General features: G+C 73.4%; 48 protein-coding genes, 1 tRNA gene and 3 pseudogenes (2 of these 52 running past the window's edge). 29 read left to right on the top strand and 23 right to left on the bottom strand.

The genetic code is table 11. From position 1 onward, the window contains the following. On the top strand, window positions 1-725 hold the 3' portion of the coding sequence (locus tag PV342_RS23225) for an aminotransferase class I/II-fold pyridoxal phosphate-dependent enzyme (protein ID WP_500318587.1). It extends 508 nt beyond the left edge of the window; only the last 725 of its 1233 coding nucleotides appear in the window; its start codon lies beyond the left edge, outside the window; it ends in the stop codon at window positions 723-725. Window positions 726-1192: 467 nt separating this feature from the next. Here the strand turns inward: PV342_RS23225 and PV342_RS23220 are convergent, their stop codons facing one another. Further along, window positions 1193-1861: a DedA family protein gene (locus PV342_RS23220; protein ID WP_386986364.1), complete on the bottom strand. Its 669-nt coding sequence runs from the start codon at window positions 1859-1861 to the stop codon at window positions 1193-1195. Then, the gene (locus tag PV342_RS23215; RefSeq protein WP_386986361.1) at window positions 1858-2640 is read right to left on the bottom strand and encodes an MBL fold metallo-hydrolase; all 783 of its coding nucleotides are present in this window, start codon (window positions 2638-2640) and stop codon (window positions 1858-1860) included. Before PV342_RS23215 ends, PV342_RS23220 begins: the two co-directional genes overlap by 4 nt. A gap of 167 nt (window positions 2641-2807) precedes the next feature. On the opposite strand from PV342_RS23215, the gene PV342_RS23210 reads away from it, so the two are divergent. Together PV342_RS23210 and PV342_RS23205 are read left to right on the top strand one after the other, a co-directional pair. Continuing rightward, window positions 2808-5030: a phage holin family protein gene (locus PV342_RS23210; RefSeq protein ID WP_500318586.1), complete on the top strand. Its 2223-nt coding sequence runs from the start codon at window positions 2808-2810 to the stop codon at window positions 5028-5030. Window positions 5031-5218: 188 nt separating this feature from the next. After that, complete coding sequence (locus PV342_RS23205) at window positions 5219-5650, top strand: DUF7919 family protein (RefSeq protein ID WP_361000906.1); 432 nt, start codon at window positions 5219-5221, stop codon at window positions 5648-5650. A gap of 12 nt (window positions 5651-5662) precedes the next feature. Here the strand turns inward: PV342_RS23205 and PV342_RS23200 are convergent, their stop codons facing one another. From PV342_RS23200 to PV342_RS23190, 3 genes and pseudogenes are all read right to left on the bottom strand, one after another. Further along, complete coding sequence (locus tag PV342_RS23200; protein WP_361000903.1) at window positions 5663-6766, bottom strand: calcium:cation antiporter; 1104 nt, start codon at window positions 6764-6766, stop codon at window positions 5663-5665. Between the two features lie 62 nt (window positions 6767-6828). Beyond that, window positions 6829-7164, bottom strand: a pseudogene (locus PV342_RS23195) (ATP-binding protein); the annotation flags it as partial. Between the two features lie 17 nt (window positions 7165-7181). After that, window positions 7182-7289: pseudogene (locus PV342_RS23190) on the bottom strand (hypothetical protein); the annotation flags it as partial. Window positions 7290-7525: 236 nt separating this feature from the next. Here PV342_RS23190 and PV342_RS23185 point away from each other — a divergent pair. Then, a complete protein-coding gene (locus PV342_RS23185; RefSeq protein ID WP_500318585.1) occupies window positions 7526-8536 on the top strand; it encodes a helix-turn-helix transcriptional regulator in 1011 nt (336 codons plus the stop codon). A gap of 169 nt (window positions 8537-8705) precedes the next feature. Here the strand turns inward: PV342_RS23185 and PV342_RS23180 are convergent. Then, window positions 8706-9758: pseudogene (locus tag PV342_RS23180) on the bottom strand (MFS transporter); the annotation flags it as partial. A gap of 7 nt (window positions 9759-9765) precedes the next feature. Here PV342_RS23180 and PV342_RS23175 point away from each other — a divergent pair. The 3 genes from PV342_RS23175 (at window position 9766) to PV342_RS23165 (ending at window position 11707) form a co-directional block, all read left to right on the top strand. After that, complete coding sequence (locus PV342_RS23175) at window positions 9766-10269, top strand: DinB family protein (protein ID WP_386986349.1); 504 nt, start codon at window positions 9766-9768, stop codon at window positions 10267-10269. Window positions 10270-10343: 74 nt separating this feature from the next. Further along, the gene (locus PV342_RS23170; protein ID WP_500318584.1) at window positions 10344-11192 is read left to right on the top strand and encodes an SCO4651 family lipoprotein; all 849 of its coding nucleotides are present in this window, start codon (window positions 10344-10346) and stop codon (window positions 11190-11192) included. Window positions 11193-11308: 116 nt separating this feature from the next. Then, window positions 11309-11707, top strand: coding sequence for an OsmC family protein (locus tag PV342_RS23165; protein WP_433425284.1), 399 nt, complete (start codon window positions 11309-11311; stop codon window positions 11705-11707). Window positions 11708-11722: 15 nt separating this feature from the next. Here the strand turns inward: PV342_RS23165 and PV342_RS23160 are convergent, their stop codons facing one another. From PV342_RS23160 to rhaI, 3 genes are all read right to left on the bottom strand, one after another. Further along, a complete protein-coding gene (locus PV342_RS23160; protein WP_500318583.1) occupies window positions 11723-13210 on the bottom strand; it encodes a rhamnulokinase in 1488 nt (495 codons plus the stop codon). Between the two features lie 337 nt (window positions 13211-13547). Then, window positions 13548-15593, bottom strand: coding sequence for a bifunctional aldolase/short-chain dehydrogenase (locus PV342_RS23155; protein WP_500318582.1), 2046 nt, complete (start codon window positions 15591-15593; stop codon window positions 13548-13550). 50 nt (window positions 15594-15643) lie between these two features. Further along, window positions 15644-16810 carry an L-rhamnose isomerase gene (rhaI, locus tag PV342_RS23150; protein WP_391575597.1) on the bottom strand — a complete coding sequence of 389 codons (1167 nt, stop codon included), beginning with the start codon at window positions 16808-16810 and terminating at the stop codon, window positions 15644-15646. A gap of 313 nt (window positions 16811-17123) precedes the next feature. On the opposite strand from rhaI, the gene PV342_RS23145 reads away from it, so the two are divergent. The 5 genes from PV342_RS23145 to PV342_RS23125 all read left to right on the top strand — a co-directional run bounded on the left by PV342_RS23145 (window position 17124) and on the right by PV342_RS23125 (window position 22955). Beyond that, window positions 17124-18644, top strand: a complete 1521-nt coding sequence (locus PV342_RS23145; protein ID WP_500318581.1) for a sugar ABC transporter ATP-binding protein — start codon at window positions 17124-17126, stop codon at window positions 18642-18644. A 2-nt stretch (window positions 18645-18646) separates the two neighbouring features. Continuing rightward, window positions 18647-19696, top strand: a complete 1050-nt coding sequence (locus PV342_RS23140; RefSeq protein WP_400796508.1) for an ABC transporter permease — start codon at window positions 18647-18649, stop codon at window positions 19694-19696. Further along, window positions 19689-20720 carry an ABC transporter permease gene (locus tag PV342_RS23135; RefSeq protein WP_500318580.1) on the top strand — a complete coding sequence of 344 codons (1032 nt, stop codon included), beginning with the start codon at window positions 19689-19691 and terminating at the stop codon, window positions 20718-20720. Before PV342_RS23140 ends, PV342_RS23135 begins: the two co-directional genes overlap by 8 nt. Window positions 20721-20830: 110 nt before the next feature. Further along, a complete protein-coding gene (gene rhaS, locus PV342_RS23130) occupies window positions 20831-21916 on the top strand; it encodes a rhamnose ABC transporter substrate-binding protein (protein ID WP_018560950.1) in 1086 nt (361 codons plus the stop codon). 10 nt (window positions 21917-21926) lie between these two features. Continuing rightward, window positions 21927-22955 carry a LacI family DNA-binding transcriptional regulator gene (locus PV342_RS23125; RefSeq protein WP_386986327.1) on the top strand — a complete coding sequence of 343 codons (1029 nt, stop codon included), beginning with the start codon at window positions 21927-21929 and terminating at the stop codon, window positions 22953-22955. A gap of 257 nt (window positions 22956-23212) precedes the next feature. Here the strand turns inward: PV342_RS23125 and PV342_RS23120 are convergent, their stop codons facing one another. Next, window positions 23213-24565 (bottom strand): diacylglycerol/lipid kinase family protein, encoded by a 1353-nt coding sequence (locus tag PV342_RS23120; RefSeq protein WP_500318579.1) that lies wholly within the window; start codon window positions 24563-24565, stop codon window positions 23213-23215. A 171-nt stretch (window positions 24566-24736) separates the two neighbouring features. Between PV342_RS23120 and PV342_RS23115 the strand changes: the two genes are divergently transcribed. Further along, window positions 24737-25135, top strand: coding sequence for an Imm10 family immunity protein (locus PV342_RS23115; RefSeq protein ID WP_500318578.1), 399 nt, complete (start codon window positions 24737-24739; stop codon window positions 25133-25135). Window positions 25136-25378: 243 nt separating this feature from the next. Here PV342_RS23115 and PV342_RS23110 read toward each other — a convergent pair whose 3' ends face one another. Continuing rightward, complete coding sequence (locus PV342_RS23110; protein ID WP_500318577.1) at window positions 25379-26581, bottom strand: glycoside hydrolase family 3 N-terminal domain-containing protein; 1203 nt, start codon at window positions 26579-26581, stop codon at window positions 25379-25381. A gap of 63 nt (window positions 26582-26644) precedes the next feature. Between PV342_RS23110 and PV342_RS23105 the strand changes: the two genes are divergently transcribed. From PV342_RS23105 to PV342_RS23085, 5 genes are all read left to right on the top strand, one after another. Then, entirely contained in the window at window positions 26645-27133 is a 489-nt protein-coding gene (locus tag PV342_RS23105; protein ID WP_386986319.1) for a TIGR00725 family protein, read from the top strand. Window positions 27134-27791: 658 nt separating this feature from the next. After that, the gene (locus PV342_RS23100) at window positions 27792-31655 is read left to right on the top strand and encodes a S8 family peptidase (protein ID WP_400796359.1); all 3864 of its coding nucleotides are present in this window, start codon (window positions 27792-27794) and stop codon (window positions 31653-31655) included. A gap of 177 nt (window positions 31656-31832) precedes the next feature. Next, window positions 31833-32834 (top strand): helix-turn-helix domain-containing protein, encoded by a 1002-nt coding sequence (locus PV342_RS23095; protein ID WP_400796362.1) that lies wholly within the window; start codon window positions 31833-31835, stop codon window positions 32832-32834. 101 nt (window positions 32835-32935) lie between these two features. Beyond that, the gene (locus PV342_RS23090; RefSeq protein ID WP_500318576.1) at window positions 32936-33865 is read left to right on the top strand and encodes an MASE1 domain-containing protein; all 930 of its coding nucleotides are present in this window, start codon (window positions 32936-32938) and stop codon (window positions 33863-33865) included. Between the two features lie 42 nt (window positions 33866-33907). Further along, window positions 33908-35632, top strand: a complete 1725-nt coding sequence (locus PV342_RS23085) for a GAF domain-containing sensor histidine kinase (protein WP_400796365.1) — start codon at window positions 33908-33910, stop codon at window positions 35630-35632. Here PV342_RS23085 and PV342_RS23080 read toward each other — a convergent pair whose 3' ends face one another. The 3 genes from PV342_RS23080 to PV342_RS23070 form a co-directional block, all read right to left on the bottom strand. Continuing rightward, window positions 35633-36526, bottom strand: coding sequence for a nitroreductase family protein (locus tag PV342_RS23080; RefSeq protein ID WP_018560938.1), 894 nt, complete (start codon window positions 36524-36526; stop codon window positions 35633-35635). Window positions 36527-37418: 892 nt separating this feature from the next. Continuing rightward, entirely contained in the window at window positions 37419-38120 is a 702-nt protein-coding gene (locus PV342_RS23075; RefSeq protein WP_400796371.1) for a response regulator, read from the bottom strand. Between the two features lie 178 nt (window positions 38121-38298). After that, window positions 38299-38763 (bottom strand): Crp/Fnr family transcriptional regulator, encoded by a 465-nt coding sequence (locus PV342_RS23070; RefSeq protein WP_400796374.1) that lies wholly within the window; start codon window positions 38761-38763, stop codon window positions 38299-38301. A 112-nt stretch (window positions 38764-38875) separates the two neighbouring features. Between PV342_RS23070 and PV342_RS23065 the strand changes: the two genes are divergently transcribed. Next, window positions 38876-40654, top strand: a complete 1779-nt coding sequence (locus PV342_RS23065; RefSeq protein WP_400796377.1) for a SulP family inorganic anion transporter — start codon at window positions 38876-38878, stop codon at window positions 40652-40654. A 91-nt stretch (window positions 40655-40745) separates the two neighbouring features. Beyond that, a complete protein-coding gene (locus PV342_RS23060; RefSeq protein WP_400796380.1) occupies window positions 40746-42737 on the top strand; it encodes an ABC transporter ATP-binding protein in 1992 nt (663 codons plus the stop codon). Between the two features lie 57 nt (window positions 42738-42794). Here the strand turns inward: PV342_RS23060 and PV342_RS23055 are convergent, their stop codons facing one another. Together PV342_RS23055 and PV342_RS23050 are read right to left on the bottom strand one after the other, a co-directional pair. Then, window positions 42795-43148, bottom strand: a complete 354-nt coding sequence (locus tag PV342_RS23055) for a Zn-ribbon domain-containing OB-fold protein (protein WP_018560931.1) — start codon at window positions 43146-43148, stop codon at window positions 42795-42797. A gap of 49 nt (window positions 43149-43197) precedes the next feature. Beyond that, complete coding sequence (locus tag PV342_RS23050; protein ID WP_386986287.1) at window positions 43198-43902, bottom strand: TetR family transcriptional regulator; 705 nt, start codon at window positions 43900-43902, stop codon at window positions 43198-43200. Between the two features lie 104 nt (window positions 43903-44006). On the opposite strand from PV342_RS23050, the gene PV342_RS23045 reads away from it, so the two are divergent. Genes PV342_RS23045 through PV342_RS23035 form a run of 3 tightly spaced genes read left to right on the top strand, consistent with a single transcriptional unit; the run spans window position 44007 to window position 46978 of the window. Then, window positions 44007-45158, top strand: coding sequence for an acyl-CoA dehydrogenase family protein (locus PV342_RS23045; protein ID WP_386986284.1), 1152 nt, complete (start codon window positions 44007-44009; stop codon window positions 45156-45158). Window positions 45159-45189: 31 nt separating this feature from the next. Beyond that, window positions 45190-45975, top strand: coding sequence for an electron transfer flavoprotein subunit beta/FixA family protein (locus tag PV342_RS23040; protein WP_400800406.1), 786 nt, complete (start codon window positions 45190-45192; stop codon window positions 45973-45975). Window positions 45976-46015: 40 nt separating this feature from the next. Then, on the top strand, window positions 46016-46978 hold the full coding sequence (locus PV342_RS23035; RefSeq protein WP_500318575.1) for an electron transfer flavoprotein subunit alpha/FixB family protein: 963 nt from the start codon (window positions 46016-46018) through the stop codon (window positions 46976-46978). Window positions 46979-47061: 83 nt separating this feature from the next. Here PV342_RS23035 and PV342_RS23030 read toward each other — a convergent pair whose 3' ends face one another. Beyond that, window positions 47062-47694, bottom strand: a complete 633-nt coding sequence (locus tag PV342_RS23030) for a TetR/AcrR family transcriptional regulator (protein WP_500318574.1) — start codon at window positions 47692-47694, stop codon at window positions 47062-47064. 108 nt (window positions 47695-47802) lie between these two features. Here PV342_RS23030 and PV342_RS23025 point away from each other — a divergent pair, with 108 nt between their 5' ends. From PV342_RS23025 to PV342_RS23015, 3 genes are all read left to right on the top strand, one after another. Further along, window positions 47803-49179, top strand: coding sequence for a GH1 family beta-glucosidase (locus PV342_RS23025; RefSeq protein ID WP_400796394.1), 1377 nt, complete (start codon window positions 47803-47805; stop codon window positions 49177-49179). Between the two features lie 94 nt (window positions 49180-49273). Further along, entirely contained in the window at window positions 49274-49504 is a 231-nt protein-coding gene (locus PV342_RS23020; RefSeq protein ID WP_500318573.1) for a hypothetical protein, read from the top strand. A 194-nt stretch (window positions 49505-49698) separates the two neighbouring features. Next, window positions 49699-50253, top strand: a complete 555-nt coding sequence (locus tag PV342_RS23015) for an HPP family protein (protein ID WP_500318572.1) — start codon at window positions 49699-49701, stop codon at window positions 50251-50253. Here PV342_RS23015 and PV342_RS23010 read toward each other — a convergent pair. The 4 genes from PV342_RS23010 to PV342_RS22995 form a co-directional block, all read right to left on the bottom strand. Beyond that, window positions 50232-51158, bottom strand: a complete 927-nt coding sequence (locus PV342_RS23010) for an FAD-binding oxidoreductase (RefSeq protein WP_500318571.1) — start codon at window positions 51156-51158, stop codon at window positions 50232-50234. The genes PV342_RS23015 and PV342_RS23010 overlap by 22 nt on opposite strands. Then, window positions 51053-51649, bottom strand: coding sequence for an FAD-binding protein (locus PV342_RS23005; protein WP_500318570.1), 597 nt, complete (start codon window positions 51647-51649; stop codon window positions 51053-51055). The genes PV342_RS23010 and PV342_RS23005 overlap by 106 nt, the downstream gene beginning before the upstream one ends. 228 nt (window positions 51650-51877) lie before the next feature. Beyond that, window positions 51878-52642: an alpha/beta hydrolase family protein gene (locus tag PV342_RS23000; RefSeq protein WP_500318569.1), complete on the bottom strand. Its 765-nt coding sequence runs from the start codon at window positions 52640-52642 to the stop codon at window positions 51878-51880. Between the two features lie 243 nt (window positions 52643-52885). Beyond that, window positions 52886-52967 (bottom strand) — tRNA-OTHER (locus tag PV342_RS22995). Between the two features lie 106 nt (window positions 52968-53073). Here PV342_RS22995 and PV342_RS22990 point away from each other — a divergent pair. Then, a complete protein-coding gene (locus tag PV342_RS22990) occupies window positions 53074-53919 on the top strand; it encodes an alpha/beta fold hydrolase (RefSeq protein ID WP_500318568.1) in 846 nt (281 codons plus the stop codon). Between the two features lie 193 nt (window positions 53920-54112). Next, a complete protein-coding gene (locus PV342_RS22985; RefSeq protein WP_500318567.1) occupies window positions 54113-54490 on the top strand; it encodes a nuclear transport factor 2 family protein in 378 nt (125 codons plus the stop codon). On the opposite strand, the gene PV342_RS22980 is transcribed toward PV342_RS22985, so the two are convergent. After that, window positions 54456-55286 (bottom strand): helix-turn-helix domain-containing protein, encoded by an 831-nt coding sequence (locus tag PV342_RS22980; RefSeq protein ID WP_391575626.1) that lies wholly within the window; start codon window positions 55284-55286, stop codon window positions 54456-54458. The two genes, PV342_RS22985 and PV342_RS22980, sit on opposite strands and share 35 nt — an antisense overlap. A 54-nt stretch (window positions 55287-55340) precedes the next feature. Between PV342_RS22980 and PV342_RS22975 the strand changes: the two genes are divergently transcribed. Further along, on the top strand, window positions 55341-56345 hold the full coding sequence (locus tag PV342_RS22975; RefSeq protein WP_500318566.1) for an aminoglycoside phosphotransferase family protein: 1005 nt from the start codon (window positions 55341-55343) through the stop codon (window positions 56343-56345). Here the strand turns inward: PV342_RS22975 and PV342_RS22970 are convergent. Next, on the bottom strand, window positions 56326-56356 hold the 3' portion of the coding sequence (locus tag PV342_RS22970; RefSeq protein WP_500318565.1) for a class I SAM-dependent methyltransferase. 758 nt of this gene lie beyond the right edge of the window; only the last 31 of its 789 coding nucleotides appear in the window; the start codon falls outside the window, past its right edge; it ends in the stop codon at window positions 56326-56328. The genes PV342_RS22975 and PV342_RS22970 overlap by 20 nt on opposite strands.

Raw genomic sequence — 56356 nt, 5'->3', positions numbered from 1 at the left:
AGGTGTGCGAGGCGGCCGAGCAGTGCGGGCTCCTCCTGGTCTCCGACGAGACGTACGCCGACACCGTGCACCACCCGCACGAGACCGTGCTGCTCACCCCCGCCGAGACGCTGCCGGGCCGGACCGTCGTCCTCACCGACCTGTGCGCGGCCCTGGTGCCGCCGTCCTGGCCCGTGGCCCTCGCCCGGTTCCCGGCCACCGCGGAGGGCGCGCGTCTGCGGGCCGCCGTGGCGGACCACTGCGCAGGGCTCCGCGCGGTGCTCCCGGGGCCGGTGGCCGCCGCGGCCGCCCTCGCGCTCGCCGAGGGCGACGAGGTCCGGGCCCACCTCGCCGCCGCGAGCCGTCTGCACGCCGCCCTCGGCGCCGCCACCCACCGGGCGGTCACCCGGGCCGGCGCCCTGAGCCGCCCGCCCGAGGCGGGCTTCCACCTCTACGCCGACCTCGGCCCCCTGCGGCACGCCCTGGCGGCCTCCGGCGTCACGGACGCCCCGACCCTGGAGACCGCGCTGTCCACTCTGCTCGGACGTCCCGTCCCAGGCGGCCACCGCTTCGGCGACGACCCCTCCGCACTCCACGTCCGCATCGACACCGGGCCCCTGCACGGCACCGACGACGCCATGCGCCGTGCCGCCCTCGACGCCCGGGACCCGCTCGAACTGCCGCACGTAGACGCGGCGTTGTCCGCCCTGGGGGCCGCGATCACCGGCCTGGCCACGGGCGCCTGAGCGCCGCCCCCGCGCGGGGCGCGTCGCTGCCGCGCCGTGCGCCGGCGAGGGCGACCGCCCTGGACGGCCGGAGTGATACCGACGAGGGGCTGACACGAACCGTCGACGCGGAAACCGAGGACGAACCGCACCGGGCGCCCGCAGCCGGTGGGCGACGGCCGTAGGACCGCGCCGTCCGCCCTCTCCGGCGGCCCGGTTGTGTGCGCGCGACAGCCGTGGGCCGAGTGCCCTGACGGTGCCGTGAGGCCGGGCAGGGCGTGCGTGTCTGCTGCGGCGACGTCGTCCGCGGCCCGGTTGCGCGTGCGCGCGACAGCCGTGGCCCGAGACGCGGCTGCGTCGCACCGTCTGCCCGGCCCGGGTACCGCGACCGTCACCCCGGCGCCGGCGCCGCCCCGGGGCAGGTCCGGACCGCACCCGACGGCGGACCCGGCGCGGCAGGGGCCCGCGGCAAGCCCCGCCGGGGGCGGTCAGTGGCCGGGGTGTTCCGCCGGGGTGTCGTCGGGCGAGGTGGGGCCGGCGGCGGAGCCGCGGAGGCGGCGCAGGAGTTGTGGCGCGGAGGCGATGACCAGGGTGAGGGCGACGGCGAGCAGGACGCCCTGCCACGGTTCGGGGAAGAGGGTGCCGCCGAGGATGCCGATGAGCTGGTAGGCCGCCGCCCAGGCAAGGCAGGCCGGGACGTCGCCACGCGCGAAGCGGCGGACGGGCATCTCGGCGAGCAGGCAGGCGACCATCACCGGGATGCGGCCGGCGGGTATGAGGCGGGACAGGACGAGGACGGTGACACCGTGCTCGTCGAGCCGGCGTTGCGCGTCGGCGAGGTGCGCGGGGTCGGCGCGCTCCTGCAACCGCCGCATCCAGCGCGAGCCGTTGCGCGAGCGTACGCCGCGGTGGCCGAGCAGGTAGAGGCCCATGTCGCCGAGGAAGGCGGCGCAGGAGGCGATGACGAAGACCAGGGCCAGGGAGAAGGGGGCGGTCTGGTGGAAGGCGACGACGGCGGCGCTGCTGACGAGCGCGCCGGTGGGCACGACCGGTACGAGTGAGCCGAGCACGACCAGCAGGAAGAGCGAGGGGTAGCCGACCGCCTGGCCGGTGGACTGGGAGGACGTCTGCTCCGCGAGCAGGGCGAGTCCGCTCATCCGGCGGCCTCCAGCAGCATGCTCTGCCCGTGCTCCAGCCGGTGCACCGCCACCGCGGGTGCCAGCCGCCCGGCGAGCCGGACGAACTCCTCGCCGGGGGAGTGGAATTCGTGCGGGCGGACGGCGTCCATGCCGATCGGCCAGTACGTGCCGTAGTGGATGGGCACGGCGGCGCGCGGGGCGAGCCGCTCCAGGGCCTGGGCGGCGCGCGCCGCGTCGAGGTGGCCGGTGCCGAGGAACGGTCCCCAGCCGCCGACCGGCAGCAGCGCGGCGTCGCAGGGGCCGACCTCGTCCGCCATCTCGTCGAACAGCCCGGTGTCCCCGGCGAAGTACGTCCGTTCCTCGCCCACCAGCACGTAGCCCAGCGCGGGGGAGCGGTGCGGCCCGTACGGCAGCCGCCGTCCGTCGTGCGCCGCGCTCACCACGCGTACCGTCAGCGCGTCCACCTTCACCTCGTCACCGGGGACGACCTCGGTCAGCTCCAGTCGCCGGTCCGCGGCGAGCCGCCGCAGCCGGGGCACCGCGGCGGGGGCACCGCGCGGCACCAGTACCCGGGTACCCCGGGAGAGCCGGGCCAGCGAGCCGGTGTGCAGGTGGTCGGCGTGCAGGTGGGAGACGACGGCGACGTCCGCCAGCGCGGCGCCCGGCGGCGGTACCGCGCCGCGCCGCCTGCGCAGGTGGGCCAGGCGCGGGGCGAACAGCGGATCGGTGAGCACCCGCACCCCCGAGTCCCGCACGGTCACCGTCGCGTGTCCCCACCAGGTGATCTCGACCGCCACTCGTGCCTCCTCGTCTCGCCCCGAGCCTATGCTCCGGCGTGCCCGACGTGTGCCCCCGGTGCGCCGCGGAGCGCAGGGGAGACTGTGACAGTCTGGGGGTATTCGTGTTCAGGGCCGCGGACGGACATGGGGGACGGCGGCAGGCGTAGAGGAGACGTGAGGAGAGGGTGGGCGTGCTGCGTCGGTGGCGGGCCGCCGGAGGCGCGATCGTCCGCGTGCTGGTGGTGTGGGCGGTGTCGACGGCGACGATGGCCGTGCTCGCCGGGATCCTGCCCGACTTCCGCATCCAGTCGCCCACCGGCGACAGCCCCACCCGCATCGCGGTGACGGCGGCGGCCGGCGCCGGTGCCTTCGGTCTGCTGAGCGCGCTGGTCTGGCCGGTGCTCGTGCGGGCCGTGCTGCTGGTGCCCGCGCTGGTGCTCGGCCTGCTGGTGTTCTTCCTCAACGGCTCGCTGCTGCTGCTCGCGCTCCGCTTCACCCCCGACTGGCAGGGCGACATCGCGCCGGCCACGGCCGTGGTGATCGCCGCCGTGATGTCGGCGGCCTCGTCCGCGACGAGCACGACGCTCGCCATGCGCGACGACGCGGCGTACGGCCGCCGTCTGGCGCGCCTGGCGGGCCGGCGCCGGGGCGCGGGACACGACGCGGAGGGCGCGGACGGCACGGACGGCACGCGCGAGCCGGGCTTCGTCTTCGTCCAGCTGGACGGCGTCGGGCACGACGTGCTGCGCGAGGCCGTACGTCCGGTCGCGCGCAAGGGGCGTCTGCGCACGCCCGCGATGGAGACCGTCGCCGAGTGGCTCGACGGCAGCCACCGCCTGGTGCCGTGGACGACCGACTGGAGCAGCCAGACCGGCGCCAGCCAGCTGGCCATCCTGCACGGCAGCAACGAGGACGTGCCGGCCTTCCGCTGGTACGAGAAGGAGACCGGGCAGGTCATGGTCTGCAACCGGCCTTCCTGCGCCGCCGAGCTGGAGCGCCGCGCGGTCGCCCGCACCGGGCGGGCCGGGCTGCTGGCGCCGGACGGCGCGAGCCGGGGCAACCTGTTCAGCGGCGGCGCCGGGCAACTGGCGCTGGTGATGTCCGTGTCGACCCGCCGCCGGCGCTTCTCCGCGGACCGGCTGGCCATGGCCCGGCTGCGGTCCCGGGCGGTCGGCGCCCCGGAGGGCGGCGATCCCGCGGCCGTGCTCGCCCCGGTCAGCGCCACGCGCTCCCGGACCGGCTACTTCGCGTACTTCTCCGACCCGGCCAACGCCGTGCGCACCGCCGCGTCCTTCTTCGCCGAGGTCGTCCGCGAGGTCACCGAGTCCGTCTCCGCACGGCTGCGCCACGAGCGTCCGCGGGTGCGGCGCGGCGGGCTCTACCCCTTTCTGCGGGCCTTCGCCACCGTCGTCGAGCGGGACGTGGCGGTGGCCGCCGTCGTCGGCGACATGCTCGCCGGACGCGGTGCCGTCTACGCCGACCTGGTCGCGTACGACGAGGTCGCGCACCATTCCGGGCCGCGCAGCCGGGACGCGATGCGGGTGCTGCGGCGCCTGGACCGCGCCATCCGGCTGATCGCCGACGCCTCCCGGTACGCGCCGCGGCCCTACCGGATCGTGCTGCTCTCCGACCACGGCCAGAGCCAGGGCGAGACCTTCGAGACCGCGTACGGCCTGACCCTGAGGGACCTGGTGCGGGCGGGGTGCGGGCTGCCGGTGCGCCGCCGCGCCCGGGGCACGGCCAGCGGCACCGAGGCGCGCGCGGCGGCCCGTGCGGCACTGCACCGGCCCGAGCACGGGGGCCGCGCCGGCGAGGAGCAGGAGACGGCCGGGCCGTCCTCGGAACCGGTGGTACTGGCCTCGGGGAACCTGGCGCTGATCTCCTTCCCGGAGCTCCCGGGGCGCGCGGACCGGCAGGACGTCGAGGCCCGCCACCCCGCCCTGCTGCGGACGCTCGCCGAGCACCCGGGCATCGGCTTCGTGCTGGTCCTGGACCGGGAGCGCGGCCCGCTCGTCCTGGGCGGGGACGGCGGCGAGCACGAGCTGGAGACGGGCCGGGTCACCGGGCGCGACCCGCTGGCGATGTTCGGGCCGGGCGCGGCGGCCGCCGTACTGCGCACCGCCCGCTTCCCGCACGCCGCCGACATCATGGTCAACTCCGCGTACGACCCGGTCACCCGGGCCGTGCACGCCTTCGAGGAGCAGGTGGGCTCGCACGGCGGCCTGGGCGGCGACCAGAGCCGCGCCTTCCTGCTGCACCCCTTCGACCTGGACGGGCCGGACCCGCTGGAACGGCTGGTCGGCGCGGAGGCCGTGCACGGGCTGCTGGCCGGCTGGCTCGGCCGCAAGCCCGTGGCCGAGGCGCCCCCGGTCGAGGACGGGAAGGACGAGCAGCCGGTCGCCGGCTGACGGGCGCCGCGCACGGGACTGGTGTCCTGTGCCGGTCCCCTTCGGGTGGGTTCCCCGTCCGCCGGGGGGCGCGCCGCCGGGTTCCCGCCACGTACGGGTGATTGACCTACGGGCCCCACTGCTGGACGCTTGCCCGCGATTGATCGAACGGTGCGCGCGGGCGGGGTCCGCGGGCGGGAGAGGCTGCGATGCCGTACTACGAGGACCTGAGTCCGTACGCCTACTTCACAGAAACGATTCCTCCGGATGTCTCCGCCCATGCGGTCGGCTGGCTGGACCCCGCCCACCCCTTCCCCCAGGCCGAGCCCTCCGCCGAGTTCGCCGACCGCCTCTTCGCCCTGTGCCGCGACCACCTGTGCGCCATCACCCACGGCTGGTACGGCTGCATGCTGTGCCGCCGCAGGCTGATCGGCGGCGGCCGCTTCAACCCGGTGAGCGTGTCCCGCGGCGGCGAGCGGATCCTCGTGGGCCACGGCGAGGTACGGGTGGAGGGCGGCGCCGGCACCTGGCTGATCGCGCCCGACCTGGTCGTCCACTACGTGCTGGCCCACCGCTACGCCCCGCCCGAGCCCTTCGTCGAGGCCGTCCTGGCCGGCCGCGTCGTCGCCGGCCGCCGGTAGTCGCCCTTCGGCTCACGGGCTGATCGCGAGCACCACGTACGCCGCCAGCAGTGACAGGTGCACCGCGCCCTGCAGGGGGGTGGCACGTCCCGGTATCACCGTCAGCGTGCCGACGGCGACGGTGATCGCCAGCAGCACCATGTGCGTCGACCCCAGCCCCAGTAGCAGCGGGCCGGACATCCAGAGCGAGGCCACCGCGACCGCCGGGATCGTCAGCCCGATGCTCGCCATCGCCGAGCCGAGCGCCAGGTTGAGGCTGGTCTGCACACGGTCGCGGGCGGCCGCGCGGACCGCGGCGATGGTCTCGGGCAGCAGCACCAGCAGGGCGATGACGACGCCGACGAAGGACGAGGGCAGACCGGCGTACTGCACGCCCTGCTCGATCGTCGGCGACTCCACCTTGGCCAGCCCCACGACCGCGATCAGCGCCACCACCAGCAGCGCCAGGCTGAACAGCGCGGCGCGGGTGGTCGGCGGGACGGTGTCGTCCTCCGAGACGTCGATCACCTCGCCGCCCGGCTTGACCGGCAGGAAGTACGCCCGGTGCCGCACCGTCTGCGTCGCCACGAACAGGCCGTACAGCACCAGCGACGCCAGGGCGGCGAAGGTGAGCTGGGCGGTGGAGAACCGCGGGCCCGGGGTGCTGGTGGTGAACGTCGGCAGCACCAGGCTCAGGGTGGCCAGCGTCGCCACCGTCGCCAGGGAGGCGCCCGTCCCCTCCGGGTTGAAGACCGCCACCCGCCGGCGCAGCGCCCCCACCAGCAGACAGAGCCCCATGATGCCGTTGCAGGTGATCATGACCGCCGCGAAGACGGTGTCGCGGGCCAGGCCGGCGCTCTTCGGGCCGCCGTCCGCCGTCAGGGTGAGGATCAGGGCCACCTCGATCACGGTCACCGCCACCGCCAGCACGAGCGCCCCGTAGGGCTCGCCCACCCGGTGCGCCACCACCTCCGCGTGGTGGACGGCGGCGAGCACCGCGACGGCCAGGAAGACCGCGACGACCACGACCACGGCCACCGGCAGCACACGCCCCCATGTGAGGGCCAGCAGGACCACCGAGAACGCCGGGACGAGGACCGTCCAGTGCAGGGCGGACACGGGGAAGCGAGCGGTCATGCATCCGAGACTGACACCTCGTCAGGGTCGGCGCGACGCGGGGAACCCGGACGTGCCGCCGCTCATCGCCCGGCCGGGGGAAACGCCTGTTCGGCCCAGATGGTCTTGCCCGCGGAGGTCTGCCGGGTCCCCCAGGCCCGACTCAACTGCGCGACCAGCAGCGGGCCGCGGCCGCCCTCGTCGTCGGACAGGGCACGGCGCAGGTGCGGGGCGGTGCTGCTGCCGTCGGAGACCTCGCAGATCAGGGTGCGGTCGCGGATGAGCCGCAGCTGGATCGGCGGGGTGCCGTAGCGGATCGCGTTGGTGACCAGCTCGCTGACGACCAGCTCGGTGACGAACACCGCCTCCTCCATGCCCCAGGCGCGACCCGGTGAAGGTGCTCGTTGAAACCACGCCGCCCCTCGTCGTCCAGGAGCGCCCCGGAGAAGGGCCGGCCGCTCAGGTCCGCCGCGGGGACGCCGATCATGTCCGCCGCGGTGTCGTTGACCCGGCGGTAGCGCAGGCCGGTGTCGTAGGTGGCCATGGCGACGGACGACTGCTGGAAGGCCCACAGCAGGAGCGCGGTGTCCGAGTCGACGGGCGCGGCGGTGACGACGCAGCCGACGGGCCGGCCGTCGGCGCACAGGGCGGGGGAGACGCGTACGTCGAGTGCGAGTTCCCGCCCGTCGCGCGCTCCGCCGGAGACCATCAAATCGGCCACGGCCGCCCCACGCCCCCGCCCCGGGGCGACTGTCGGTGGCGGCGGCGATACTGGCCGCCATGCGCGCGAGCCGGCTGGTGTCCCTCCTCCTGCTCCTCCAGTCGCGGGGCCGGATGACCGCCGCGGAGCTGGCGGAGGAGCTGGAGGTGTCCGTACGCACCATCTACCGGGACGTCCAGTCGCTGCACGAGGCGGGCATCCCGCTGTACGGCGACGCCGGGCACGAGGGCGGTTACCGGCTCCTCGACGGGTACCGCACCCGGCTGACGGGCCTGACCGCCGACGAGACGCAGGCCTGGTTCCTGGCCGCGCTCCCCGATCCGGCCGCGCAGCTGGGACTCGGGGAGGCAGCGGCGGCGGCCCGGCTGAAGATCAGCGCCGCGTTGCCGCCGGCGCTGCGGGAGCGGGCGGAGCGGGTGCGCGAGCGCTTCCTGCTGGACGCGCCCGGCTGGTACGGCTCCGACGAGCAGGTGCCGCATCTGCCCGTCGTCGCCGACGCCGTGTGGAACCGGCAGGCGGTCCGGGTGCGCTACCGACGGTGGCGGGAGCCCGCAGAGGTCGATCGCAGACTCGAGCCGTACGGCCTGGTGCTCAAGGCGGGCCGCTGGTACGTGGTGGCCCACGACGGCCGCGAGCGGCGCACGTACCGGGTGGACCGGATGCTCGAGGTGCGCGTCCTCGACGAGACGTTCGCGACCCCGCCCGGCTTCGACCTCGCCGGGTACTGGCGGGAGTACCTCGCCGGATTCCACGCGCGGCTCCACCGGGAGCAGGCGCTGATCCGGCTGTCGCCGCGCGGCGCCGAACGGCTGCCCGCGCTGCTGTCGCGCGCCGTGGCGCGGGCGGTGGCCGAGGACGGCGAGCGGGAGCCGGACGGCTGGGTCCGCGCCCGCGTGCCCATCGAGTCGGTCGCGCACGCGCACGGCGAGTTCCTCAGGCTCGGCGCCGACCTGGAAGTCCTGGCGCCCGATCCGCTGCGGGAGTCGCTGGCGGAGTCGGCGCGGGCGCTGGCCGCGCTTTACGCGCCGCCGCGAGCCACACCGCCGCCCCCGCGGACGTCAGCGTGCTGAGACCGGCGACCGCCGCGAAGCCGGTCGGCACCCCGGCGCGGGCCGTCACCGCCGAGGTCCCGAGCATCACGGCCACGGTCGCGGCGAGCCCGTAGGCGTTCGCCGTCCCGAAGGCCCGCCCCACGCGGCCCTCGTCGACCGCCGTCATCAGCAGCGTCCGCGAGGCGATGCGCGCCTGCCCGAAGACGAACGCCCCGGCCGGGACGAGCAGCAGCAGCCCCGTCACCCCGAACCGGGGCTGCAGCGCGAACAGCAGGGCGCAGACCGTGAAGCCGGCGAACGCGAGCCGCAGATCCCCCAGCCGGGCGCCCGTCCGCCGGTACGCGGCCGCCGCCAGCAGGAAGCCGGCGCCTCCGAGCGCGTCCACCGCGCCGACGACGGCTGGGCCCCGGTGCAGTTCGGCGATGACCAGCACCGGCATCAGGGCGTCGAAGACGGTCACCACTGCACTGCCCTGGGCGTACAGCACGACCAGCGGCCCGTGCGGCCCCCGCGAGGGGACCGGCCGCGCCGTGGGGACCGCTGCGGCGGAGCCCACGGCGGCGGAGCGCCCCGGCCCCCGCCCGGTTGCCAGGACGAGGACGGCGGAGGCCACGAAGGTCGCCGCGTTGAAGACGAACAGCGGGGCGGGCCCGGCGTACTGCAGGGCGAGACCGCCCACCGCCGCCGACAGCAGCATGCCGCTCTGCAAAGCCATCTCGTACCGGGCGTTGAACCGCCGCAGCCGGTCCTCGGGCACCCGTTCCCTGATCAGTGCCGCGCTCACCGGCACGAAGAGCGCGGACGCCGCCGCCAGCGCGAGGTTGCTGCCGTAGACGACCGCCCCGAGCGGCCGGCCCGGTGCCGTCCCGAGCGCCGGCACCAGGGCCACGACGGCGCTGAGCAGGTCGCAGCCCGCCCACAGCGTCCGCCGGTCGAAGCGGTCGGCCATCCGGCCGGCCAACGGCGACAGCACGGCCTGGGGAACGGCGACGGCGATGAACAGCCAGCCCACGTCGAGCACCGAGCCCTGGGCGCGCACGATCAGCAGGGCCGCGGCGATCAGCTGGATGTTGTTGCCCAGGGAGGTGATGAACACGGCGGGCAGGAGGAGTCGTTGAGTGCGTCCGGTGGTGGTCACGGGGACCGATGGTCCCGCTCTCCGCTGACATCTGCCGTCAGGGGGACGGGGTGGGGCGCCCCCGTTAATCGGTGGACGTGCCGCCCTCGCTCCCGACAGCATTCCGGCGATGACGAGAACCGACACACCCACCGCCTGGGACGAGCGCTCCGCGCTGACGACCCTCCTCGACTACGCCCGTGACACCGCCCGTGCCAAGTGCGAGGGCGTCACGCCCGAGCACGCCCGCAGCGCCCCGCTCCCGGGTTCGCCGCTGATGACGCTCAGCGGACTGGTCAACCACCTCCGCTGGGTCGAGTACTACTGGTTCGAGGTGGTCTTCCTCGGCGGCGAGGACGAGGGCCCCTGGACGGAGGAGGACCCCGACCGCGAGATGCGGATCGCCGTGGACCTCCCTCTTGCCGACGTGCTGGCGGACTATGAGGCGCACACCGCCCGTTACCGCGAACTCGTCGCTGGGCTCGACCTGGACGCCGTCGCCAAGCGCCCCATCCGCGACGGCCGCCACCCCAACCTTCGGTGGATCCTGCTGCACCTCGTCGAGGAGACCTCCCGCCACAACGGCCACCTCGACGTCCTGCGCGAACTCGTCGACGGCACCACGGGCGTCTAGCGCTGTCAGTCGTCCGCGATACCGTCCACAGCGGACACACAAGATCGACCACGAACGACCCAGGGGTGGGCAGCATGAGCAGTGGGACCAAGGACATGAGGGAGAAGCGGCGGATACGCGTGGCCGCCACGGTGGGGGCCGCCGCCGTCGCGCTGGCCGCGACGGCGGGCTGCAGCGCCGCGCGCGACACCGCGGACGCCGTGAGCAAGACGGACTCGATCGCCCAGATTCTCTCCCGCGTCACCAGCCAGACGGAGAAGGTCGGCTCGGCCAAGGTCGACATGTCGACCGACCTGGGTCAGGGCAGCCCCATCACGATGAAGGGCACCTACTCCTGGGGGAAGGGCGTCGCGTACGACGTCATGATGGACACCTCGGCGGCTCGGATGCAGCCGCTGCAGGACGACCCCGAGCTGCGGGCGCTGATGGTGGACGGCGCCTACTACTACAACGTCGACCCGCAGCCCGCCGGCCTGCTGAAGGGCAAGCACTGGCTGCGTGTCGACGTCTCGGCGGTCCTCGGCAAGGCGGGCGCCGCCGCGGTCGCGAAGAGCGGGGACCCGACAGCGGGGCTGCGCTACATCGGGCTGACCAAGGACGTCGAGGACCTCGGGGAGCAGCCCGTCCGCGGCCGCGAGGCCCGTCACTACCGGGCGACCCTCGACAAGAGCCGCCTGGGCAACCTGGGGAAGTCGCTCTCGTCCTCCGAGGAGAAGAGCATCTTCAACTCCGCCACCGGGCCGCTGGACGAGATCACGATCGACGTCTGGGTGGACGGCAAGGACCTGCCGGTGCGCATGGTCCAGGTCATGGGCAAGGCGAAGGTGACCATCGACTTCCTCAAGTTCGGCGGCACCAAGGCCGTCACCGCGCCCCCGGCGTCCGACACGGCCGACTTCAGCTCGCAGTTCCCCTCGCAGTAGCAGGGCCGAGGAACCCGACGACCGCCGAAGTCCCCTTCCACCGCCCCGGGTTGCGCCATCATGCTGGAGGATCCGGGGCGGGCTGCGGCCGCGTGGGCGGCAACGGGAGGCAGGGCATGGACGAGCGGTTCGCGGTGCTGGCGAGCGCGGGATCGTTCCTTGAGGAGGACGGCGACGACGTCCGGCTCCCGCACCGCTGGACGCCCGGCGGCGTCGGGGTGCGGTCGGCGTTCACCGGCGGCCACGTGCTGAACCTCGCCGTGGCGGCCTGCGTGCTCAACGACCTCTACCGCGAGGCCGCGGCCGGCGGGCTGGAACTGCGGGGCGTCCGGGTGCGCGCGGAGGGCGGCTTCGACACCGCCCTATGGCGTTCGACCGGCATCTTCTACACCGTCGAGATCGACAGCGAAGCGCCGCGGGAACAGGTCGCGGCACTGATCGCGACCGTCGACGAGGTCGCCGAGATCCCGCGTGCCCTGCGTCAGGGCGCCGAGGTCACCCGCTCGGCGGGCTGAACGCGGCGCCGCCCCTCAGGGCCGCCGCGCCCCGCCGAACTCCGCCAGCCGCGCCGCGGCCGCGTCCCAGGCCCGGCCGTCCGCGGCCGGCTCGTACGTGCGCAGCGGCTGGGTGGCCGCGACCAGGGCGCGCATCGCCGCCAGGCCGTCGGGACCGTCGCCGACCACGCCGTGGGCGCGGGCCTGGACGAGGATGTTGCCCAGGGCCGTGGCCTCGGTGGGGCCCGCGACGACCGGGAGGCCGGTGGCGTCGGCCGTGAACCGGCACAGCAGTTCGTTGCGGGAGCCGCCGCCCATGAGGTGCACGCGGTGGAGGTCCCGGCCGGCGAGTTCGGCGGCCTCGCGCAGGGTGCGGCGGTGGGCCAGGGCGAGGCTCTCCAGGATGCAGCGGACGACCGCCCCGTGCGACTGCGGGGGCCTCTGGCCGGTCCGGAGGCAGAAGGCGCGGATCCGGGCGGGCATGTCGCCGGGCGCGAGGAACTCGGGGTCGTCCGGGTCGATGAGGGCCGCGAAGGGCTCGGCGGCCGCGGCCGCGGCGAGCAGTTCCTGCAGGGGCAGGCCCTCCCCCCGCTGCTCCCAGGTGCGGCGGCACTCCTCCAGCAGCCACATGCCCATGATGTTGCGCAGGTAGCGGATGGTGCCGTCGATGCCGCGCTCGTTGGTGAAGTTGGCGAGCCGCGAGGCCTCCGTCAGCACCGGGGCCTCCAGCTCGAGACCTGCCAGCGACCAGGTGCCGCAGGAGATGTACGCGAAGTGCGGCCCCGTGGCCGGGACCGCCGCCACCGCAGAGGCGGTGTCGTGCGAGGCGACGGTGACGACGGCGGTGTCCGCCGGCAGCCCGGTGTACGCGGCCACGTGGGGCAGGAGTGTGCCGGCGTGGGTGCCCGGGCGGCGCAGCGGCGGCAGCAGGCCCGGCTCGATGCCGAGCCGGCCGAGGAGTTCCTCCGCCCAGGTCGCCGTGCGCGCGTCGAAGAGGCCGGTGGTGGAGGCGTTGGTCTCCTCGGCGCCGATGGTGCCGGTGAGCCAGTGGGTGAGCAGGTCGGGGATCATCAGCAGCGTCCGGGCGGCCGCGAACTGCGCGCCCTCGCGGGCCGCCGCCAGCTGGAAGACCGTGTTGAAGGGCAGGTGCTGCAACCCGGTGACCCCGTACAGCTCCTGCGGGCCGATGTCGTCCCTGACCCGGCCTGCGACGTGCTCCGTCCTGCTGTCGCGGTAGTGGTGCGGGATCCCGAGCAGGGCGCCGTCCGCGTCGAGCAGCCCGTAGTCGACGGCCCAGCTGTCGATGCCGACCGACGTGACGCCGTCACCGGCCCGGGCCGCCAGGCGCAGGCCGTCCAGGCTCTCCCGGAACAGGGCGAGGACGTCCCAGTGCAGTCCGGTGGGCAGCCGGACGGGGGTGTTGGCGAAGCGGTGCACCTCGTCGAGGACGAGGTGGTCCGGGCCCACCCGGCCGAGGATGACGCGGCCGCTGGTGGCGCCGAGGTCGATGGCGGCGAATGGCACGTGGGCCCCTCGTGTTCTGGTCGTTCGGGTCGGAGCGACGGGTGCGGTCGGTGCGGCGCGGCGCACCGCGGGGGGTCGGTGGGTGGTACGGGTGCGGGGGAGCCGGCCGGCCGGCTCCCCCGCGTGGTGCGGACGGCGTCTAGGCCGTGTCGTCAAATGCGCGCCTGCTCAGCGACGCCTGGCACGGCACTCCCCCAGCTCCGCTGGGAGGTGCCCCCACGCTGCGTTGTCGAATCGTCCGAGTAGCCCCCTACGAGGACGATCCTCCGCCTTGCGATGCACCGCACCTGGGGGCCCCTCCCAGCGGTAGCTGGGGGAGCTCATGTGACGACACGGCCTAGCGCAGGAACGCCGCGGCCACGCCCGCGTCGACCGGGACGTGCAGGCCCGTGGTGTGCGTCAGTTCGCCGCCCGTCAGGGCGAACACCGCGTTGGCGACGTGCTCGGGTAGCACCTCGCGCTTGAGGATGGTGCGCTGGGCGTAGAACTCGCCGAGCTTCTCCTCCGGCACCCCGTACGTCGCGGCGCGCTGGGCGCCCCAGCCCGAGGAGAAGATGCCCGAGCCGCGGACGACCCCGTCGGGGTTGACGCCGTTGACGCGGATGCCGTGCTCGCCGAGTTCGGCGGCCAGCAGGCGGACCTGGTGCGCCTGGTCGGCCTTGGTGGCGGAGTAGGCGATGTTGTTGGGGCCGGCGAAGACCGCGTTCTTGGAGGCGATGTAGACGATGTCGCCGCCGAGCTTCTGCGCGATGAGCACGCGGGCCGCCTCGCGGGAGACGAGGAAGGAGCCGCGGGCCATGATGTCGTGCTGGAGGTCCCAGTCGCGGGCGGTGGTGTCCAGCAGGGGCTTGGAGATGGAGATGCCCGCGTTGTTGACCACCAGGTCCACTCCGCCGAAGGCCAGCAGGGCCTCGTCGAAGGCGCCCCGAATGGCGTCCTCGCTGGTGACGTCCACGGTGACCGCGACCGCGCGGTCCGGGCCGCCCAGGTCCTTGGCGACGGCCCGCGCGTTGTCCGCGTCGAGGTCGGCGACGACCACGCAGGCGCCCTCCGCCACGAGGCGGTGCGCGATGGCCTTGCCGATGCCCGAACCGGCCCCGGTGACCAGGGCGATACGGGTGGCCAGCGGCTTGGGCTTCGGCATCCGCTGGAGCTTGGCCTCCTCCAGCGCCCAGTACTCGATGCGGAACTTCTCCGCCTCGTCGATCGGGGCGTAGGCGGAGACGGCCTCGGCGCCGCGCATCACGTTGATCGCGTTGACGTAGAACTCGCCCGCGACGCGCGCGGTCTGCTTGTCCTTGCCGTAGCTGAACATGCCGACGCCGGGAACGAGGACGATCGCCGGGTCCGCGCCGCGGATGGCGGGGGAGTCCTCGGTGGCGTGCCGGTCGTAGTAGGCCTGGTAGTCGGCGCGGTAGGCGGTGTGCAGCTCCTGCAGGCGGGCCACGGCGTCCTCGAGCGGTGCCGTCGGGGGCAGGTCGAGGACGAGGGGGCGGACCTTGGTGCGCAGGAAGTGGTCCGGGCAGGAGGTGCCGAGCGCGGCCAGCCGGGGGTGCTCGGCGTGCGCGAGGAATTCCAGGACGGGCGCGGAGTCGGTGAAGTGGCCGACCTGCGGACGGTCCTGGGAGGAGATCGCCCGCAGGACCGGGGCGAGGGCGGCGGCCCGGGCCCGGCGCTCGGCCTCCGGCAGCGGCTCCCAGCCGGCCAGCGGCGCGCCGAACGGGTCCCGCCTGCCGTGGCGCTGCAGGAACTCCTCGGCGGTGCGGATGATCCACAGCGCGTTGCGCTCGCACTCCTCGGAGGTCTCGCCCCAGGCGGTGATGCCGTGACCGCCCAGGATCACCCCGACGGCCCGCGGGTTGGCCTCCTTGACGGCGGCGATGTCGAGGCCGAGCTGGAAGCCGGGACGGCGCCACGGCACCCAGGCGACCTTGTCGCCGAAGCACTCCTGGGTGAGCTTCTCGCCGTCCGCGGCGCAGGCCAGCGCGATGCCCGAGTCGGGGTGCAGGTGGTCGACGTGGGCGGCGTCGACGAGGCCGTGCATGGCCGTGTCGATGGACGGGGCGGCGCCGCCCTTGCCGTGCAGGCAGTAGTCGAACGCCGCGACCATCTCGTCCTCGCGCTCGGGGCCCGGGTAGACGGCGGTCAGGGCGCGCAGCCGGTCCAGCCGCAGCACGGCGAGGCCGGCCTCGGTGAGCGTGCCCAGGTCGCCGCCCGAGCCCTTGACCCACATCAGGTCCACGGCGCCGCCGGTGACGGGATCGGTGGCGGTGGCCTTGGCGGAGGCGTTGCCCCCGGCGTAGTTGGTGTTGCGCGGGTCGGCGCCCAGGCGGTGGGCGCGCTCCAGCAGTGCGGCGACTTCCGGATGGGTGGCGGATGCCATGGGGGTGTCCTTCGGGAGGGGAGGAACGAGGAGGAGCGGGACGGCGGTGCCTACGCGCCCCAGCCGGCCTGGGTGCCGCCGACGCGGTCGGCGACGATGTGCTCCTGCCAGCCGGAGGCGTGGTAGGCGGCGACGGGGTCGGGGGCCAGGCCCCGCTCCTCGCGCACCTCTCGCAGCAGCGGCCGCACGTCGGTGTTGTACGCGTCCATCAGGGCGGCGTTGGCGGCGAGGACGTCACCGGAGCGCTGCGCCTCGCCCAGGGCGTCGAGGTCCACCAGGAGTGCCTTGGCGGTGGCCTCCTGGACGTTCATCACCGAGCGGATGACGGCGGGGATCTTGGCCTCGATGTTGTGGCACTGGTCGAGCATGAAGGCCACGCCGGTCTCCGCCTCGAGGCCGCGGTTCTTGGCGACCTCGTGCAGGATCCGGAAGAGCTGGAAGGGGTCGGCGGCGCCGACCATCAGGTCGTCGTCGGCGTAGAAGCGGGAGTTGAAGTCGAACCCGCCGAGCTTCCCCTGGCTCAGCAGGAAGGCGACGATGAACTCGATGTTCGTGCCCGGCGCGTGGTGACCGGTGTCGACGACGACCTGCGCCTTGGGGCCGAGCTTGAGGCAGTGCGCGTAGGCGGTGCCCCAGTCCGGGACGTCGGTGGTGTAGAACGCCGGCTCGAAGAGCTTGTACTCCAGCAGCATCCGCTGGTCGTCGCCGAGACGCTCGTAGACCTCGGCCAGGGCCTCGGCGAGCCGCTCCTGACGGCCCACGATGTCGTCCTGGCCGGGGTAGTTGGTGCCGTCGGAGAACCAGAGCTTGAGGTCGCTCGAGCCGGTGGCGTCCATGATGTCGACGCACTCCAGCAGGTGGTCCGTGGCCTTGCGGCGGACCCGCGGATCGGGGTGGCAGACGCTGCCGAGCTTGTAGTCGTCGTCCTGGAAGACGTTGGAGTTGATCGCGCCGAGCTCCAGGCCGCGCTCCTTGGCGTGGGCGCCGAGCGCGGTGTAGTCGTCCACCCGGTCCCAGGGGATGTGCAGGGCCACCTTGGGGGCGACGCCGGTGAACTCGTGCACCTTGGCCGCGTCGTCGAGCTTCTCGTACGGGTCACGGGGCACCCCGGCCTGGGCGAAGACCTTGAAACGGGTGCCGGAATTGCCGTAACCCCAGGACGGCGTCTCGATCCGCTGGGCTGTGAGTGCGGCCTTGACGGCTGCGATGTCAGGCATGTCCACCTCGGATGGCTCGGTGAATCGGCTCAGTGAACCGGGCTTCCAGTGAATCGATTCATTCGGCTGTGAAGCTATCCACGTCCACCGCAGGTCGTCAAGGGGTCTGCCGGTCCGGATCCCCGTTATTGAATCGTGTCATCCGTCCCACGGAAGCGCGTTGTTGCTGCTCGTGCGGCGTTGTCAGGGCTGTTACCTGCGGGTTTCGCGAGGGTGCAGGTCAGGAGGGCGAGGCGGCGGCTCTTGACGCCTTCGCGGGGCGGGGCTAGCTTCCCGGCAACTCCGTTGAAACATTTCATAGCAGGAGGGCGCAATGACGCACCCCGAACCGGAGACCACTCCGGTGCTCGCGCTCGAGGGGGTGAGCAAGTCCTTCGGTGCCGTTCGCGCACTGCGCGGTGTGTCGCTCCGGCTGCACGCCGGCGAGGCCCACGCCCTCGCGGGCGAGAACGGCGCCGGCAAGTCGACACTGATCAAGACCCTCGCGGGTGTGTACCGCCCGGACACCGGCACGGTGCTGCTCGACGGCAGGCCCGTGGAGTTCCACGGCCCGGGGGACGCCCGTGACGCGGGGGTCGCCGTCATCTACCAGGAGCCCACGCTCTTCCCCGACCTGTCGGTGGCCGAGAACATCTTCGTCGGCCGGCAGCCGCGCCGTTCGCTCGGCAGGGTCGACCACAAGGCCGTGCGCGAGGCCGCGGCCGATCTCTTCCGCCGCCTCGGCGTGGACCTCGACCCGGAGCAGCCGGCCCGCGGACTGTCCATCGCCGACCAGCAGTTGGTGGAGATCGCCAAGGCGCTCTCCTTCGACGCCCGTGTCCTGATCATGGACGAGCCGACCGCCGCACTCACCGGCAGCGAGGTCTCCCGGCTCTTCGGCGTCGTCAAGTCCCTGCGCGAGCAGGGCGCCGCGGTCCTGTTCATCTCCCACCGCCTCGAGGAGATCTTCGCCCTCTGCCAGCGGGTCACCACCCTGCGGGACGGCGCGTGGATCGCGAGTGAGCCCCTCGACGGGCTCACCGAGGACGACCTGGTGCGCCGCATGGTCGGCCGCGACCTGGACGAGCTCTACCCCAAGCAGGACGCCGAGATCGGCGAGGTCGCCCTCAGCGTGCGCCGGCTCACCCGCGAAGGCGTCTTCACCGACGTCTCCTTCGAGGTGCGCCGCGGTGAGATCGTCGGCCTGGCGGGCCTCGTCGGCGCCGGGCGCAGCGAGGTCGCCCGGGCCATCTTCGGTGTGGACCGCCGGGACGCCGGCGAGGTCGTCGTCGACGGCAAGCCGCTGCGCGGCGGCGCGCCCAGCCTGGCCATGGCCGCGGGCATCGCGCTGGTCCCCGAGGACCGCCGGGCCCAGGGCCTGGTGATGGACATGTCCATCGAGCGCAACATCGGCCTGACCGGCTTCGCCGCCACCACCAAGGGCGGTTTGATGAGCCGTCGCGCCGAGCGCAGCCGCGCCCTGGACTGGGCCGTGCGGCTCCAGGTGAAGTACGCCCGGCTGGCCGACGTCGTCGGCACCCTCTCGGGCGGCAACCAGCAGAAGGTCGTCCTCGCCAAGTGGCTCGCCACCGCGCCCGAGGTGCTGATCGTCGACGAGCCCACGCGCGGCATCGACGTCGGCACCAAGGCCGAGGTGCACCGGCTGCTGTCGCGGCTCGCGGCCGAGGGCGTGGCGGTACTGATGATCTCCTCCGACCTGCCGGAGATCCTCGGCATGGCGGACCGCGTCCTGGTGATGCACGAAGGACGGCTGACGGCCGAGATCCCCCGGTCCGAGGCGACCGAGGAATCCGTGATGGCGGCGGCCACCGGCCGCGTGAGGAGGGCGGCGTGACCGTGACCGCCGACACCCCGCAGCAGATCGCCGCGGACGAACCGACCGCGTCCCGCCGCTTCCTGGACCGGGTGCTGAAACTGCGGGCGCTCGCCGTGCTCGCCGTGCTCGTGGTCATGCTGGCCGCGACCCAGATCTACAACAGCGAGTTCCTCTCCCAGCAGGGCGTCAAGGACCTCCTGCTGAACGCCACCATCCTCGTGCTCGTCGCCGTCGGCCAGGCCATGGTCGTGATCACCCGCAACGTCGACCTGTCGGTCGGCTCGGTGCTCGGCATCTCGGCCTTCGCGGCCGGCACCTACCTGCACGGCGGCGGCAACCCGCTTCTCGCCGTGCTCATCGCGGTCGTACTCGGCGTGCTCTTCGGCCTGCTGAACGGCATGCTGGTGAGCCTGGGTCAGGTCCCCGCGCTCGTGGTGACCCTGGGCACGCTCTACATCATCCGCGGCATCGACTCCATCTGGGTCGGCTCCCGCCAGATCACCGCGAACGACCTGCCGGAGAGCTTCGTCGACTTCGGCCACGACGGTCTGTGGGTGATCCCCTACCTCGCGCTGCTGACGCTCGCGGTGCTGGTCGCGGCCGGCTACTACCTGCGCAGCTACCGCGGCGGCCGCGACCTGTACGCGCTGGGCTCCAGCCCCGAGGCCGCAAGGCTCGCCGGTGTACCGGTCCGCAAGCGGATCCTCACCGCGTACGTCGTGTGCGGGGCGCTCGCCGGACTCGCCGGCGCGCTCTACCTCGCCCGGTTCGGCAACGTCGACTCCGGCACCGGCAACGGCTACGAACTGACCGTCGTCAGCGCCGTGGTGGTCGGCGGCGTCGCCTTCACCGGCGGCTCCGGGACCGTGTACGGCGCCGCGCTCGGCGCCCTGCTGCTGACCTCGATCAACAGCGTCCTGCCCTCCATCGGCGTCAGCTCGGTGTGGGTGCTGGCCATCGACGGAGTCCTGCTCCTGCTCGCCATCGCCGTGGACCGGATCGTGGCGCTGCGGGTGGCCGGCGTCCTCCGCAAGCGGGCCGCACAGATGAGGAGTGCCCACCATGTCTGAGACCACCAAGGCCCCCGCCCCGCTCGGCCGCCTCGGCGGCGCGGTGCGCTGGGACACCGCGGTCGGTGCCCTGCTCGTCGTCCTGCTGATCTGCTCCTTCTCCTTCGTGGAGAACTTCGGCAACGCCCTGAACGTGTCCTTCCTGATCGGCAACACCCTGCCGATCGCGCTCATCGCGCTGCCGATGACCATGCTCGTCGTCTCCGGCGAGATCGACCTGTCCGTCGGCTCGACCGCCGGCCTGTCCGGCGCCGTGATGGGCGCGCTGTGGAACGGGGGCATGGCGATCGAGACGATCATCCCGCTCTGCCTGCTCCTCGGCGCCCTGTGCGGCCTCGTCAACGGCCTGCTCGTGACCCGGCTCGGCCTGCCCTCGCTCGCCGTCACCATCGGCACGCTCGCCGCCTACCGCGGCATCGCGCAGATCGTGCTCGGCGCCGACTCCGTCACCGACTTCCCGCAGCAGTACCTCGACTTCGGCGCCGGCCGGATCGACGGCACCTTCATCCCGTACGCGGCGATCCCCTTCGCCGCGCTGCTGCTGATCGCCGTCCTGGTGCTGCACGCGACCCCCGTCGGGCGCTCCCTGTTCGCCGTCGGCGCCTCGGAGGAGGCGGCCCGGTTCGCGGGAGTGCGCGTGCGGCGGCTGAAGCTGGCGATGTTCGTCACGACCGGCCTGATCTCCTCCCTCACCGGCGTCTTCTGGGCGCTGCACTACGCCAGCGCCCGCTACGACAACGCCACCGGCCTGGAGCTGTCCGTCATCGCGGGCGTCCTGCTCGGCGGCATCGACTTCGACGGCGGCAAGGGCACCCTGGGCGGCGCGATCGCCGGTGTGTTCCTGCTCGGCGCGGGTCAGAACGTCATGAGCCTGCTCAACGTCTCGGCCCAGTCCCAGATCGTCGTCACCGGCGTGCTCCTGGTGATCTCCGTCCTCGCCCCGAGGATCGGCCGCCAGGTCTCGCAGGCCAGGGCGCGCAGGAGGTCGGCCGACAAGGCCCCGGCCGCGCTCGCCGCCTCGTGAACCCCCAGCTCCCCCCGCACACGTCACACGCCACCACCACCCCCCGCAGCACCCCCCGCACCACCTCCCGTCCTCACTCCGGCGCCCGCACCGGCAGCGAAAGGATCACCATGTCCAGAACCCTCACCCGCCGAGCCACCGTCGTCGTCGCCGTGACCGCGGCCGTCGCGCTCGGCGCCACGGCCTGCGGCGGCACCACCAAGAACTCCTCCAAGGACAGCGGTGGCGGCGGCGCCAAGGCGACCGCGTCGGCCGACCCCGACGCGGCGACCAAGAAGGGCCTGACCGTCGCCTTCCTGCCCAAGCAGGTCAACAACCCGTACTTCACCATCGCCGACGGCGGCGGCAAGCAGGCCCTGGACGCGCTGGGCTCCTCCTACAAGGAGGTCGGCACCAGCAGCGGCACCGACACCGCCGGCCAGGTGAGCTACGTCAACACCCTGACCCAGCAGCAGGTCGACGCGATCGCCGTCTCCGCGCAGGACCCGGGCGCGCTGTGCACCTCGCTGAACCAGGCCCGCAAGAACGGCATCAAGGTCGTCACCTACGACTCGGACACCAAGCCCGAGTGCCGCGACCTGTTCGTCTCGCAGGCCAGCTCCGAGGACCTGGGCCGCACCGAGGTGCAGCTGCTCGCCGAGCAGATCGGCTACAAGGGCGAGATCGCGATCCTCTCGGCGGCCCAGACCGCCACGAACCAGAACACCTGGATCGACTTCATGAAGGACGAGCTCAAGGACCCCAAGTACAAGGACGTCAAGCTGGTCAAGGTCGCCTACGGCAACGACGACGCCCAGCAGTCCTTCCAGCAGACCCAGGGCCTGCTCCAGCAGTACCCCAACCTGAAGGGCATCATCTCCCCGACCACGGTCGGCATCAAGGCGGCGGCCCAGTACCTGGCGGGCTCCAAGTACAAGGGCAAGGTCAAGCTGACCGGCCTCGGCACGCCCAACGACATGCGCGCCTACGTCAAGAACGGCACCGTCGACGCCTTCGAGCTGTGGGACCCGGCCAAGCTCGGCTCGCTCGCCTCGTACGCCGCGGTCGCCCTGGCATCCGGCCAGATCTCCGGCGCGGAGGGCCAGAGCTTCAAGGCCGGTGACATGGGCAGCTACACCATCGGCAAGGACGGCGTCGTGGTGCTCGGCAAGCCGACCGTGTTCACCAAGGACAACATCGACCAGTTCAAGTTCTGAGAGCCCGGGCGTGGCGGAGAAGGGCCGCACGGTGGGGATCAAGGACGTCGCCCGTGAGGCGGGGGTGTCCGTGGGCACGGTCTCCAATGTGATCAACCGGCCGGACGCGGTCCCCGAGGCGACCCGGGTCCGCGTACAGCGCGCCATCGCCCGGCTGGGGTACGTACGCAGCGAGTCCGCCCGGCAGTTGCGGGCGGGCCGCAGCAGGATCATGGCCCTGCTCGTCCTCGACATGGGCAACCCGTTCTTCGTCGACGTGGCACGCGGCGCGGAACGGGCGGCCCGGGAGGCCGGGCTCGGCGTGATGGTCTGCAACAGCGCGCAGAACCCGCGGGAGGAGGCTGCGTACCTGTCGCTCTTCGCGGAGCAGCGGGTGCGCGGGGTGCTGGTGACGCCGGCCGACGCCGACGGCGGCAACCTCGCCGCGTTCCGGCGGCACCGCATCCCCTTCGTCCTCGTCGACCGGGTCGCGGCGGGCACCTCCGAGTGCTCGGTGTCCGTGGACGACGTGGCCGGCGGCCGGATGGCCGTCGGTCACCTGGCGGCCGCCGGGCACCGGAGGATCGCGTACGTCTCCGGCCCCGGGCACCTGCAGCAGGTCCTGGACCGGCGCGAGGGCGCCCTCGCGGCCCTGGAGGAGGCCGGACTGCCGCCGGAGACCCTGCGCGAACTGCCCACGGAGCGGCTGGACGTCGCCGCCGGACGGGACGCAGGCCACCGGCTGCTCGGCCTCCCGGAGCGGCCGACCGCCGTGTTCTGCGCCAACGACCTGCTCGCCCTCGGGGTGCTGCAGGCGCTGTACGCGGCGGGGGTGGACGTCCCGGGCGAGATGGCCATCGTCGGCTACGACGACATCGAGTTCGCGGCCGCGGCGGCCGTGCCGCTCACCTCCGTGCGGCAGCCCGCCGCGAACATGGGCGCACTGGCCGCCGGGATGCTGCTGGAGGAGACCGGGCCGCAGGCCCGGGAGCACCGGCACCGGCGGGTCGTGCTCCAGCCGGAACTGGTGGTCCGCGACTCCAGCCTGATCAGACGCTGAGCCGCGCCCGGTCCGGGTGTCCGGTCACGGGGGTGCGCTTGCGTCGCCGGCGCGGGCTTCCGCAGTGCGGTCGCCCGGCGGCGAGCGCGGGCGGTCCGGTGGCCGGTCGGCCGGGGGAGTGCCCGCTTCGGCGGGTCGTGCTCCGGGCGGAGCCGGTGGTCCGCGACTCGAGCCTGATCAGGCGTTGAGGCTGTCCGGGTGCCGGGGTGCCGGGGTGCCGGGGTGCCGGGGTGCCGGGGTGCGCGGCACCGGCCCGATCAGGCGCCGGGCGGGTGCGGGCGGCCGGCGGCCGTGCGGCCCATGGTCAGCGCGAGTTTGCGCAGCCGCCGCCAGTCCGTGCGGACGCCCGTCGCCGGCACCCCGGGGCGGCTGCGCGGCACCCGCACCCGCAGCGCTCCGTGGCTGATTCGGCAGCGCACGGGCGTGGGCAGCATGAGGGCCTCGCCGTCCACGCCCGCCTCGATCTCGGCGGCGTCGGCGGTGGTCACCACCTCCCGGCCCGTCGCCACGGTGAGCCCGGAGGCGACCCGTGGGCCCATCAGCAGTCCCGCCGCCTGGGCCGCGTTGTCGACCTTGACGCCCAGCACCCCCAGCAGACCGGTGTCGAGACGGTCCCGGCGGCCGAGCCCGGCCGGGTCGTCGGTCCGGTACGGGTTGTTGCTCACCAGCACGGCCTGCGGCTCGTCGATGACGGTGTCCCCGGCCGTCGCCGTCAGCCGGGGCCCGGCGCGGTGGGTGAGCAGGTCGGGCAGGAGCTCCAGGATGGTGCCGACCTTGTCGTCGCGGTACGCGGGACTCTGCACGACGGCCGCGTAGGCGCCGAACGACACGTTGTTGACGAAGGGCCGGTCGCCCACGTAGCCGAGGTCGACGCGCAGCTCCACGCCGTCCCTGAGTGCGTCCAGGCACGTCGCGGGGTCCGCGCGGTCCAGCCCCAGGTCCATGGCGAAGTGGTTGCGGGTGCCCGCGCAGATCACCAGGAACGGCAGTCCCCGCTCGGCCGCCACCCCGGCCACCAGGGCCTGCGTGCCGTCCCCGCCGGCCACCCCGAGCAGGTCGGCGCCCTCGTCCGCGGCCCGCCGGGCGAGCTCGGCGACGTCCTGCGGTTGGTCGGGGTCGAGCAGCACGACCCGGGCACCGAGGGCCTCCGCCTTCTCCTTCAGTCCGAAGTCGCCGACCTTTCCGCCGCCCGAGCGCGGGTTCATGATCAGGAACGGCCGCCGAGGCCGGGCCGCGATCCGCTCCCTCAGTCGCGCCTCGTGGGCCCGGGTGGCGCGCATCGCGCTGCGTCCGGCGGCGACGGCCAGCGCCCACAGGCCGAGCGAAGAGGCCACGACCCAGAGCAGATTGGCCCGGTCGTAGTAGGCGAGGACGGCCAGCGGGGTCGCGGCGGTCAGCACCACGGCGAGCGCCCGCACCACACCGCGGCGGGTCAGCACCCACCACGCCCCGGCCGCCGTCAGCGCGGTGCCGCCCAGCGCGGCGGCCACCAGCGCGATGCTGCGCAGCCCGGCGACCACGAGCGGCAGCGCCACGGCCGCTCCCGCCGCGGTCAGGGCCAGGCGGGCCAGCCAGCGCTGCGCGACGTGCCTGCGGGAGAGCTGCTCCATGCCTCGACAGTGCCACCGACGGGCCCCGCGCCGCCATCCCGGCCGTTCCCCCGGGTGGTGATCCGGACCCGGGTGAGCCCCCGGCGCGCGACACCGGCGGCTCACCCCCCTTCCCGTGGAAGTGCGTCCGGGAACATGGGTTGCCAATGGTGGTCGCAAAGGAGGTGAGTGATGGAACTCGTCGCGCGGTCGGTCGGCTTTGAGGCCGACGAAGACGATGAGGTGCTCGAGGCCGGCTTCTCGGAAGGCGTCGACGATCCTGGGTTCACGCTGCTCATTCAACGGTCGGACTACGAACCCGATGAGCAGGAGCTCTCTCTGGGGTTCGACACGTACTGTCTCGTCACCGGCGGCAGAACCCATTACGGGGGAATCCTGCGCGTCGAGTGGGACGGGGGCGTGCTGAGGTTTGATGTCTCCACGCAGGCCGCTTCAGTTCTGAATGTGGCCGAGAACCTGACAGTCCGATTCGAAGCTCCCGCCGAGGACGTGGAAGCGTACCTGACCGGCCTGCCGGAAATTCTGGACTGGGGACGGATGGAGGAACGTCCCGTTCTGGTGGGCCTCTGACCTCACCACGCAACTCGAAGTCCTGCCATCTCGCTGTTCCGGGTGGAGCAGCGAAATCGTGTGGCAGGGCGTGAGCTGTCCTTGGTGATGACTCTTCAACGCATCGGTCCTGTCGGATTCTGGAGTCGAGGCGTCTGCAACCCAAAGGGACAGCCCCGAGTGCCGTGTGCCGTCGCGCTCCGGTGCGTGCGTTGATTCCGCGCTTTCCGGGGCCGCTGCGTCCTGAGCGTGGACGCCGGTCGGTCAGGCGGTGCAGCGCAGCACGCCCGCCGTCTGCTTGGCGGTCAGCACGCGGCGGACGCTGTTGGAGACCAGCGTCCGCACCTTCGGCTCGTGGCGCATGGCGTAGCGGATGCCCTCGGCCATCGCGGGGATGCCCTTGGGGGAGACGGTGAGGGTGAGGTCGCCGCCGGCGCGCAGGAAGGACAGGGCGCGCTGGCCGAGCGCCGTCGACTGGGCGGAGGCCGCCTTGCCGAGGTCGTCGGAGATGATGACGCCCTTGAAGCCCAGGTCGCGGCGGAGGGTCTGATCGACGATCACCGACGAGAAGACGGCCTTGTGCTTGGGGTCGATGCGCTTGTACGTCGCCAGTGAGACCATCACCAGCCCCGCGCCCGCGGAGATGCCCGCGCGGAAGGGGGCGATGTTGCTGCCGGTGCGGGTCAGCGTCGTGTCCGTCACCGAGGCGGTCGTGTCCGTGTTGCCCTTGACGCTGCCGAGGCCGGGGAAGTGCTTGGGCGTGGTCAGCACCCCGGCCGTCTTCGAGCCCTGCACGTACGCCGTGACGTGCGGGGACACCACGCCCGACGTCGAGCCGAACTGGCGGCCGTAGCGGCCGATGGGGGCGTTCCCGGTGCCGATCGAGGTGGGGACGATGTCGGCGACGGGGGCCAGGTTGACGTTGACGCCCGCCTTCTTCAGCTCCTTCGCCCAGGTCTCCGCGCGGGAGCGCAGCGTGGCGGTGGACCAGGTGCCCTGGGTCTTGCCGCTGGGGATCGTGGAGAAGCCGGAGCCCTTGAGGACCTGCACCTGGCCCCCCTCCTGGTCCGTGGAGACCAGCAGGCCGATGCGCTGTCCCGCCACCGTCACCCCCAGCGACTTCTGCAGCCCGTCCACCAGGGACCGGGTCTTCGTCACCCCGGAGGTGCTGCGGCCCGCCAGGAACACCGACCCGACGGCGTACGACCGCATCGCGTCGAGGTCCGCCTTGGGCGGCGTGGGCAGCTGGGCCGCGCCCATGAAGAGCTGGCCCACGCGCTGCGTGTCGTTCATCGCCGCCATGACCCGGTCCACGCAGGACGCCTTCGGGGCGGTGGTGGCCGCGGGCCGCCCCGTGGCGACCATGGACTCCGGGGCGGACGGCGCGCCCTGGCAGGCTGCGAGGGCCATCGTCGTGGCCAGCAGGGCGAGGGACACGCGGCGGGAGGTGCGGGCATACGAGGTCACCCATGCAGCGAATATCCTGATTGTCCTCTCTGTCAATCGGAGCAGAACGCCGGGGGAGGGGTCATGACGAGCCGTTATGTCGCCGTGGTGGGGCCGGCCGAGGCCACCGGGCGGGAACGCCAGGTCGCCCGCAGGCTGGGCGAACTCCTGGCCCGGCGCGGCGCCGTCGTCGTCTGCGGCGGGCTCGGCGGGGTGATGGGCGCCGCCTCCGAAGGAGCCCGCGCGCAGGGCGGGACCACCGTAGGACTCCTCCCGGGCCGGGACCGCCGGGCGGGTGACCCGTCGCTGACCGTGGCGATCGCCACCGGCCTCGGCGAACTCCGCAACGGCCTGGTCGTCGCCGCCGCCGACGCCGTGGTGGCGGTCGGAGGCAGCTGGGGCACCCTCAGCGAGGTGGCGCTCGCCCTGCGGACCGGCAAGCCGGTCGTCGTGGTCGGCGGCTGGGACGTGCGGGGGCCCGGACCCGGGGAGACCTTCCTGCGGGCGGCCTCCGCCGAGGAGGCCGCCGACGCCGTGGAGGCCGCGCTCGCGGAGTCCTCCTCCGGAGGCTGAGCGACCGGGGAGGGAGCGCGGGGCGGAGTCGGCCCCCCCCGCGCCGCGCCCGCAGTCGGTCGCGTTCGCCTTGAAGCCGCCGTGGACGTGGAAGCTGCCAGTGCGGACCCGCCGGGCGATCTCCAGGCCGTGCCCCCGGTCCGGCGTCCACACCCCGCCGCCACGGCCGCGCTGGGAGTCGTCGGCAAGGGGCCGGGTCCGTCGGGTTGCCCACCACGAGGCCGTCGGCGGCGTGTTCAGTGCCGTGACGGGCCCCTCGTGGCGGCCGCGCGGGCCGGGACGCCGGTCCGCTCGGTGCGTGCGCGCCCCGGAGCAGTCGCCGATCACGTCGTCCTCCGGGCGCCCGCCACGACCTGGTGAGGCCGGCGCCGCCGGAACGGTCGTTGCGCACCTGCCGTCCGGTTGCGCCAGGGGGACGCGCAGGGCGGTCCCCGCCGCGGCGCCGGCGACGGCGCGGCCCGCCGGTTGGGGGCGGTTCGTACCGGCAGCGGGGGGTTCGCCGTGCCCTGGTGGGGGTCGTCGCCGGTTGCCCGAAGCGCCCTGTCGCCGTTGGGACATGTCGCAGCTGTGACAGCCGATAACCGGTGACACCTCCCCGGCATCGGCAGATTCTGGCGGACAGCGCGTGACCCGGAGCTGTACGAAAGGTGTTTGGGTGATGGCAAGGTTCCGCCTCACGGCGGCGATATCGACAGTGCTGGTGGTGACGCTCGGGGGCACCACGGCCGCTTCCGCGGGGAGCGCACCGGACGGACCGGCGCGATCCGCCGACCGTACGGGGACGTCCTCCGCCACCGTACGGCTGGTGACCGGCGACCGGGTGACGGTGACGTCGCTGCCCGGTGGGCGGCACACCGCCTCGGTCCAGCCGGGACCCGGCCGCGAGCACATCCCCTTCCGCACGCTGGAGGCCGACGGCAAGTCCCTGACCGTCATACCGTTCGACGCCGAGGCACTGGTGTCCGCGGGCACCCTGGACCGCCGGCTGTTCGACGTGACGGCGCTGATCGCCGCCGGCTTCGACGAGACGCACACCTCCACGCTGCCGCTGATCGTCTCCTCGCGGCCCGAGCCGACCCGGGACGGGGCACGCGTCACCGCGCAGGCGGCGAAGACCGCCGAGGCGACCGCCGACCGGCTGGTGGCGCTCCGCGCGGACAAGACGGCCTCGCGCACCCTGGAGAGCATCGACGCCCGCTCCTTCCGGGTCGACGGCGACGAACTCGGCGGCTTCTGGAAGACGCTGAACCCCGGTGGGTCCTCGGACGCCGTCCGGGTCGCGGTGACCCCGCGGGTCTCGCTGGACGGCAAGGTCAAGGCAGTGCTGGACCGCAGCACCGCGCAGATCAACGCGCCCGCCGCGTGGAAGGCCGGGTACGAGGGCCAGGGCGTGAAGGTCGCGGTGCTGGACACCGGTGTCGACGCGAACCACCCCGATCTCGCGGGGCGGATCGCGGAGGCCAGGAACTTCTCCGACAGCGTCAACACGGACGACCACTTCGGCCACGGCACGCACGTCGCCTCGACCGTCGGCGGCACCGGCGCGGCGTCGTCGGGCACCCGGCGGGGCGTGGCGCCGAAGGCGGACCTACTGGTCGGCAAGGTGCTGGGTGACGACGGCTCCGGCTCGGAGTCCCAGGTCATCGACGGTATGGAGTGGGCGGCCGGCGAGCACGCCAAGGTCGTCAACATGAGCCTCGGCGCGGACATGCAGACCGATGGCACCGACCCGATGAGCCAGGCCGTCAACACCCTGACCGCGTCGACGGACACGCTGTTCGTCATCGCCGCGGGCAACGCGGGCCCGGGCCCCTCCACGGTCGGCTCTCCGGGCGCCGCCGACGCCGCGCTGACCGTCGGCGCCGTGGACCGGGACGACTCCCTCGCCTCCTTCTCCAGCCGCGGCCCGCGCTATGGCGACGGCGCCGTCAAGCCCGACGTGACCGCGCCGGGCGTGGGCATCGTGGCCGCCCGTGCCGCGGGCACCACCATGGGCGACCCGGTCGACGCGAACTACGTCGCCGCCTCCGGCACGTCGATGGCGACTCCGCACGTCGCGGGTGCCGCGGCGCTGCTGGCCCAGCAGCACCCGGGCTGGGGCGCGCAGCAGATCAAGGACGCGCTGATCAGCACCTCGCGCACGGTGCCCGGCACCAAGGTGACCGAGCAGGGCGGCGGCCGGATCGACCTGGCCACCGCCACCGGCACGATCACCGCGACCGGCACGGTCACGCTGCCCCCGGTCCAGAACGGCGGAACGGCGGGACGGCAGCAGGCCGCCACCGTGCGCTACACCAACACCGGTGACAAGCGGGCCGATCTGAAGCTGGCCGTCAAGCTGTCCACCGGAACCGGGCGCGCCCTGCCCGACGGGGTCGTCACCCTCGGCTCCGGCACCGTGAGCGTCGCGCCCGGTGCCACCGCCGACGTCCCGCTGAGCACCGACGCGGCCCACGCCGCGCGCGGGAGGTACTACGGCTACGTCACCGCCACGGCGGCCGACGGCACCGTTGTCGCCCACACCACCGTCAGCCTCAACGTGCACGCCCCCAAGCACAAGTTGACCGTGATCGCCCGCGACCGCGACGGCAAGGTCATCGAGGGCGCGGCGCCGACGATCTGGGGCGCCGACGGGTTCGTGGACTACACCGGCATCGAGCCGGCCGTCGCGGAGGTCGAGGAGGGCACGTACCAGCTCAGCTTCGGCACGCTGGACAGGGCCGCCGACGGCCAGGAGCTCCGCGAGGTGGTCAACCCGGAGGTGAAGGTCACCAAGGACACGACGGTGACGCTGGACGCCTCCAAGGTCACCGAGGTGAAGATCCGCACTCCCCGGCCCGCCGAGCAGCGCGGCATCATCAGCTACCAGACGTACCGGAAGATCGACGGCAACGGCCTGATCCAGGGCGTGATGTTCTTCGACATCGCCAAGCGGATCTACGTCAGCCCCACCGCGCGCGTCACCGACGGCGACTTCGAGTTCGCCTCGCGCTGGCAGATGGTGGCCCCGCAGCTGCGGGCGAAGGTGTCCGGCACGTCGTCGGCCTTCACCCCGTACTACGTGCCCGCGTCCCCGGCCTTCGGCGACAAGGGCGCCAAGCTGACCGCCGTCGACGCAGGCACCGGCACCGCGGCCGACCTGAAGAAGGCCGGCGTGCGCGGCAAACTGGCGGTCGTACGCTGGGACTTCACCGATGACCGGGAGCTCGCCAAGGCGGCCGAGGCGGCCGGGGCCAAGGCGCTGATGCTGGTCGTGGAGGAGGGCTTCTACCCCTGGACGCGGTGGAGCCCGACCGGTGACCGGATGGCCGTGCCCACCATGCGCGCCGGCACGGCGGAGGGCACCGCGGTGCTCAAGAGCATCAAGAAGCGCACCACCACGGTGGAGTTCTCCGGCACGGTGCGCAGCCCGTACCTGTACGACGTGATGCAGGTGTCCAAGGGCTTCGTTCCGAAGAACCTGGTGCACACCGTCTCCGAGCGCGAGAGCGCCGTGGTCCGCAGCACCTACACCCGTACCGGTGCCTCGCAGTGGGCGAGTGAGCAGCGCTTCGGGTGGCGTCCGTACCAGGACACCGCCTGGAACCAGTACAGCCGCGAGGTGCCGACGGGCCAGGAGCGTGTGGAGTACGTGACCGGCGGGGACACCCTGTGGCGCCACACCGTGCACCACAACGTCGTCTTCGGCATGGACACCCCGCTCGGGGCAGGCATGCAGAACGTGCCGCGCACCTACCGGCCCGGTGAGCAGGCCACGGAGCGCTGGTTCGGGGCGGTGGTCCGTCCGTCGATCCCGCGTGGTGCGGCCTGGCCGTCGGAGCGCAAGGGCGACACTCTGTCCTTGTTCGTTCCGGAGTTCAACGACTCCGGCACCGGCCACTATGCGTTCTACGAGCTCAACGGCTTCGGCGGCGGCATCGGAACCGGCGCGGCCCGCGCCGCCGGCGGAGCGCCGGTGGACGACACCGCCACCGCGGTGCTCTACCGCGACGGGAAGCGGATCGCCGAGTCCGACCAGGGCGCCTGGGGCAACTTCGAGGTGCCGGCGGGTGACGCCCAGTACCGGCTGGACCTGACCACCGCCCGCATCTCGGACGACTGGCGGTTCGGCGCCGGCACCCGTACCTCGTGGACGTTCCGCTCGGGCACCGCGGCGGAGCCGACGACGCTGCCCCTGCTGCAGGTCGACTACGCGGTCCCGGTCGACGCCCGCAACGCGGTGGGCCCCGCCCGCCGCCACACCCTGGGCCTGAACGTGCGGATGCAGGACGGCATGGCCGCGCCGCGCGGGGTGACCGTGCGGGTGGAGACGTCCTACGACGACGGTCGGACCTGGACCCGGGCCGCCACGGCCCGCAAGGGTGGTGGCTTCACCGCCACCGTGGAGCGTCCGTCGCGGGTGCGCGGTGACGCCTATGTGACGCTGCGCGTGACCGCGACCGACGCGGCCGGCAACAGCGTCCGGCAGACGGTGGACCGTGCGTATCTGCACAGCGGCGCACGGAACTCCGGAGGACGGTGACGGTGGGGCGTCACCGTTGACACAGCGGCGGGTGCAGGGGAGTGTGGGCCCCGGCACCCGCCGCGCCACGGTCACGAAACATTTCCCGGGTATAGTCCGGTCTTTAACGATATGTGCGGCTTGTGCGCCTACCCTGCGCACGTCGTGCGGACCGTCCCGGACCCGGAGGAACGCGGCATGCTCGAGGTGGCTGGCCTCACCGCGATGGAGGAGACCGTCTACCGGCTTCTGGTCACCACCGCCACAGCCTCGGCGGACGAGGTCGCCGCCCAGACGGGCCTGCCACCCGGGCAGACGGAGGGCGTCCTCACCTCCCTCGCCGCCAAGGGGCTGGCCAGTCCCACCGACGGCCTCCCCCGCCAGTACGCCGCCACCCCGCCCGACGTGGCCCTGCTGCCGCGGCTGCAACGCCAGGCCGACTCCCTCGACAAGGCCCGCACCGCGGTCACCGACCTGCTGGAGAGCTACCGCAGCACCGCGCGCCGCCAGGACGCCGGCCAGCTCATCGAGGTCATCACCGGCAGCGAGGCACTGCGCCAGAACCTGCGGCAGCTGCAGGAGAACGCACGGCACGAGATGCTCTGGTTCTGCAAGGCCCAGTACGTCGCCATGCCCTCCGGGAGCAACCGCGCCGAGTACGACGCCCTGGCCCGCGGCGTGCGCTACCGGGTCCTGTACGAGCGGGCGTTCTTCGACGACGACGGGGCCATCGACAACGTCGTCGAGGGGGTCCAGGCGGGGGAGATGGCGCGCTCCGTGCCCCACCTGCCGCTGCGGCTCGCGGTCGCCGACCGCAGCATCGCCATCTGCCCCCTGGTCCCCGGCGGCCCGCACGGCAGCCCGAACGAACCGACGGCGGCGCTGCTGCGCGACAGCAGCCTCCTGGGGGCGCTGACCGCGCTGTTCGAACGCTACTGGGAGGACGCGGTGCCGCTGCACGTCAGCGCGTCCGGCGCGGTGAGCGGGGCCGACGGCGCCGACGACTCCGACCCGCTGAGCGAGACCGACCGCCGGCTGCTGTCGCTGCTCGTGGCGGGCGTCGCGGACAAGGCCATAGCCAGCCAGATGGGCCTGAGCCGGCGCACCGTCCAGCGCCACATCCAGCACATGATGACGCTCGCCGGCGCCGCGACCCGCATGCAGCTCGCGTGGCAGGCGGCCCGCCGCGGCTGGCTCTGAGCGGGGTGCGGGAGGGCCCGCGGGCGTAGGGTGAGGGGTGGCGTGAGTGCCCAAGGCCCCGGAGCTACGGCGGGGCCTGCATCGGACTCGAGCAGCAGCTGGTGCGCGGTCAGGTCACGCCGCTGTGGCCGCCGACCGGGATCGCGCTGGTCGGCCTGCCGCTCGGCGGCATCCGGCTGTGGCCGGGGATCGCGATCGGCGCGTTCGCCGTCAACATCATGATCGGGCCCTCGCTCCTTCCCGTGCTGGGGATCGTGGCGGGCAACACCCTCGCCCCGGTGTGCGCCTGCCTGCTGCTGCGCAGGGTGGGGTTCCGCGTCGAACTCGGCCGGCTGCGGGACGCGCTCGCCCTGGTCTTCCTCGGCGCGCTCGGCGGGATGCTGATCAGCGCGACGATCGGCAGCGCACTGCTGGTGGCCTCCGGAGCCGAACCGGCCGGTGCCTTCTGGCCCACCTGCTGGGTCTGGTGGACCGGCGACGCGATGGGGGTGCTGGTGATCGCCCCGCTGCTGCTCGTCCTGCGCACGGCGCGGCTGCCGCGCGGGGTCCCGGCGTACCGCTGGGCGGAGGCGGCGGCGCTGGTGGCGGGTACCGCGCTCGTCACGGTCGTGGCCACCCGCAGCACCCCGGGGCTGCTCTTCCTCGTCTCCCCGCTGCTGATCTGGGCCGCGTTCCGCTTCCATCTGGCGGGCGCCGCGCCCTGCGCCCTGATCACCTCGCTCATCGCGATCGGCGCCGCCGCGGCCGGGTCCGGACCGTTCGCCGGGCTCGACCTGTTCGCCAAGATGGCCACCCTCCAGGCCTTCAACGGGTCCGCCGCGCTGACCGCCCTGCTGCTGTCGGCGACCGTCACCGAACGGGAGCACACCCGCCGCGAGAGCGCGCAGGTCTGCCGCCGGCTCGGCGAGGCGCTGTCGCGGCTCGCGCCCGACGAGAAGACCGATCACTGGGCGGCCGTGCCGCCCGGCGAACGCGGCCACGACCAGCGGTGCCGTTCCGCGCGTCCTCCCGGCGGGGTGGCGCTACTTTGAGAGGGGGCCTCACGAGGGCCGCCACAGCGGACGGAGGTGCCGGTGGGGACTGGCGGCGGCAAGGACGCCGAGGGCCTGCCACGGTTGCAGCTCGACGAGTTGCTGGACGAGCTGCAGTCGCGCATCGACGCGGTGCGGGGGACGCGTGACCGTGTGCACAGCCTGCTGGAGGCGGTGCTGACGGTCGGACGCGAACTGGACCTGCCGCAGGTACTGCGGCGGATCGCCGAGGCCGCCGTCCTGCTCGTCGACGCGGAGTACGGGGCGCTGGGCGTGATCGGCGACGACGCGCGGCTGGCCCAGTTCCTGACGGTGGGCGTCGGCGACGAGCAGATCGAGGCGATCGGGCCGCTGCCCTCGGGCCACGGCATCCTGGGCGAGCTGATCCGCCACCCGGCCCCGTTGCGGCTGGAGGAGATCGGGCAGCACCCGGCCTCCTACGGCTTCCCGCCGAACCACCCACCGATGCACTCGTTCCTGGGGGTGCCGATCCGGGTCCGCGACGAGGTGTTCGGCAATCTCTACCTGACGGAGAAGCGGGGCGGCAAGGAGTTCGACGGCGAGGACGAGACGGTGCTGTCCACCCTGGCGGTGGCGGCCGGGGTGGCGATCGACAACGCCCGGCTGTACGAGGAGGCCAGGTCGCGTCAGCGGTGGCTGGAGGCGAACGCGGAGATCACCAGGGGCCTGCTGTCGGGCATGGAGGAGAACGCGGTGCTGGAGCTCATCGTGGAGCACGCGCGGCGGATCCTCGGCGCGGACCTGGGGGTGCTGGCCCTGCCGGCCGGAAGCGCCGACGGGATCACGATGGCCATCGCCACCGGTATCGACGCCGACGCCCACCGGGGGCTGACGCTGCCGTGCGAAGGATCGTTCACCGGGGCGGCCATGGCCGCGAACGAGCCGCTGACCAGCGTCGACATCCAGCGCGATCCCCGGGTGGTGGCGGGCCCGCCGCGGTTCGCGGGGCTGGGCCCCGCGGTGGCGGTTCCGATGGCGACCCCGCAGGGCGTGCGCGGGGCGCTGCTGCTGGCCCGCGCCGAGGGGGAGACGCCGTTCACGGAGGCGGAGACGGCGCCGCTGCTGGGCTTCGCCGGCTCGGCGGCGCTGGCGATGGAACTGGCCGAGCGCCGGCGGGCGGCCGAGCAGCTCGTCCTCCTGGAGGACCACGACCGGATCGCCCGTGACCTGCACGACCTGGCGATCCAGCGGCTGTTCGCGACCGGGATGACACTGCAGAGCGCGGTGCGGTTCGTGGACCACCCGCAGGCGAGCGAGCGGCTGCTGCGGGCCGTGGACGACCTGGACGAGACGATCAAGATCATCCGCTCGACGATCTTCGGGCTGCGCAGCCACGACACCGGCCCCGCCCGCCAGGGGCTGCGGGTGCGGACGGCGAAGGCGGTGGAGGAGGCGGTGCCCGGCCTGGGCTTCACGCCCTCGCTGCGCATGGAGGGCCTGATCGACACCGATGTGCCCGCCGCGGTCGCCGAACACGTGGTGGCGGTGCTCGGCGAGGCCCTGTCGAACGTGGCCCGCCACGCCGGCGCCCGCACCGCGGACGTGTCCCTCGTCGTCGGCTCGGGCACGCTGACCCTCACCGTCACCGACGACGGGGTGGGCGTGCCCGAGGGCGCGCACCGCAGCGGACTGGCCAACCTCGCGCAGCGCGCGCTGCGGCTCGGCGGCACGATGACCCTCGAGACGCCGGGCAGCGGCGGCACCCGCCTGGTCTGGCGGGTGCCGTCGGACGGTGGTACGCGCTGATCAGCCGCTCTCCACGGATCCGCGGACCGGTGGCCGCGGCGCGCGGTCCCCGGACGCGGCGGCGCCGAACCGGATGAGCATCTGCACCAGACCCGGCCCGCAGTCCGTGGTGCGCATCGCGGCCCGCAGGTCCGGCCACTCCATCGCCTCGTGCAGCAGCGTCGCGTGGACGGTGTGCGCCGTCGCCAGGAGCACCACGCGCTCCATCGCCTGCCCCGCCCGCAGCCAGTCCGCGCACGAATCGTGGGGCGTGCACAGCACGGCGACCAGCGGCCGCCGCCCCGGATCGAGCGATGCCGCGGCGCCGGCGCCGGAGTCCTCGTGGACCCGGCCCCCGGAACCGACGGCGCGGCCCGCGTCCGTCCCGCCGCGCTGCTCCGCCTCCGCCGTCAGCCGCAGCAGCCGCAGCGTCTCCTCGGTGCGCGGCAGCGTCAGCGACGCGCCCTCGGCGTGCGCGGCGTCGATCAGCTCCAGCACGACCGCCCCGGTCGGGCAGTGCGCGAAGTACGGCGTGCGGCAGCTGTGCCGGCGCCAGATCGCGTCGTACAGGTCGCGGTACGGGCTGTCGCCGACGTGCCGCGGGCCGATCGGGCGCACTGCGGCGAGCAGATCCGGGTCGCCGGGCACGGGCAGCAGCTGGACGGCCGGCTCCCAGCCGAAGTGCGCCAGGGCGACCCGCAGGTTGAACACCGCGGCGCCCACGGAGACGTGCAGGGCGCGGGCCGCCGCCTCCGGCTCCGGCACCCCCGGTGCGGGGACCGCGCGGACCTGGAAGGTGCCGGTGTCCGGATCGAGACGGTAGCGCCAGGGCCGGCTGCCGCGGAACGACGGCGCCGCGACGGCGGCGGAGATCAGCTTCTCCAGGATCGCCCCGTTGAGTGTGGTGGGATTCATGGCGCGCTCCCTCCGGCCGGCGCGTCTCCCACCCTGCACGCCGCGTCGCCCCGCGGGGAGGGCCGACCGGCCCCACCGCGTGGGCCGCCGGGGCACCCTCGCGGGACCGCCCGCGGGCGGTGTCCTGCCGTGCGGATGCGGTGCTCGCCGCTGCGGCGGGCATCGGTGCTGGGGCCGGCTCCTGCCCGGCGGTGACTCACAACCGTTCGCCGGTGCGCAGCAACGTCGTGGCGGCTCCGGGGCGGGATTCCTGCCGGGTTGCCGGGTTGCCGGGTTGCCGGGTTGCCGGGCCGCCGGGTAGCTGGTCGGGGAGGGGCGACGCGGCCGTCTGGATGCGCCGCTTGCCGTTGCGGCGACGGTCGTCCGCTGCGCGTGCCAGTGCCGGCCGGGGCGACGGGTGCTGCCCGGCCCTTGCGGTGCCTGCCGGGACGGCGGCCGCACGGGGAGTCGCGGCCGCTGTGGAGGGGCCTGCGGGTGGCTGAGCGGCTGGTGGCGGACGGGGGTGCGCCAACCTCGCGGCGGCTCCGGGGCGGGATTCCTGCCGGGTTGCCGGGCCGCCGGGTGGCTGGTCGGGGAGGGGGCGACGCGGCCGTCTGGATGCGCCGCTTGCCGTTGCGGCGACGGTCGTCCGCTGCGCGTGCCAGTGCCGGCCGGGGCGACGGGTCTGACCGCCCGTGGCGGTGCCTGCCGAAACGGCGGCCGCACGGGGAGTCACGGCCGCTGTGGTGCGGGATCCTTGCGTGCGGCTGGGCGGCTGGGCGGCTGGGCGGCTGGGCGGCTGTCGGCGGATGCGGCGCTTGCCACCCGACGCCGGGGCGCGCCTACGTCGCGGCCGCTCCGGGCAGATCCCGCCGCGCCGCCCAGCGCCGCCTGCCCGCGGCGGCGCGCTCGTTCAGGGGCCTGAGCCCGGTGCGCCACCGGGCGTCCGCTGCCGCGTGGCGAGTACGGCCGCCTGGATGCGGCGCTCGACGCCGAGCTTGCCCAGCATCCGGGAGATGTGGTTCTTGACCGTCTTCTCCGACAGGAACAGCCGTTCCCCGATCTGCCGGTTCGTCAGGCCCTCGCCGATCAGTTCCAGGATCTCCCGCTCGCGCGGGGTCAGCCCGGCCAGCGCCTCGTCCTGCGGCTCCTGCGGCTGCTCCTGCTCGCGCAGGCTGTTCATCAGCCGGGCAGTGGTCGCGGGGTCCAGCATCGACTGGCCGGAGGCCACCGTGCGGACCGCGGAGACCAGGTCGGAGCCCTTGATCTGCTTGAGCACGTAGCCGGCGGCCCCGGCCATGATCGCGTCCAGCAGCGCGTCGTCGTCGTCGAAGGACGTCAGCATCAGGCACGCCAGTCCCGGCATGCGCGAGCGCAGCTCCCGGCAGACGCCGATGCCGTCGCCGTCCGGGAGGCGCACGTCGAGGATCGCCACGTCCGGCCGCAGTGCCGGGGCGCGCGCCAAGGCGTGGTCGACCGTGCCGGCCTCCCCGGCGACCTCGATGTCCGGTTCGGCGTCGAGCAGATCGTGCAACCCGCGCCGTACGACCTCGTGGTCGTCGACCAGGAACACCCTGATCGGCGCCTGTTCGGTGAACTCCCGTGCCTCGCTCATACCGGCCCCCAGGGCGTCTCTTGCGATCTCCGCGGCCTCGCGCCGCCCGGTCCGCGCCGGCCCGCCGCGCCGGCGTTCCTTCGTCCACAGGGGTCCAGCAGACACGCCCCCGCGCGCCGCCGCCACCGGTACCGCCCGGTCACCCGGGGCCGCCGGCGCCGAACCGGCCGGGCGCCCCTCAGCGCGCCGTGCTGGCGCTGCCCTGAGGTCCGTACAGGTCGAGGAGCCGGGTGCGGGCCCCCTGCAGCCGGTGCGCGACGATCTGCGCGACCCGCCGGGCCACCGCGCGCCCGAACACCGCGTCGGCCTCGCACAGCGCCCGCACCACCGTGGCGTCGAACTCGTCGGCCCGCACCGGGCTCTGGGTCCGCGCGCCCAGGTGCCAGGAGTACGGCGGGAAGAGCCACGAGCAGCCGAGCAGGTCGCCCGGGCCCAGGGTCTCGACCACGGCGGGCTGCCGGCCGGGCACGTGCAGGTCGAGCGCCACCGAGCCGGTGCGGATGATCCAGAAACGGTCGGCCCGGTGCCCCTCCTCGAAGATCCGGGCCCGCGCCGGGAAGGACACGTCCCGCGCGAGTTCCAGCAGCCGCCCGCGGGTCTGCGGGGGCAACGCGTCGAGCAGGCCCGTCGTGGTGGTGGTCATCGCCGTCCTCCCTCTCATCCGGTACGCCCTCACCTCCAGGGTCCTCCGCCGCACGGGGTGCGAGGAGGGGCCGACCGGCCCCAACGCGGGGTCGCCGGGGGAGGATGGGCCCATGCCGTCCGCCGTCTCCAAGCCCGCCCCGCCGCCCGGGAGGTCCGCCCCCGGGCGCGGCCTGCGCGGACTGCTGCCAGGCCTGGCCACCCTCCTCGGCTACCGCAGGGCCTGGCTGCGCGGCGACCTGCTCGCCGGCGTCACGGTGGCGGCGTATCTCGTGCCGCAGGTCATGGCCTACGCCGAACTGGCCGGGCTGCCGCCGGTGGCCGGGCTGTGGGCCACTCTCGCCCCGCTCGCGCTGTACGCCCTGCTGGGGTCGTCCCTGCGGCTGTCGGTCGGCCCCGAGTCGACCACCGCGCTGATGACGGCGACCGCGATCGCACCCCTGGCCGCGGGCGACCCCGGCCGCTACGCCGTGCTTGCCGCGGCGCTCGCCGTCGTGGTCGGCCTGCTGGCCGTGGTGGCGTGGGCGGTACGGGCCGGCTTCGTCGCCGACCTGCTGTCGCGCCCAGTGCTCGTCGGGTACCTGGCCGGGGTGGCCTGCATCATGGTCATCGACCAGCTGCCCAAGCTGACCGGGGTGCCCGTCGAGGGCGAGGAGTTCTTCTCCCAGCTGGTCTCCTTCGTGACGCACCTGCCCCAGGCGCACGCGGGGACGGTGGCCTTCGCCGCGTCCGCGCTGCTCTTCCTCTTCCTCGTCCAGCGGTACGCCCCCCGTGCCCCCGGGCCGCTGCTCGCCGTGGTGGCCGGCACGGTCGTCGTCGGCGTCTTCGGCCTGGAGGGGCACGGCATCGCCGTCATCGGCGAGGTCCCCTCGGGGCTGCCCCGGCCGGCCCTGCCCACCCCCGGCGACCTGGCCCGGCTGCTGCTGCCCGCGGTGGGCGTGCTGCTCGTGGGCTACACCGACTTCGTGCTCACCGCGCGGGCCTTCGCGGGCCGGGACGCCGACCGCCTCGACAGCAACCAGGAGTTGCTCGCCCTGGGCGCCGCCAACCTCGGCTCGGGCGTCCTGCACGGCTTCCCCGTCAGCAGCAGCGCCAGCCGCACCGCGCTCGGCGCCTCCGCCGGCAGCCGCACCCAGCTGTACTCCCTGGTGACGCTGGTGGCCGTGGTCTGCGTCCTGCTGTTCCTCAACCCGCTGCTGTCCGCGATGCCCTCCACCGTCCTCGGCGCCATCGTGGTCTTCGCCGCCTGCCGGCTGGTCGACCTCCCCGGTTTCCGCCGCCTGGCGTCGTTCCGGCGCCGTGAACTGCTGCTGGCCCTCGCCTGCCTGGTGAGCGTGCTCGTGCTGGACATCCTGTACGGCGTGCTGGTCGCCGTCGCGCTGTCGGTGGCCGAGATGCTGATCCGGGTGGCCCGGCCGCACGACGCCGTCGAGGGACTGGTGCCCGGTCTCGCCGGCATGCACGACGTCGACGACTACCCGCAGGCCCGCACGATCCCCGGCCTGCTCGTCTACCGCTACGACTCGCCGCTGTTCTTCGCCAACGCCGAGGACTTCCGGCGCCGGGCGCTGGCCTCCGTCGACCGGCAGCACGACCCGGTGCGGTGGTTCGTCCTCAACACCGAGGCCAACGTCGAGGTCGACATCACCGCCCTGGACGCCCTGGACGATCTGCGCCGCGAACTCGCCGACCGGGGCATCGTCCTGGCGCTCGCCCGCGTCAAACAGGACCTGCTGGACGACCTGGATGCCTACGGGCTCTCCGAGTCGGTGGGCCGGCAGCGCATCTTCCCGACTCTGCCCACGGCGGTCGACGCCTACCGAGCCTGGGCGGAGGAGGGCGCCGACGGGGGCGGGAACGGGTCCGCCGGGAGCGGGGACGGGGCGCACTGACGGGAGCGGGCCACACGGCGCCACCGTGAGGAGCACCCTGTGGGAAGGCCGCCACGGCACCGCGCCGCGGCCGCCACCGAGGGGGACGCTCATGACCAGGCGGAATCGGCAGGAAGCCCCGGAGAACCCGGACGTCCTCGCGCCCGAGGAGGTGTCGGATTCCGAACGACTGCTGTTCGGCGGGCCGTTGCGGTACGACATGGGCTGGAACAAGCACGACGGCTCCTTCCTGGAGCTGGGGCTGCGCGCGATGATCCGGCGGCTGCCACAACTCGTCGCCACCACCGTGCGCCTGGCCCACCGGGCCGATCCACGGGCCCTGCGCGTCGTGGCGCTGGCCGAGGCGGGCCGTGGCGTCGCCCAGGCGGTGGGCCTGGTCGCCGTCAACTGGGTGCTGTCCCGGCTGCTCGTGCCCGGCGGGACCACCGAGCGGCTGACCGGCGCCGCCCCGGCGCTGGCGCTCGTGGCCGCCGCCGCGCTGACCGGGGCGCTGCTGCGCTCGGCCTCCACGGCCGGCACCGGCAAGCTGGAGCCGACCGTCGAACGGGCGGCCACCGAGATGTACCTGGAACGGGTCGCCCGCGTGGAACTCGCGGCCGTCGAGGACGACGAGTTCCACAAACTGCTGGACTCGGCGTCCTGGGGCGCAGCGTCGGCCCGACGGATGATCAACTTCTGCTCGTCGGTGGTCAACGCGCTGATCTCGCTGGTCGCGGCGGCCGGCGTGCTCACCGTCCTGCATCCTGGACTGCTCCCGCTGCTGGCGCTGATGACCCTGCCCAGCGCCTGGAGCGCGCTCACCATCGCCCGCCGCCGCTACATCTCCTTCCACAACTGGGTGCAGCACGCCCGCGCCGGACAACTGCTGGGACGGCTGCTGATCGAGACGCAGGCGGCGCCCGAGGTCCGGGTCCACGACCTCGGGCCCTTCCTGCTGGGGCACTTCAGGGCGATGGCCGAGAACGGCGAGCGCGAGCAGACCCGGCTGGCGCGGCTCGCGGCACGCACGGGACTCGTCGCCTCGGCGTGGACGGGGGTGGCGACCGCCGCCACGTACGGCGCGCTGGGCGCGCTGCTGTGGAGCGGGGCGATGGCCCTGTCCGTGGCGGGCACGGCGGTCATCGCCATCCGCAGCGGGTCCTCCGCCCTCGACCGGCTCGTCGTCCAACTCGGCTATCTGCACGAGGAGGCGCTGTTCGTCGCCGACCTGGAGCGGCTGTGCGCCGAGGCGGACCGCCGGGTGATCCCAGCCGGCGGGCGCGACCTCCCGGAGCGGGTCGAGGCCATCCGCTTCGAGAAGGTCACCTTCAGCTACCCGGTCACCGCCGCCGAGCCCGGCACCCCGCTCGTGAAGCCGCCGGCCCTGTGCGAGGTCGACGTCACCATCCCCGTCGGCCGGGTCGTCGCCCTCGTCGGACGCAACGGCAGCGGCAAGACCACCCTGGCCAAGCTGCTGTGCGGGCTGTACACACCGGACTCCGGGCGGATCCGCTGGGACGACGTCGACGCGGCCGAGGCCGACCGGCGGCAGATCACCGACCGGATCGCCCTGGTCTCGCAGGACGCCTACCGCTGGCCGTTCACCGCGCGGGTCAACGTCGGCATCGGCCGCCCCGACGCCTTCCTGACGGACGAACGTCTCGACGCCGCCGCCCGCTACTCCGGCGCCGACGAGGTCGTCGCGGGCCTGCCCCGCGGCTGGGACACCCTGCTGGGCCGCGGGTACAAGGGCGGCCACGAGATATCCGGCGGGCAGTGGCAGCGGCTCCAGCTCAGCCGGGCCCAGTACCGCGACGCCCGCATCCTCATCGTCGACGAACCGACCAGCGCCCTGGACGCCCAGGCCGAGCAGCGGGTCTTCGACCTGATCCGGGAACTCGCCGCCGACGGGCAGACCGTCGTGCTGATCACCCACCGCCTGCACAGCGTCCGCCACGCCGACGTCATCTACGTCCTGGACCGGGGGCGCGTCGTCGAGCACGGCGCCTTCGCCGACCTGATGCGGCCGGGGGCGGGCACGGGCGACTTCCGTGAGATGTACCTGCTGCAGTCCCGCCAGTACCAGCATCCCGAGCACAACTGACGTACGGGGCGGCCTTGCCGCGCGCACGGCCGGTGCCGCGCGCCGGGGCCCGCCCCGCTACCAGCCGTGCGGGGCGGCGGGCGGCTCGCAGAGTTCGAAGACGAGCTCGCCCGCGTCGGCGACGGCCGTACGGGCCACCCGCACGCGCGCGCCGCTGCGCACGTGCATCGGCAGGGCGCCGACGATCCGGCCCCGCACCGAGAACCCCTCGGAGAGGTCCACGAGGGAGGCGTCCCGCATCAGACGGACGATCACGCCCGTGCCGTCGCTGCGCACCTCGTCGAGTTCCGTGGAGGCGCAGGTGGGGCAGAGGAGGCGCTGGAAGGCGGTGTTGCCGCACCAACGGCAGCGCTGGACCAGCAGCCCGCCGTCAACCGATTCGTCGTGCGCGTCGAGAGTCCGGTCATCCATGGCGGACACCATATGGCACTGAGTGCACTTTGGGAAGGCACTGAGTGCCCTACGTGGAGGACCCCTCCTCCGCGAGGCCCGCCTCGATCTCCCGGACGACCCGCCACATGGGCGTCCGCCGCTTGGTGATCACGATCACCACGTCGTCCTCCGCCTCCGGGGGACCCTGCCGCGTGGCGCCCTCCCCGTTCCAGGCGGCGCGCACGAACTCCAGCGCGTGGTCCACGGCCGCCCCGGCGTCGCCCTCCGCGCCCGAACGCAGCCAGGTGCGCAGGCCGTTGTTGTGGGCGGCGACCACGGCGGCCGCGATCACGTCGGCCCGGAGCTTTCCGTCGGGGCGGTCCGCGTAGCGCGCCCCGAGGTAGTCGGCGAGCGCGCGTTCGTAGCGCCACACGACGGAGAGTTCGTACGCCCGCAGACCGGGCACCTGCTTGGTGAGGCGGTAGCGCTGCACGGAGAAGGTGGGGTTCTCGGCGTACATGCCGAGCACCAGGCGCGCCGCGTCGCAGACCCGCGCCACCGGGTCGTCCCCGTCGGCGCTGGCCTCCAGGAAGCGGGTCATGTCGGCGAGCGCGCGCTCGTGGTCGGGGAAGACCACGTCTTCCTTGGACGGGAAGTAGCGGAAGAACGACCGGCGCCCGACGCCGGCGAGCGCGACGATGTCGTCGATCGTCGCCGCCTCGTAGCCGCGTTCCAGGAAGAGCTGGAAGGCCGCTGCGACGAGGGCGTCCCGCATCGGGGGCTTCGTGGTCATGGAGGCGAACCTAACACCGGGGAACCGTCGATCGATGGCACTGAGTGTGCATAATTGAGGGTACTCGATGCCATGGCAGCCTGACGCGGACTGGAGTAACGGACGTGAGTGACAATTTCGACCTCTTCCGGACGTCGGAGGAGCACGACATGCTCCGGGACGCGGTGCGCTCCCTCGCCGAGGCGAAGATCGCCCCCTTCGCCGCGGAGGTCGACGAGCAGGGCCGGTTCCCGCAGGAGGCGCGTGACGCGCTGGAGGCGAACGACCTGCACGCGGTGCACGTGCCGGAGGCCTTCGGCGGCGCCGGTGCCGACGCGCTGTCGACGGTGATCGTGATCGAGGAGGTGGCGCGGGTGTGCGCCTCGTCCTCCCTGATCCCCGCGGTCAACAAGCTGGGGTCGCTGCCGGTGCAGCTGTCGGGCTCGCAGGAGCTGAAGGCGAAGTACCTCGGGGCGCTCGCCCGTGGCGAGGGGATGTTCTCGTACTGCCTCTCCGAGCCGGAGGCCGGATCGGACGCGGCGGGGATGAAGACGCGCGCGGTGCGTGACGGGGACTTCTGGGTGCTCGACGGCGTCAAGCGGTGGATCACCAACGCGGGCGTGAGCGAGTTCTACACCGTCATGGCCGTGACCGACCCTGACAAGCGCTCCAAGGGGATATCGGCCTTCGTGGTGGAGAAGGGCGACGAGGGCGTGTCCTTCGGCGCCCCGGAGAAGAAGCTGGGCATCAAGGGGTCGCCCACCCGCGAGGTGTACTTCGACAACGTACGCATCCCCGCCGACCGGATGATCGGCGCCGAGGGCACGGGCTTCGCCACGGCGATGCGGACCCTGGACCACACGCGCGTGACGATCGCGGCGCAGGCCATCGGCATCGCCCAGGGCGCGCTGGACTACGCCAAGGGGTATGTGAAGGAACGCAAGCAGTTCGGCAAGGCGATCGCCGAGTTCCAGGGCATCCAGTTCATGCTTGCGGACATGGCGATGAAGCTGGAGGCGGCGCGGCAGCTGACCTACGCGGCGGCGGCGAAGTCGGAGCGCTCGGACGCGGACCTGACCTTCTTCGGCGCGGCTGCCAAGTGCTACGCGTCGGACGCGGCGATGGAGATCACCACGGACGCGGTGCAGCTGCTGGGCGGTTACGGGTACACGCGCGACTACCCGGTGGAGCGGATGATGCGCGACGCGAAGATCACCCAGATCTACGAGGGCACCAACCAGGTCCAGCGCATCGTCATGGCCCGCAACCTGCCGTAGTCGGCAAACCGAGAGTGTGGAGGGACATCAAGTGAGCTTGAGGATCGTTGTCGCGGTGAAGTACGTGCCGGATGCGACGGGGGATCGTCATTTCGCGGGGGATCTGACGACGGATCGGGATGCGGTGGATGGTCTGTTGTCGGAGCTGGACGAGTATGCGGTGGAGCAGGCGCTGCAGATCGCGGAGGCGTCGGGTGATGCCGAGGTGACGGTGGTGACGGTGGGTCCGGAGGATGCGAAGGACGCGTTGCGCAAGGCGTTGTCGATGGGGGCGGACAGGGCGGTCCATGTCGAGGACGAGGGGCTGCACGGTAGTGATGTGATGGGTACGTCGCTGGTGCTGGCCAAGGCGGTCGAGCGTGTGGGGTTCGATCTGGTGGTGACGGGGATGGCGTCGACGGATGGTACGGCGGGTGTGGTGCCGGCGTTGCTGGCGGAGCGGTTGGGTGTGCCGCAGGTGACGTTGCTGTCGCAGGTGACGGTCGGGGGCGGTGTGGTGTCGGGTCGCCGGGATGGTGACACCGCGTCCGAGCAGGTGGAGGCGTCGCTGCCGGCGGTGGTGTCGGTGACGGACCAGTCGGGTGAGGCGCGGTATCCGTCGTTCAAGGGGATCATGGCGGCGAAGAAGAAGCCGGTGGAGTCGCTGGATCTGTCGGACCTGGGCATCGAGGCGGACCAGGTGGGTCTGGCGGGTGCGTGGACCGTGGTGGATGAGGCGGCGGCGCGTCCGGCGCGGACGGCCGGTGTGATCGTGAAGGACGAGGGCGAGGGCGGCAAGCAGCTCGCGGAGTTCCTCGCGACCCAGAAGTTCATCTGAGCCCCCCGTTTCCATCGAGTGCGCAGGAGTAGGTAGTCCCATGGGTGAAGTCCTGGTTTATGTCGATCATGTGGATGGTGCGGTCCGTAAGCCGACGCTGGAGTTGCTGACGATCGCGCGTCGGCTGGGTGAGCCGGTGGCGGTGGCGCTGGGTGCGGGTGCCGGTGCGACGGCGGGTGTGCTGGGTGAGCACGGTGCGGCCCGGGTGCTGGTCAATGAGGCGGCGGAGTTCGGGCAGTATCTGGTGGTGCCGAAGGTGGATGCGCTGGAGGCTGCCGCGAGGGTGGTGGGTCCGGTGGCGGTGCTGGTGCCGTCGTCGGGTGAGGGCAAGGAGGTCGCGGCGCGGCTGGCGTTGCGGCTGGGTTCGGGGATCATCACGGACGCGGTGGATGTGGCGGCCGGTGATCAGGGTCCGGTGGCCACGCAGTCGGCGTTCGCGGCGTCGTTCACCACGCGGTCGCGGGTGACGACGGGTGTGCCGGTGATCACGGTGAAGCCGAACTCGGCGCCGGTGGAGGCGGCCGCGGCCGCGGGTGCGGTGGAGGCGCTGGAGGTGGAGTTCGGTGCGCTGGCCACGGGCACGAAGGTGGTGTCGCGTACGGCGCGGGAGGCGACGGGTCGTCCGGAGCTGACCGAGGCGGCGATCGTGGTGTCCGGTGGGCGTGGTGTGGGGGGTGCGGAGAGTTTCGCGGTGATCGAGGCGTTGGCGGATTCGCTGGGTGCGGCGGTGGGTGCGTCGCGTGCGGCGGTGGACGCGGGGTGGTATCCGCACACCAATCAGGTGGGTCAGACGGGTAAGTCGGTGTCGCCGCAGTTGTATGTGGCGGCGGGTATCTCGGGTGCGATCCAGCATCGGGCGGGGATGCAGACGTCGAAGACGATCGTGGCGGTCAACAAGGACCCGGAGGCGCCGATCTTCGAGTTGGTCGACTACGGCGTGGTCGGTGACCTGTTCGCGGTGGTGCCGCAGCTGACCGAGGAGGTCACCGCCCGCAAGGGCTGACCCCGGCGGCGCCGCCGACCGGCGGTACACGCACCGGAGCCCCGCGACGCCCCCACCGGCACCGCGGGGCTCCGCTGTGCCCGTCAATCGCCCAGGTAGCCGCGCAGCAGTCGTTTGCACTCGGCGATGAGCACCGGATCGCCCTCGGGGTCCCGGCGGAAGGCGAGCCGCAGGACCGCGTCGGCGGACTCGAGGGCGACGTGCAGCCGCACGCGGGTCGCCGCCTGGTCCCCGTCGCCGAGCAGCCCCCCGACGAGGAACCAGAGCCGGTCGGCGACGGCCGCGTTGTTCTCCAGCGCCGAGTCGAGGAGGTGGATGCTGCGCGGGTCCTCGCGGCCGATCGCACCGAAGTCCACCACGCCGAAGCCCGGTACGGCGCGGCGCATCGCGACGTACTCCTCGATCGCCAGGTCCACCATCGCCCCGATGTGCCGGGGGTGTTCGGCCTCCACCCGGCGCGTCAGCCGGTCGGCGAAGTGCCCCAGGTTCCGTTCGGCCAGCGCGCCCAGCAGCCCGTCGACGCCGGGGAAGAACTGGTACAGCGTCCCGATCGGGACCTCCGCGCGCCGGGCTACCTCCTTGGTGGTGAGCGCCGTGTAGCCGACCTCGTCCAGCAGTCGCGCGCAGGCGTCCAGGATCCGGTCGAAACGTTCCCGGCTGCGCTGCTGCACGGGGCGGCGGCGGAGAGGGCCGGACGGATCGGTGGGTGCCTGCATGGTCCCACTCTGCCGGATCGGGTGTAGGTTGGCGAGGCCCAACATGAGCTTCACTCATGTTCGTCGCGTTCTTCGTGTGCGTCGTGCTCGGCAGAGGAGAGGATTCCGATGTCCCCGCTTCCGGTCTCTTTCAGCTGGGGTGCCTCCACCGCCGCGTACCAGATCGAGGGCGCCGTCGCCGAGGACGGCAAGGGGGCGTCGGTATGGGACACCTTCAGCGCCCGGCCCGGCGCGATCCGCGACGGCCACACCGGCGAGATCGCCTGCGACCACTACCACCGCCACACCGAGGACGTGGCGCTGATGAAGGACCTCGGGCTCGACTCCTACCGCTTCTCCGTCTCCTGGCCGCGCGTCCTGCCGGAGGGCCGGGGACGCGTCGAGCCCCGCGGACTCGGCTTCTACGACCGCCTGGTGGACGAGCTCCTCGCGGCCGGCATCACCCCCACGCCCACCCTCTTCCACTGGGACCTCCCGCAGGCGCTGGAGGACGAGGGCGGCTGGCTGAACCGGGACACGGCCCGCCACTTCGCCGAGTACGCGGCCGTCGTCGCCGCACGTCTGGGCGACCGGGTGACGCGCTGGATCACCCTCAACGAGCCCTTCGTCCACATGGTCTTCGGCTACGCCTTCGGCACCCACGCCCCCGGCCGAGCCCTGATGCTGGAGGCGCTGCCCGTCGCCCACCACCAGTTGCTCGGGCACGGGCTCGCCACCGCCGCGCTGCGCGCCCACGCGCCGGCCCCCGCGCAGGTGCTGATCGCCAACAACTGCACACCGGTGCGCACCCCCGAGGGCGCCACCGACGCCGACCACGCCGCCGCCGCGGCCTACGACGCCCTGCACAACCGGCTGTTCACCGACCCGCTGCTGCTCGGCGGCTACCCCGACCTGTCCGCGTACGGGCTGACCGACCCGACGTGGGGCGGCGTCGTCCGCGACGGTGACCTCACCGTGGTCGGCGCACCCCTCGACGGCCTCGGCGTCAACTACTACAACCCCACGTGGATCGCCGCCCCCACGGTGGAGACGGGCCTGCCCTTCGACATCCTGGAACCGGACGTCGCGGTGCCGGGCCGCTCCTACCCGCGCACCGCCTTCGGCTGGCCGGTGGTGCCGGACGGCCTGACCGAGCTGCTCACCGGCCTCGACGCACGCTACGGGGCCGCGCTCCCGCCCGTCTGGATCACCGAGAACGGCTGCTCGCAGACCGACCGCCCGTCGGAGGGCGGGGAGATCCGCGACGAGGCCCGCATCGATTACCTGCGCACCCACATCGAGGCCGTCGAGACCGCCCACGCCCGCGGGGTCGACGTCCGCGGCTACTTCACCTGGTCGCTGCTGGACAACTTCGAATGGGCCGAGGGCTACCACCAGCGGTTCGGGCTCGTCCACGTCGACTACGGGACCGGGCGGCGGACGCCGAAGGCCTCCTATCACTGGTACCGGGAGCACATAGCGCAGGCGCGCCGCACCGCGCCCTGATCCGCCCGGATCCCTTGGCGCCCGGACGGCCCGGCACTACACTCGCGCGAACATGAGATGAACTCATGTTCTCGGGTGCTGCCGGGGGAACCGCATGCGCCACAGCGGTGAGGACGCCGCCCGCACCCCGGACACCACGTCGGCCGAGCCGGTCGTACGGGTCCGTCCGGCCTGGACCGCCCTGCTCAGCCTGGCCACGCTGGCCGTCTTCATGGCCTTCATGACCCCGATCCAGATCCTGCTGCCGCGGACGTCCCGTCGCCCCGTCGCCCGCGGGCCGGGCCGGATCGTCGGGCCGGGCCGGATCGTCGGGCCGGATCGATAGAGGCCTTCGATCAAGCGATAGGAATGCGGTCTTGGACGCGGCCCGCGCGCCGCCGCGACGATCGAGGGCGTGATCCCCGTCGTCACGGAAGAGCCGCCGTGGGCCGGATACGGGGATGTCCCGAGGAGTCCCCATGCTGATTCCGCGTGCCCCGGGGGCCTGTGCCCCGTCATGTCCCGAGACCGGTCACCGTGATGGCGACTGAGGAGTCCGAGACGACGAGGACCGCCGACGTCGCACCCTCCGAGACAAAGTCGACCCACGAGCGCCGAGGCACACGCCACCTGCCGCGGCTGCCCCCGCGCGCGATCGCCTCGGCGGCCGTGACGACCTCGATCGGACTGGCCGTGCTGGTGGCCCTGGGCACGCTCACCCACCAGAGCGTGCTGGTGCCCCCGCTCGCGGCCACGATGGCGATCGTCACTGCGACCCCCGAATCCCCGCTCGCCCAGCCCCGCCACGTCATCGGCGGCCACATGCTCTCCTGCCTCGTCTGCTTCGGCGTGCTCGCCCTCGGCTGGCACGGCCCCTGGGCCGCCGTCGTGGGCTGCGGCATCGCCTGCGGACTCGTGCTGCTGCTCAAGACGCCCCACCCGCCCGCCATGGCCACCGCGGTCATGATCATGCTCACCACCCCGTCCGCCCTCCACTTCGTCCCCCTCCTGGCGGCCGGCGCGCTGCTTCTCGTCGCGGTGCAGATGGTCTCCGCCCGGCTGAGGCGCGAGGTCTACCCCACGTCGTGGTGGTGAGGGTTCAACCGGCGGCGGGGATGTTGTGGTTGAACCGGAACACGTTGTCCGGGTCGTACCGCGCCTTCACCGCCCGCAGCCGCCGGTAGGTCTCCGGGGAGTACGCCGTCGGCGTCCGCTCCTCGACCGCGTCCGCGTGGGACAGGAAGGTGGGGTGCCTGCGGTCGCCCGGCCGGGGGCGCCAGCCGCTCGGTGAGTTCCGTGCCCGAGGCGGCGCTTCGCGCCGCCTCGCCGGGCGTTGTGAAGGTCAGCGTCAGCACCGCGAAGCCGGCGTCCCGGTGGCCGACGGCGTTGGGGGCCGCGGGCGGCGCGGCCAGTGCGCCGCCGAGGTGGCGTATGTCGACGATGTCGATCCGCGTCGCGGCGCCCGGGCCCGCGGTGTCGAGGACGGCCTCGACGGCCTGCGGGGTCAGATCGTCGAGCAGGGCGAAGTGCTCGACGGCGGCCCAGGGTTCGCCGCCGCCGGGGACGATGCCCAGGCAGTCCGCGTAGGGAATCTCCGTCACCGTGTCCGCGAGCAGGGGCGCCGCGTCCCTCAGCGGCGCGACGAGCCGGGCACCCTGCGCGGCCGGGGTGACGCAGGAGACGCGGACGTGCACCGTCAGGGTGCCGCGCATGAACTCCGGGAGGAACGGCAGGTCCGGCATGCGCATCAGGGCGAAGGAGGACGTGACCTCGTCGGGCGCGCCAGCCGTGAAGTCCCGGTAGGCCCACAGGACTTGATCCGCGTCCTCCCCGGCGTAGCAGAGGTTGCCCGCGTAGAGCCGCGTCACGGGGAACAGCGTGAACTCCATGGCGGTTACGACGCCGAAGTTGCTCTTGCCGCCGCGCAGCGCCCAGTAGAGGTCCGGCTCCTCGCGCGGTGCGGTACGCCGCAGTTCACCGTCGGCGGAGACCACGTCCATCGACGCACGTGATCGGCCGCCCAGCCGTGGGCCCTGGCCATGCCGATGCTCAGGCCGCCGCCCAGGGTGTAGCCGACCACACCCACCGACGGTGACGAGCCCACCAGCGGCGCGAGACCGTCCCGGGCCGCCGCGTCCGCCACCGGCCCCCACAGGGCCCCCGCCCCCACGTGCGCCGTCCGGGCACCGGCGTCGACGCGCACCCGGTCCAGCCGCCTCGTGGTGATCAGCACCCCCTCGTCCACCGGCAGCGACGGGCCGTGCCCGGTGGCCAGCACGCCCACCGGCAGCGCGTGTTCCCGGGCGAACCGCACCGCGGCCTGCACATCACCCTCGGTGGCCGCACCCACGACCACCTGCGGACGGTGCGCCACGGCGAGGTTTCCCCTCGCGCATTCGGCGGCGTACTCCTTGTCCCCGGGCGCCAGTACGGGGCCCGAGACGGCGGACGCCAGCTTCCTGACGTCCTGTTCGAACGGAAGATCACTCATCGTTGCCTCCAGTACGACTTTTCGGCACGACTGGAACGATTGCATGCAAACGGTAAAGAAGAGGCGCGCGGACTCCCAATTACCGCTGAGTCAAGACCACGGTACGGACCGCTCCATCCCGGATCACGAGACGGCGGGAAGGGGTGCGGCGCGCCCCCGGGACCCGCTTCACCCGAGGCCGCGGTCGCGGCGCCCGGCCGGCCCGCCGGACGCCGCGACCCGCGCACGTCAGGCAGAAGCGGTGACCGCTTCGCCGAGGTGCCGGGCGAAGAAGCGGACCGCGCTGTCGGCCTCGAAGCGGGGCAGCTCCTTGTGCGTGCCCGAGTTCACGTGCAGTGACTTCTCCTTCGAGGCGAAGGCGTCGAACAGCGCGAGACCCTGCTCGCGGGAGATGTGCTCGTCGTCCCACTGGAGATCGAACTCGATCGGGATCGTGATCCGCTGTGCCTTCTCGGCCAGGACGTCGGGCCAGTGCTGGCCGAAGACCGCGGCGGTGATCCGGGGTTCGGCCGCCACGAACGGCACGCCGATCGCGGTGCCCATGTTGATGCCCCAGTAGCCGACCGGCCCGTCGGCGCCGATCTCCGGAAGCTCCTGGAGGGCGTCCAGGAGCGCCCGGTACTCGGGCACGGCGAGCGCCGCCAAGTGGTCGTTGTAGCGGACGACGATCGGGCCCTCCGGTTCGCCGGCCGCCCTCGCCCGGAACAGTTCGGCGATCTCAGCCTCGTCATGAGCCGTACGCGGCCGGTCGCCGTGACCGGGCGCGTCGAGGACGGCGACGTGGAAGCCGCAGCCGGTCACCAGACGCCGGGCCCGGCCGGACATCGCCGGGTGCTTCTTGTGGTTGCCGCCGCCGTGCCCCATCAGGACCAGGGGCGCGAGCCCGTCACCGGAGGCCGGTGACCAGAGGACACCGGGGACGCCGTCCACGGTGAGGTCGCGCTCGATGACGCCGTCGAACGACGACTCGGCGGTGAACTGCAGGGAGTGCATGATGCTGCCTTTCGGGAGTGCCTCGATGTCCAGGCGCTCCCGGCGACGGCTACGTCAGTCGCCAGACCGTGACGGCAAGGGGGAGCACCCACAGGGATACCGCGTTCATGGGTCTCACCTCCTCGGACGACGTCACGCGCGACCGAAGTTATCAGAGCGGCCATCGGTTCGCCCCGGCCTTTGCTGACCTTTGGCCAAGCCCGAGCGACTGGACACACGCTCGTGATCAATGCATCCAGTGGGTGGCCATCGCCCGGATTCGAACCGGGGTACCGCATCGGGCGAACCCGAGTGCGGCGTCCTGGGCCGCTGGACGACGAAGGACCGGTCGCAGCGTACCCGCCGGGCCGGGCGCCCCGCCTCCCCGTACCGTTTCGCCCGGAAAGCCGATCAGGCAGCCCCAGATCAAGGTCACGAGGGACGATGTGAGGGTGGAGCTGCGTCGAGCCGACGGCGGGGTGATCGCGGTCGAGGTGCTGGGGGAGCCCGACGCGCCTGCCGTGCTGCTCTGCCACGGGCTGGCCGACTCACGGCTGGCCGTGTACGGCTTCGCGGGCGCGGCCGACGCGCTCGGACTGCGCTTCATCGCCCCGGACCGCCCCGGTATCGGCGGCTCTGACGCCCGCCGCCTGACGCGGGTCGTGGACTGGGCCGCGGAAGCCGCTCTGGTTCTGGACGCACTGGACGTCGGCTCGGTCGCGCTGCTCGGTGTCTCGGGCGGTGGAGCGTTCGCGGCCGCCTGCGCGTCCGAGCTGTCTGACCGTGTCCGCAGCCTGCTGCTCGTCGCGCCCCTCGGTCCGCCCGCCTGGCCCACCCGCGGCATGGCGGCCGGGCAGCGCGCGTCCTTGCGGATCGCCCGGCATGCTCCGGCCTTCGGCGGCTGGTTCATGGGCCGCCTGGCCACGCTTGCGCGCCGGGCGCCAGGGCTGTTCGTCCGTCTGGCGACCAGCGAGATGCCTGCCGGCGACCGGCTCGCCCTCGCCCAGCCGGACGAACGCGCGGCCTTCCTCACCAACTACCTGGAGGCGTTCCACCGCGGCAGCCGGGGAGTCGCGCAGGATCTGCGGGTGCTGACCCGGCCCTGGGGTTTCGACCTCGAATCGATCAGGGTGCCCACGTCGATCCACCACGGGGACGCCGACACCACCGTCCCGCTCCAGCACGGCCGCCGCTTCGCCGCCGCGATCCCCGGGGCCCGCCTTCACGTCCACCCCGGCCAAGGCCACTTCTCGATTCTGGCCGCGCCCGAGCAGACGCTGGCGACGCTTGCCGCATAGCCGGTCGAGGTTGCCTCCAACCGCAGGCGTTCTCCGACCTGCGCGAGGAGGCCCGCGCCTCGCCGTACCGCCATTACCCCCCGCGTAATCGACCCCGCCCGGCGGCCGCGGCAGGGTGGCCGTACCGGGCGGACGGGGTGGCGCACTCCACCCCGTCCGGTCGGGCCAGACTGCCCGGACGAGGAGGACCGTGATGTCGCAGAACCGGTACGAGGCCGCCGTCGCCCGCTACTTCGAGGCGTGGAACAGCGGCGCGGAGGCGAGGGCCAAGGCGGTGGCCGCCGCGTGGGTGGAGGACGGTACGTACACCGACCCGCTGGCGCGTGTGGCCGGGCACGAGGGGATCGAGGCGCTGATCGCCGGGGTGGGGGAGAGGTTCCCCGGGTTCGTGTTCACGCCGGTGGGGGAGGTGGACGGGCACCACGACGTGGCGCGCTTCGCCTGGGAGCTGGGGCCCGCCGGTGCGGAGCCCGGGGCGGCGCCGATCGCGGGCTCCGACGTGATCACGCTCGCGGAGGACGGCCGGATCCGCTTGGTCAGCGGGTTCCTGGACCGGCTGCCCGCGGCGTGAGGGACCGGAGGGCGGCGGCGGTCTCCGGGTCGGCGGGGAGGAAGGTCTCGATCGCCAGCTCCGAGACCGTCACGTCCATCGGTGTGTTGAACGTGGTGGCCGTGGAGATGAACGACAGCTCCCGGCCGCCGTGTTCGATCCGCATCGGCAGGGCGAAGGGGAAGATCCCCTCGGTGTCGTCGGAGGCGGAGGGCTCCTCGGAGCGGGCGGGCGGGGCGGGGTAGGCCGCCAGCTCCTCGTACAGGGCGCGCAGCGGCCCGTGTGCGGTCATCGCGATCTGACGCTCGATGCGTTCCAGCAGGTGTCCGCGCCACTGGCGGAGGTTGCGGATCCGCGGGGCCATGCCCTCGGGGTGCAGCGTGACGCGCATGGCGTTGAGCGGCGGCCGCAGCAGGTGCGGGGCGACGCCCTCGAGCAGGGCGCCCACGCCCTGGTTGGCGGCGACGACGTCGTACATGCCGTCCAGGACCAGCGCGGGGTAGGGCTCGTAGGCCGCCAGGAGCCGGTCGAGGCTCTCGCGCAGCGGGTGCATCGCGGGGTCGCCCAAGGGCGTCTCCGGATACGCGGGGGCGTAACCGGCGGCGACGAGCAGCGCGTTGCGCTCGCGGACGGGCACGTCGAGGTGCTCGGCGAGCCGCAGGACCATGGCCTGGCTGGGGCGCGAGCGGCCGGTCTCGACGAAGCTGATGTGCCGAGCCGAGCTGTCCGCGCGCAGGGCGAGTTCCAGCTGGCTGATGCGGCGCCGCTCGCGCCAGCCGCGCAGCAGGGTCCCCACACCGGCCGTGGTCGTCGTCATCCCACGACCGTAACCCAGGTGCGGGGCCCGGCGCCGTTGTGGTGGGATGCGCCGATGGACCTGGAAATGCGGGTGGACGCAGGCGAGTACGACGCCCCCACCCCCTGGGCGGACCCGGCATGGCGGCGGGAGGCGATGGCCTGGGCACGGGACGCGGCCGTCGCGCGGGGTCCGGAGCCGCGGCCGGTGCGGGAGTGGCTGGCCCGGTTGCGGCCCTGGTCGGTGGTGGTGCGTATCCCGCTCGCCGACGGGTCCACGGTCTGGTTCAAGGCCAACCCGCCCGCTTCCGCCTTCGAGCCCGCGCTGACCGGGGCGCTCCACGCCTGGGCCCCGGGCCGGGTGCTGGTGCCGCTCGCGGTGGACACGGACCGCGCCTGGTCACTGCTGCCCGACGGGGGTCCGCTGCTGGCCGAGGCGGTGGACGGTCCGCGGGGGCTGGACGGTGCGGACTACTGGGAGGATCCGCTGCGGTCGTACGCCGCGCTGCAGCGTGCCACCGTCGGCCGCGCCGACGAGCTGACGGCCCTCGGGGTGCCCGACCTGCGCCCGGCACGGCTGCCGGAGCTGCTGGACGAGCTGATCGAGCGGACGGACGCGCCGGCGGAGGTCCGGGCGGTACGGCCCCGCTTCGCCGACTGGTGTGCCGAGTTGGCGGCGTCCGCGAACGGCGCGGCGCTCGACCACTCCGACCTGCACGAGGGGCAGGTCTTCACCGCCGGTGGCCGCCACGTCTTCTTCGACTGGGGCGACGCCGCCGTCGCGCACCCCTTTACGAGCCTGCTGGTCACGGCCCGGGTGACGCGCCGCCGCCACGTGGCGGACGCGCCGCGGGTCCTGGCCCGGCTGCGCGACGCCTACCTGGAGGCCTGGACGGGCGAGCAGGGGCGGGAGCTGCCCGCGCTGCGTCGCGAGGTGAGTCTGGCCTGCCGGGTCGGCGCGGTGACGCGTGCGCACAGCTGGGGGCGGGTCTTCCCGGATCCTGCCGGGCGCACGGTGGCGGCCCCGCGGGAGCACCTGGTGCGCTGGCTGGCCGAACTGCTCAACGAGCCGCCGCTGTAGGGGAGTCCTCG

The organism is Streptomyces sp. PA03-3a (assembly GCF_033792735.1).
Lineage (GTDB): Bacteria > Actinomycetota > Actinomycetes > Streptomycetales > Streptomycetaceae > Actinacidiphila.
Note: the sequence above shows the minus strand (reverse complement) of the source record. Positions and strands in the feature narration are given on the sequence as shown.

Coding starts and splice junctions, on each gene's coding strand:
- PV342_RS23220 (WP_386986364.1), bottom strand. CDS start 1,861: ATGAGCGGACTCGCCCTGCTCGCGGAGCAGACGTCCTCCCAGTCCACC.
- PV342_RS23205 (WP_361000906.1), top strand. CDS start 5,219: ATGCCGTACTACGAGGACCTGAGTCCGTACGCCTACTTCACAGAAACG.
- PV342_RS23200 (WP_361000903.1), bottom strand. CDS start 6,766: ATGACCGCTCGCTTCCCCGTGTCCGCCCTGCACTGGACGGTCCTCGTC.
- PV342_RS23185 (WP_500318585.1), top strand. CDS start 7,526: ATGCGCGCGAGCCGGCTGGTGTCCCTCCTCCTGCTCCTCCAGTCGCGG.
- PV342_RS23175 (WP_386986349.1), top strand. CDS start 9,766: ATGACGAGAACCGACACACCCACCGCCTGGGACGAGCGCTCCGCGCTG.
- PV342_RS23170 (WP_500318584.1), top strand. CDS start 10,344: ATGAGCAGTGGGACCAAGGACATGAGGGAGAAGCGGCGGATACGCGTG.
- PV342_RS23165 (WP_433425284.1), top strand. CDS start 11,309: ATGGACGAGCGGTTCGCGGTGCTGGCGAGCGCGGGATCGTTCCTTGAG.
- PV342_RS23155 (WP_500318582.1), bottom strand. CDS start 15,593: ATGGCATCCGCCACCCATCCGGAAGTCGCCGCACTGCTGGAGCGCGCC.
- rhaI (WP_391575597.1), bottom strand. CDS start 16,810: ATGCCTGACATCGCAGCCGTCAAGGCCGCACTCACAGCCCAGCGGATC.
- PV342_RS23145 (WP_500318581.1), top strand. CDS start 17,124: ATGACGCACCCCGAACCGGAGACCACTCCGGTGCTCGCGCTCGAGGGG.
- PV342_RS23135 (WP_500318580.1), top strand. CDS start 19,689: ATGTCTGAGACCACCAAGGCCCCCGCCCCGCTCGGCCGCCTCGGCGGC.
- rhaS (WP_018560950.1), top strand. CDS start 20,831: ATGTCCAGAACCCTCACCCGCCGAGCCACCGTCGTCGTCGCCGTGACC.
- PV342_RS23120 (WP_500318579.1), bottom strand. CDS start 24,565: ATGGAGCAGCTCTCCCGCAGGCACGTCGCGCAGCGCTGGCTGGCCCGC.
- PV342_RS23115 (WP_500318578.1), top strand. CDS start 24,737: ATGGAACTCGTCGCGCGGTCGGTCGGCTTTGAGGCCGACGAAGACGAT.
- PV342_RS23105 (WP_386986319.1), top strand. CDS start 26,645: ATGACGAGCCGTTATGTCGCCGTGGTGGGGCCGGCCGAGGCCACCGGG.
- PV342_RS23100 (WP_400796359.1), top strand. CDS start 27,792: ATGGCAAGGTTCCGCCTCACGGCGGCGATATCGACAGTGCTGGTGGTG.
- PV342_RS23095 (WP_400796362.1), top strand. CDS start 31,833: ATGCTCGAGGTGGCTGGCCTCACCGCGATGGAGGAGACCGTCTACCGG.
- PV342_RS23080 (WP_018560938.1), bottom strand. CDS start 36,526: ATGAATCCCACCACACTCAACGGGGCGATCCTGGAGAAGCTGATCTCC.
- PV342_RS23075 (WP_400796371.1), bottom strand. CDS start 38,120: ATGAGCGAGGCACGGGAGTTCACCGAACAGGCGCCGATCAGGGTGTTC.
- PV342_RS23070 (WP_400796374.1), bottom strand. CDS start 38,763: ATGACCACCACCACGACGGGCCTGCTCGACGCGTTGCCCCCGCAGACC.
- PV342_RS23065 (WP_400796377.1), top strand. CDS start 38,876: ATGCCGTCCGCCGTCTCCAAGCCCGCCCCGCCGCCCGGGAGGTCCGCC.
- PV342_RS23060 (WP_400796380.1), top strand. CDS start 40,746: ATGACCAGGCGGAATCGGCAGGAAGCCCCGGAGAACCCGGACGTCCTC.
- PV342_RS23055 (WP_018560931.1), bottom strand. CDS start 43,148: ATGGATGACCGGACTCTCGACGCGCACGACGAATCGGTTGACGGCGGG.
- PV342_RS23050 (WP_386986287.1), bottom strand. CDS start 43,902: ATGACCACGAAGCCCCCGATGCGGGACGCCCTCGTCGCAGCGGCCTTC.
- PV342_RS23035 (WP_500318575.1), top strand. CDS start 46,016: ATGGGTGAAGTCCTGGTTTATGTCGATCATGTGGATGGTGCGGTCCGT.
- PV342_RS23030 (WP_500318574.1), bottom strand. CDS start 47,694: ATGCAGGCACCCACCGATCCGTCCGGCCCTCTCCGCCGCCGCCCCGTG.
- PV342_RS23025 (WP_400796394.1), top strand. CDS start 47,803: ATGTCCCCGCTTCCGGTCTCTTTCAGCTGGGGTGCCTCCACCGCCGCG.
- PV342_RS23020 (WP_500318573.1), top strand. CDS start 49,274: ATGCGCCACAGCGGTGAGGACGCCGCCCGCACCCCGGACACCACGTCG.
- PV342_RS23015 (WP_500318572.1), top strand. CDS start 49,699: ATGGCGACTGAGGAGTCCGAGACGACGAGGACCGCCGACGTCGCACCC.
- PV342_RS23010 (WP_500318571.1), bottom strand. CDS start 51,158: ATGGACGTGGTCTCCGCCGACGGTGAACTGCGGCGTACCGCACCGCGC.
- PV342_RS23005 (WP_500318570.1), bottom strand. CDS start 51,649: ATGAGTGATCTTCCGTTCGAACAGGACGTCAGGAAGCTGGCGTCCGCC.
- PV342_RS23000 (WP_500318569.1), bottom strand. CDS start 52,642: ATGCACTCCCTGCAGTTCACCGCCGAGTCGTCGTTCGACGGCGTCATC.
- PV342_RS22985 (WP_500318567.1), top strand. CDS start 54,113: ATGTCGCAGAACCGGTACGAGGCCGCCGTCGCCCGCTACTTCGAGGCG.
- PV342_RS22980 (WP_391575626.1), bottom strand. CDS start 55,286: ATGACGACGACCACGGCCGGTGTGGGGACCCTGCTGCGCGGCTGGCGC.
- PV342_RS22975 (WP_500318566.1), top strand. CDS start 55,341: ATGGACCTGGAAATGCGGGTGGACGCAGGCGAGTACGACGCCCCCACC.